The following is a 42,824-nucleotide window of genomic DNA, read 5'->3' as shown; positions in this document are numbered from 1 at the left end:
TAAGCATGACATGCTCCGCTGCCTGAGGCCTGGGCCATTCAATAGACAGCGGATCACTGAAGAAATCAACTTTCGACGCGCTTTCGACGACGCATCAGGAACTGCACAGGCCCCGAAACGGCATACGCAAGGAAGATCAAAAGCAGGATTCGTGGGGGGTCGCTGAATACCACCGCAAACACCAAGACCACCACCAGAATCGCCACGAACGGCACTCGGCCTTTGAGATCGAGGTCCTTGAAGCTGTAGTACTTGATGTTGCTGACCATCAGCAGACCGGCCGCTGCGACCAGCAGAGCGAACAGCATCACCACGGCTATCGGCAAATCCACACCGCGAATACCGGGCTCGTCCAACGCCCAGACCGCCCACACCGAGCCGGCGACGACACCAGCAGCTGCCGGACTGGCAAGACCGATAAACCAGCGTTTGTCAACTTTGCCGATCTGCGTATTGAAACGTGCGAGACGCAGCGCGGCGCACGCAACGTAAATGAAAGCAACAGTAAGCCCAACGTTGCCCAAACCCGAAAGTGCCCACTCATAGGCCAACACAGCGGGCGCCAGACCAAAGGCAACCATGTCGGATAGCGAATCGTACTCCGCACCAAATGCACTCTGAGTGTTGGTCAAACGCGCCACGCGGCCATCGAGACTGTCCAGCACCATCGCCACGAATACCGTAGCCGCAGCAACGTAAAAATTGCCGTTGATCGCGGCAATAATGCAGAAGAAGCCCGCGAATAAATTCGCCGTGGTGAACAGGTTGGGGAGCAGATAGATGCCACGATGACGGACCTTGCGGCCTTCGGAATCCTGAATTTCTTCGATGTGCTCGTCGATAGGCAGCAAGCTTTCCGGCTCGACTGACTTGTTCGGCTCTTCGGGATGCTCACTCATGCAGATTACCTACAGCAGGTTTGAATAATTTCGACAGACCCTGACATGACGGGTTCAGCCCGCCAGCAGCATCGTTTTATAACAGATACCAGCCGGCATAACGAAAGAACGCGGCCTAGGCCGCGTTCTTTTCAAGCAGAACCGTTATCAGTTCTTACTCTTGTCGACGATCTTGTTGGCAGCGATCCACGGCATCATCGAACGCAGCTTCTCGCCGACCACTTCGATGCCATGGGCAGCGTTGTTGCGACGGTAGGCAGTCATCGAAGGATAGTTGGCAGCACCTTCGGTGATAAACATCTTGGCGTACTCGCCATCCTGAATACGCTTGAGCGCATTGCGCATGGCGGCACGGGATTCGGCGTTGATGACTTCCGGACCAGTCACATACTCGCCGTATTCGGCGTTGTTGGAAATCGAGTAGTTCATGTTGGCGATACCGCCTTCGAACATCAAATCGACAATCAGCTTCAGCTCATGCAGGCATTCGAAATAGGCCATTTCCGGGGCATAGCCAGCTTCGACGAGAGTCTCGAAGCCAGCCTTGACCAATTCGACGCAACCACCGCAAAGAACCGCCTGCTCGCCGAACAGATCGGTTTCAGTTTCGTCCTTGAAAGTGGTTTCGATGATGCCGGTACGTCCACCACCAACGCCGGAAGCGTAGGACAGCGCAACGTTCTTGGCATTACCGGAAGCATCCTGATAAATGGCGATGAGGTCCGGAATACCGCCGCCCTTGACGAATTCGGAACGCACGGTGTGACCGGGAGCCTTCGGCGCGATCATGATCACGTCCAAGTCAGCGCGAGGTACGACCTGGTTGTAGTGAATCGAGAAACCATGAGCGAACGCCAGGGTTGCGCCCTTCTTCAGGTTCGGCTCGATTTCGTCCTTATACAGACGGCCCTGGAATTCGTCCGGGGTGAGGATCATCACGACGTCAGCGGCAGCAACCGCAGCGGCCACATTGTCAACTTTCAGACCATGGGCTTCAGCCTTGGCAACCGACGGCGAGCCGGCGCGCAGGCCGACAGTCACGTCGACACCGGAATCCTTCAGGTTGCAGGCATGCGCATGGCCCTGGGAGCCGTAGCCGATGATCGCGACCTTCTTGCCTTGAATGATGGAGAGGTCACAATCTTTGTCGTAGAAAACTTTCATGGAATTACCCCTGTTGCTGGCCATTCAGGCCATTCGATAAATCGTGTTAGATGCTCAGCACTTTGTCGCCGCGGGAGATCCCGGTGACGCCGCTGCGCACGACTTCCAGAATCGACGTGGTGCCGATGGCCTGGATGAAGCTGTCCAGCTTGTCGGTCGTGCCGGCGAGTTGGATGGTATAGACATTGGAGGTGACGTCGACGATCTGCCCACGGAAGATGTCAGTGGTACGTTTGACCTCGGCGCGCTGTGCACCGGTCGCCTTGACCTTGATCAGCATAAGCTCGCGCTCGATGTGCGCGCTCTCGGACAGGTCGACCAGCTTGACGACCTCGATCAACTTGTTGAGGTTCTTGGTGATCTGCTCGATCACTTCCTCATGACCTACGGTGGTCAGGGTCAACCGCGACAGCGTAGGGTCTTCGGTTGGCGCGACGGTCAGACTCTCGATGTTGTAGTTGCGCTGCGAGAACAGCCCGACCACACGAGACAAGGCGCCTGGTTCGTTTTCCATCAAAAGGGAAATAATGTGTCTCATGATCAGGTCCGCTCCGTCTTGCTGAGCCACATATCGCGCATCGCGCCGTCTTTGATTTGCATCGGATAGACGTGCTCGCTGGTATCAACGGCGATATCGAGGAACACCAGCCGATCTTTCATGGCGAAAGCCTCCTCCATCTTCGGCTTGAGATCCTTCAAGTCGGTGATGCGCATGCCCACATGCCCATAAGCCTCGGCCAGCTTGACGAAGTCAGGCAGCGACTCCATGTAGGAATGCGAGTAACGGCTGCTGTACATCATGTCCTGCCACTGGCGGACCATGCCCAGCGCGCCATTGTTGAGGTTGATGATTTTCACTGGAAGGTCGTACTGCAGGCAGGTCGACAATTCCTGAATATTCATCTGGATGCTGCCTTCGCCAGTGACACAGGCGACGTCAGCTTCTGGGAAATTCAACTTGGCGCCCATCGCCGCTGGGAAACCGAAGCCCATGGTGCCGAGGCCGCCAGAGTTGAGCCAACGATTGGGCTTGTCGAACCGGTAGTACTGGGACGCGAACATCTGATGCTGGCCAACGTCAGAGGCTACATAGGCCTCGCCCTTGGTCACTTCGCATAGCATTTCGATAACGGCCTGCGGCTTGATGATAGTGCCGTCGCCCTTGTCATATGGGAATAGGCCGCGACTCCCGCGCCACTCCTCTATCTGCTTCCACCAACTCGCGATGGTCTCGGTATTCGGCGCCTGGCCGATCTCCTTGACGATAGCGACCATCTCGGTGAGCACACTGTCGACCGGTCCGACGATCGGAATGTCTGCCTTGATGGTCTTCGAGATGGAGGCCGGATCGATGTCGATGTGAATGATCTTGGCGTTCGGGCAGAATTTGGTCGCACCGTTGATCACGCGATCATCGAAACGCGCGCCGACCGCAAGAATCGCGTCGGAGTGATGCATTGCCAAGTTGGCGGTATAACTGCCGTGCATGCCGAGCATGCCGACGAACTGGCGGTCGCTACCCGGATAGCAACCAAGCCCCATCAAGGTGTTGGTTACTGGTAGGTTGAGCATCTTCGCCAGCTCGGTCAGCTGCGCTGAGGCGCCGCCCATGACCACGCCACCACCTGCGTAGATGATTGGCCGCTTGGCTGACAGGAGCAACTCCGCCGCCTTGCGGATCTGCCCCGAATGACCACGCAGCGCCGGGCTGTAAGAACGCAGCTTGGCTTTCTTCGGGTAAACGTATTCGAATTTTTCGGCCGGGTTGGTCATATCCTTCGGGATGTCGATGACGACCGGTCCAGGGCGGCCAGACTCTGCGAGATAAAACGCTTTTTTCATCACTTCGGGGATTTCCGAAGGATGCTTGATCATGAAGCTGTGCTTCACGATGGGCCGGGAGATACCGATCATGTCGGTTTCCTGGAAGGCGTCGGTGCCGACCATGGTGCTCGGCACCTGGCCGGAGATCACCACCATCGGGATCGAGTCCATATAGGCGGTGGCAATACCGGTGATGGCGTTGGTCGCGCCGGGGCCAGAGGTCACCAGCACCACGCCAGCTTTGCCGGTCGCGCGGGCGTAGCCATCGGCCATGTGCGTGGCGGCCTGTTCGTGGCGAACTAGAATGTGCGTGACTTCCTCTTCCTTGAACAGCGCATCGTAGATGTGCAGCAAGGCGCCGCCAGGATAGCCATAGATGTACTTAACGCCTTCGTCGCGCAAGAAGCGGACGACCATTTCAGCGCCTGATAAAAGTTCCACGTTGTTCACCTCTAAAACGCCAGATAGCCGCCCCGCGTTGGACCGGCCAGAAATTGGTTTACTGCCAGACAGCGCATGAGCGACGGTGGTCGCCGACTACGTCAGCTGCTGACTAGCGAGTATTCAGGAACGCCCCAAAGTGTTGCGGAGCCTTCCTTCCCAGCGCGAGGTAACGCGTTGCGGATGTTACAAGTCGGCGCGGGTGTGCACCTTCATGATTGCTGAAAGGCCCGTTTCACCGACCAATCAGAACAGTAAGCGTGGAATTGTTCGGATTAGACCTGGCCAAGTCAAGTCTACAGTTAGCCTTCCGGCTGTTTCAGCTGTGATCCAGCGCAGAATGAAGGCGCTCGGCTTTTGCGTATAGTACCGACCTGGTTCTGCATTCCACAGAAGGGATTAGCATGCGTTTGACGATTTTCGCTGGCGGTCTGCTGCTTGCCTTGAGCAGCAGCGTCATGGCCAGCCAGGTTTACAAGTGGGTGGATGCACAAGGCGTCACTCACTTTGGCGCGCAACCTCCGCAGGGCCAACCCGCCGAAGCGCTCAACACCGCTACTCCGCCACCCAGGCCAGCTCCAGCGGCACCTGCTACGTCGGAACCGTCGGCAGAATCGGAACAGCGCGAGATCGATCGCCAAGTAAAGAAACAGGTGGCCGAACAAGAAGCGGAGCGTCAGCGCTACTGCACGTCGTTACGAACCAACCTGGCGCAGCTCCAGAACAATCCTCGAGTGCGCGTAGAAGAAGATGGGAAAATACGTCGGCTAAAGGAAGAAGAGCGTCAGGAACGCATTACCGAAACCAGCCAGAAAATCGCTGACACTTGCAACCAATGAACAAAGCCAGCGCCAGCCTTCCGGCTGGCGCGCGTCACGCTTCGCCGCGACTGATCAACTCATCGAAGGTTTCGAGCGCCCTCAGCAGGCCGGCCATCTTATGCGGCTGGCGTTGATAGACCATCTCCGCCATCGCCAGGATGCCCGAAACCGTCGGTAGCGGATCATCGCGCTCCAGAATGTCCTTCATTCGCGGAAGAAAAATCCATTGCAGCCATTGCTCGAACGATAGCGTGTCGACGCAGAAAGGCTCCTGGCTCGCAAATGCCTGAGCGTCTGGTGGTGACGAAGCCCATAGCCCGCACACACGCAGCTCCCGCTCGATGACCAGCAGTTGTTCAGCCAAATAGGGAACACGACTATCCATTACATCGTTACCTTGGCTCGCTCACGAGCCTGCGCGGCGCCTGCGGCATTACCCTGACGCTCGCGCGCTTGAGCGATCAACTCCCACAGGCTCGCCTGCAGCGCCGGACGGCCACTGGCATAGCTCAAGCCCCGCCGGGAAAGCTGCTCGGCCTGCACCGCATCACCCTGAGCCAGGCGCACCTGGGCCAGGCGGTAAAGCACCTGAGGTTCACGGGGCGCGATGCGCTGAGCGCGTTCTAGGCTGGAGGCCGCACCGTTCAAATCACCGCCCCCCTGTTGTTGCTGAGCCGTGGTCAGCAATGCCAGCACGGGCCCATCGAGTCGCTCATCGGCCGACAGCGTCCCACTATTGGACGGAATACCGGTGGGCACGGATTGGCTCGGCGTCGGAATCGGAGCCGGTTCCGGCGCCCTCCATTGCTCTGGTGCATCCGGTGCCGGCGCTACAGATCCAGAGAATGCGCTATCCGGAGCCGCGAACGTCTGCAGCGGTTCCGAATTCTGCTGCGGCACCATAACCGTGACGCCAGACTCTTGCGCAGCAGCAGGACTTGTCATTGCAGACGGAACAGCCGGACGCGAAGCCTGCCGCGCCGACACCTCCTCGGAAACCGGCGCGCCCGAGTCGACGACAGGTATCGCCCCTCGCTTAACCGTTGCGCAGCCTTGCACCAACACAGCGGCCATCACAACTATCATCCATTGCTTGCTCAACATTCGAACCTCTTGAAATTCACTCAGCTGGCCGATCAGGGTAACCAGCCACGAACCCAATCCATGACCGATTCGGCCGGCGCCTGGATTCCACAACCAGGGCCCGGCGCAGGCTCGCTACCGCGAATGTAGGGAATCTGTACGGCGTCAGGACAGTTTTCCAGCGTCCCCTCACCGGTTCGCGCATCTACCCAGGCCATCTCGACATTCTCAGGCAACGCGGCCTGCAGCGGCAGCGGATCGGCACGGCGCATGAAATCTGCCCATACCTGCAACGCTCCGGTGGCGCCGGTCAGCGACGTTTTGCCATTGTCATCACGCCCCAGCCAGACCACCGCAAGCAGGTCCTGACTGAACCCGGCGAACCAGCTATCGCGTGAATCGTTGGTGGTACCGGTCTTGCCCGCCAGCGTTAATGATCTCGGGACGTGATTGTATGCTGAGCGGCCCGTCCCCTCGCGCATGGCGCGCTGCATGGCGTACTGGGTCAGATAGATAGCGCCGGCATCGAAACGCTGTTCGATCTTGAATGGATAACGACTCAGCGGCTCTCCGTCGGCGGCCAAGACACTGCGAATACCTCGTAGCGGCGTATTGAAACCTCCGTTGGCCAGCGTCTGGTACATGTCTGCAACCTCAATAGGCCGCAGCCCGCCAGCGCCCAACAGCATCGAGGGATAGGCTGGCCAATCCGGTGAAGCGCCCAGCCGTTCCAGGGTCTTCAAGACATGAGGCACCCCTAAATCGAGACCAAGGCGCGCCGTCGATAGATTGTAGGAATTGGCCAGCGCCTGATAGAGATAAACGGTACCGTGCGCGGTGCGCCCGTAATTTTGCGGCTTCCATACTTGGCCATCAGCGCCCTTGACCGAAAAAGGTTCATCTTCCAGCAGGCTGGTCAGCGTGTACTGACTCGGCTTCTCCAGCGCCGCAAGGTAGATGGCCGGTTTGATCAGCGACCCGATGGGTCGCGACGCATCCAACGCACGATTGAAACCGGCGAACCCAGGCTGGCGACCGCCGAGCATCGCCTGCAACTCCCCGGTTTCCGGGTTGGTCACAAGCATCGCCCCTTCGACGCCTTCGGCGGCCTTGCCGAGGCGTTTCAGCGTTTCGCTCATGGCCCTCTCGGCCTTCATCTGCAGAATTGGATCGAAGCTGGTGAAGACCCGCAGACCCTCTTCCGTCAAGTCCTCGTCGCGGTAATCCTCGCGCAGCTGGCGCTTGACCAGATCGAGGAATGCCGGATAGGAACTGTCCGCCAGGCTGCCCCGCTGCGTCACCCCAAGCGGAGCTTTCCGAGCTGCTTCGGCTTCTTCGGAAGTGAGTACCTGCTGCTCGGCCAGAAGGTCAAGGATAAGGTTGCGGCGCTCCAGCGCCCGTTCCGGATGGCGCCGCGGATTGTAGTAAGTCGGGCCCTTCACCATGCCGACCAACAGCGCGATGTGCTGAACCTTCAATTCGGCCAGTGGACGGCCGAAGAAGTATTGGCTGGCCAGACCAAACCCGTGAATGGCTCGGCGACCGTCCTGTCCGAGAAACACCTCGTTGAGGTAGGCCTCGAGAATTTCGTTCTTGTCGTAATGCAGCTCCAGCAACACGGCCATCATCGCTTCGGTGGCTTTGCGGCTGAGGCTGCGCTCGTTAGTCAGATAAAAGTTCTTGACCAGCTGCTGGGTAAGCGTGCTGCCACCCTGGCGCACTTCGCCGGCAGTCAGGTTAACCCAGACGGCGCGCACGATGGATTTGGGTGAAACACCAAAGTGATCGAAAAACTCCCGATCCTCGACCGCGACCAATGTTTCGACCAGATAGGGCGGCGCCTGGTCGAGCTGGATCAGGATGCGGTCTTCGTTGTGAGCCGGATAAAGCCCACCGATCGTTACGGGCTCGAGGCGAGCCACCGGCAGCTCGTCACCATTGGCGCGAGTGAGACCGGCGACGAAATCGCCAGAAAAACGCACACGGATGCGCTGCGACTCTTCGATCCCTTCATAAAACCGGAACCCGCGGGTGTGCATTTCCACGGTGCTTGCGGCAACCGACATACTGCCGGGACCGCTGACAGCCTTTTCGCGGCGATACCCCAGCGCATCGAGCTCCGTCAGGAAGTCATCTTTGGCGAGCTTTTGCCCAACGAACAATTCCAGCGGCCGTGCATAGACCGTCGCCGGAATGGTCCAGCGTTTGCCGGAGAATTTCTCCTGCACCACGGCATCGAGGTAAACGGCGACACCGGCGAGTATCACCAGGGCCACGATAGATAGCTTGATTACCCAGCCCAGCCAGGGGCGAGACCCATTGGAACGGCGCTTGGTACGGGATCGAGAGGAGCGTGCTTTAGTCATGGCGGCGCATTATACGCATTTTGATTTGCCCGGAAGACGGCCTCCTGGCGGTTTGCAGGTCTGGTCGGGGAAGACATAATGGAGCGCTTTCGAGTGTGCGACCTGCGTCCCATTGGACGCGCACACCCCATCGACACACCGCAAGGAATGACCGTGAGCCAAGCATTGATCGCCGCACTGCAAGATCCGGCCCTCTACCCCCATCCGGTCGACGGCTTCCGGATTATCGAAACCCATATCTCGTGGGTCATCCTCACTGGCACCTATGCCTACAAAATGAAGAAGCCGGTGGATTTTGGCTTTCTCAACTTTACTGACCTGACGGCTCGCAAGCATTACTGCGAAGAAGAGCTGCGTTTGAATCAACGAATGGCGCCAGACATTTATCTGCGCGTCCTGCCTATTACCGGCAGCGTTGGCGCCCCGGTGATCGACGGCAACGGCGAGCCGATCGATTACCTTCTGCAAATGCGCGAGTTTCCGCAGGCTCAACTAATGGCCGAAGTGCAGGCACGCGGCGAGCTGACCGACGCACATATCGATGCCCTCGCCGAGCAGATTGCCCAATTTCATCTGAGCACTCCTCAGGTGCCGGCCGGCCACTCGCTAAACAGTGCCGACGCGATCGTTGCGCCGATGCGGCAAAACTTCGAGCAGATACGCCCCTTACTGAGCGAGCAGTCCGACCTGCAACAACTCGACGCGCTACTCGACTGGACCGAAACGAGCATTGCCCGCCTGCAACCGCTGCTGGAGCAGCGCACCCAGCACGGTTTCATCCGTGAATGCCATGGTGACCTGCACCTGGGCAACGCAACGATCATCGACGACAAGGTCGTGCTGTTCGATTGCATTGAATTCAACGAGCCCTTCCGCCTGATCGATATCGCCTCTGACGCGGCGTTCCTGGCGATGGACCTGGAAGATCGTGGCCTGAAGTGCCAAGCACGTCGTTTCATCAACGGCTGGCTGGAGCGCACCGGAGATTACGCCTCGCTCGAATTGCTCAGCCTGTACAAAGCCTATCGGGCGATGGTTCGTGCCAAGGTCAGCCTGTTCCGGCTGTATCAGGAGCAGGACGCGGTACAGCGCCGCGTGATCCTGCGCCAGTACCGCAGCTACGCCAATCTGGCCGAAAGCTACAGCGCCATTCCTTCTCGCTTTCTCGCCATCACCCATGGCGTCTCGGCAGTGGGCAAAAGCCAGGTTGCGCTACGTCTGGTCGAGGCGCTGGGCGCCATCAGGTTGCGTTCGGACGTCGAGCGCAAGCGGTTGCATGGTGAGCAGCCACAAGCCCTTGCCACTGAGCTGGACGCAGGTATTTATAGCGCCGAAGCGGGCGAATCGACCTACCAGCGGCTGCACTCAGTGGCTGAGACCGCATTGAATGCCGGCTTTTCTGTGGTGATTGATGCGACCTATCTCAAGCAGCAGCAGCGTCAGTCGGCGTGGCAAGTGGCTGAGTCGACTGGCGTCCCGTTCCTGATCCTCACGTGCGAAGCGCCCGAGGCGGTGATCGAACAATGGCTTACCCAGCGGCAGGCCGAAGGCGGTGACCCATCCGACGCGACCATGGCCGTGGTCAAGGCGCAACAGGCCGCCCGCGAGCCGCTGACCGAACGCGAACAGTTGCTCAGTCGCCAGATCAACACACCCGAGGCAGGCAGCCTCGACAATCTTGTCAGTGCGGTTCGCCAACGGCTGCTAGGGCTCTAACGCACGGATACGACATCCCGCAGGCTCAACCGACAGCATTCACGCACCGCTACGGGCAGAACCCGGCGGTGCTTCTATACTTGGCGATGCCTGTCTGCGGAAGTCGACCATGCCACACTGCGCTCTGCCTTTGCTGCCGGACCATCGCCATGGGTGACAGCGTCCGGCTTTTTTCGATTCGCTCCGACGAATACGCACAGTTCCGCCCTACCTATCCGGACGACCTGTTCCGCTGGCTCGCTGATCGGAGCCCACGACGTCGCTATGCCTTAGATGTCGCGGCTGGCAGCGGCCAGGCGACGCTTCCTCTGCTGGAACATTTCGAGCAGGTTCTTGCCTGCGATGCCAGCCCTCACCAACTGACCGGCAGTTCGGGCTGGCGATCCGCAACGCGTTTCGCTGCCCAGGCCGAGCGGCTGCCGTTGCGCGATGGTATGGCCGACCTACTGGTCGTCGCGCAGGCGTTGCACTGGTTTGCCACGCCGGCGTTCTTCGCCGAGGCAAAGCGAGTGCTCGCGCCCGACGGCTTCTTCTGCGCTTGGTGCTATTCCCTGCTTCGTATCGAACCGAGGCTGGATGCGATCATTGCTCGTCTGCATGGTGAAGTGTTGAACGGCTACTGGCCACAAGGACGCGCCAGTGTCGACGCAGGCTATCGCGATATCCATGCACCGTTCGAAGCCCTCGAGCCTCCGGACTTCGAAATCGAGGCCCATTGGAATCTGCCCCAACTGCTCGGCTATATGCGGACATGGTCAGCCGTGAAACAGTGGCAAAAAGCTCATGGGAACGATCCGATAACTCAGCTCGCACCCGAACTCGCGCAACGCTGGGGCGATCCGGAGCGACAGCGCAGAGTTCGCTGGCCGCTTCACTTCCTTGCCGGTTATCCGGGCCGATAGGAGCAACCGTGCACGACGAGCTGCTGACCCTGAAAAACCTCGGTAAGACATCCGCGCAATGGCTGCACGCCTCGGGTATCCATACAGCCGAGGACTTGCACCGGCTCGGCGCGGTCAACGCTTACCAGGCGGTCAAGTCACGCGGATTCAACGCATCGCGCGTGTTGCTTTATGCCATCGAAGGGGCATTGCGGGACATAAACTGGAAGGAGCTTCCGGATACGCTCAAGAATGAGTTGAACCAGCGGCTCAATGGCGGCGACGGTGGAGACAAGAGCTAGCTCACAACCTCTACGTAGCGTGATTTACTCCTACCCCTCGGCAGCATTATCGTGAGTGCGCGCATCGCTCAACCGTTCTGAGCCCGCTGTTCAAGGACTGTCGTCATGTATCTACTCGGGGAACAACCGGCTTATGCCGATCAGCTGATCAACCGCTTGCAGGGGATCCCCGCGCAACTTCTGGAGGGCCTGGCACCTACTGCCCCACCTATCGAAATCAAGGGTTCTGACGATCTCACCGATGAATTGCCCGAACAGCAATTGTTCATCATCGAGAGCGGGCTACTGCATGCGCTCGTTGATGAACGACCGTTGTTCTATATGCAGGAAGGGGACCTTCTCGGCCTTCGCCAAGGCATCGACTTGCCAGCTTGTCGTTATCGCAGCGACGAATCGATCCGTCTGATTCCGTATTCACGCAGCGCGGTGTTTCAACATATCCATGCCGATCAGCGCCGACAGGAGCTCTTTACGCAATATCTCATCGGCCAGACGGTACTGTTATCTGATGCGCTGGCCCGCCTGAAGCAGCCCGAAATTCATCCGACCACCGGATTCCAGCATTTTGCTGCTGGCGAGGAGCTGATTCGTCAGGGCGACGATGCAGACAACGTATTCATCATCATCGAGGGACACGCCGAAGCGATTGTCGACGGCCAGAAGGTCGGCGATGTCCAGCGCGATGAGATCTTCGGTGCCATGGCTGTGTTCACCCACGAAAAGCGCAGCGCGAGCGTTGTCGCCACGTCCGCCTGCACGGTCATGCTGATTCCCAAGGATCAATTCCTCAGCTTGATGCAGAACAACCCGAAAATCGCGCATAGCCTGATAGAAAGCATGGCCAGGCGGATCGACCTGCTCAACAAGGAAGTCACCCAGTTGCGCCTGCCAATCTCCGCTTGAGCGCGCAACGAAGCCGATTCGTTCTGGGCGGAAATTATTTCGAATCAGCTGTTGACGTCGAAATGAGAATTGTTATTATTAGCACCACTGGTCGAGAGATCAGTTGGTAAGCTGGAAGGCCAGGCAGTCGGACTTTCAGGTTATCTCCTCATCAGGCTAATCACGGTTTTGACCCGGCTCTTGCCGGGTCTTTTTTTGCCCGAAATAAATGCCTGCCGGCTCGGGTACGCTTGCCTGACGCCTACTGCTGCTTTTTACCGAACTCGACGCAATGGTCCTGCTGCGGCTGGGCCGGTGTAAACCAAACGAAATCGGCCTGCTCCGCGCTCAAGGTCTCGCCCACCTCGGCGAGTACCAGAACCTTCGTGTCGCGACTCGCCAAATGCAAGGGCACACCCAGATCACGCCGCACATGAAAGGCCCCCGCCAGCAATACCGCTGGCTTCGGCGCCGCGTTCAGTTGTTCGGCCATCCGGCGGTCGCGCTGCTGCTGCACCGCCAACATCGCCGGCAGTTGCGCCTCGGGCAGCATGTTGCAATGAGAAACGCGTATCTGCGCCAGCAGTTCCTTTTGCACAGGCTCCGCAGCTGCGGCCGCCGTCAACTGCGGTTTACGGCGGTAGATATCGGTGATCTCAGCGCGATCGAGATTCGCCGCCAGCATCGGATAAGGTTGCGCCAAGGCATACTCGACTACTGGCGCGTAAAGGTCCCAATCCCAGCCCTTTTGCCAATCCAGCGCTCCGGGCAGATCCGCCGGCCATTGCCCTCGCCCGATAGACGCCTGCACGCGCGCGACGCGCTTCTGTTGATCCGGGTTGAGCATTTCCAATAGCAGGCTGCCCTGCTCGCGCCGCTGAGCCAGCGCCTGAAGAAGCCAACGCTGTAGGGCGTGATGGTCGGGGTTGTCATGGCGCTCACCAATCAATACCTGATCGACATCGGCCAACTCCCTTACCAGCTGCTGCGCCGAAAGCCGTTCGCCGCTGCGCAGATCTATGATCTGACCAAGGTCAGGATGCGCCAGGCCTTCTGGGCTCTGCCAGGACGGCAATGGCGGGATCGATTGACATGCAGTCAGCAGGATCATGGCAATAGACAACAAAAATCGCATCGATCACTCCTCAGCGCGCAATGACAAGCGGGTGCCCCCGCTCAGGGTGCTGCTGTATCAACACATCCAGGCCGAATACCGACTTCAGCGGTTCTGCACGCAGCACCTGCCCGGGCGCACCACTTAACCGCGCCCGCCCGTCCGCCAGCAGCAACAGGTGATCGCAATAGCGTGCCGCAAGATTCAGATCATGCAGAATCACCATGACCGCGCCGCCCTGCTCCGCGAACTGCCGGACGGCCTGCAGAATGCCGTGCTGATGCAATGGATCGAGCATGGCTGTGGGCTCGTCCAGCAGCAGGACCTGCCCGGCGCCACCTGGCCACAACTGCGCCAACACGCGCGCCAGGTGCACGCGCTGCTGCTCTCCGCCCGACAGCGCCAGATAACTGCGGGCTGCCAAGTGCTGCGCATCCGCAGCCTGCAGCGCAGCAGCGACGATCCGCCTGTCTAGGTCCTGGCCACTGGCGTGGGGCAACCGCCCGAGGCTCACCACTTCGTCGACGCGAAAACCGAAACTCAGCGTCGACGTCTGTGGCAGCACCGCCAGACAGCGCGCCCGCTCAGGCCCATCCCAGTCATGCAGCGATCGTTGATGCAGCTGCACCTCACCGGCGCTGATCGCAAGCTCACCGCTCAGTGCCCCAAGCAAGGTGCTTTTACCAGCGCCGTTGGGGCCCAACACGCCCAGAACTTGGCCTGGCGCCAATTCGAGATCGATGTTTTCAAGCACGGTCATGGCGCCGCGACGGACCGAAACATTCCGGGCGCAGAGCATCAGCGACGCCCTCGTAGCAACAGATAAAGGAAGAAAGGCGCGCCCAGTAGCGCGGTGACGATGCCGATCGGCAACTCCGCAGGCACCAGTATGAGCCGCGCCAGCAGATCGGCCAGCAGCAGCAAACTGCCGCCAGCCAGCGCCGAGGCCGGTAGCAGCAATCGGTGGTCGGGTCCGACCAACAGACGTACCAAATGGGGCACCACCAACCCAACGAACCCGATCATGCCAGCTGCAGCCACTGCCGCCCCCACGCCCAGTGCAGTACAAAAGACCAGCTCGCGCTTGAGCCGCTCGACGTCGAAACCCAGATGACGCGCTTCGGATTCGCCCAGCAGCAGCGCATTCAGCGCTCGGGCGCGGCGTGGCAGCCAACACGTCACCGTCACCGTGACCAGCAGTAACGGCCAGAGCCGCGCGTAACTTGCACCGTTGAGACTGCCAAGATTCCAGAACGTCAGCGTGCGCAGCGTGCTGTCATCGGCAAGGTAGGTGAACAGCCCGATCATGGCGCCCGCCAGCGCAGTCAGCGCGATGCCCGCGAGCAGCATCGTGGCGACATCGGTGCGTCCCTCGCGACGCCCCAGGCGATAGACCAGCGCGGTAACCCCGAGGCCACCAACAAATGCACTAAGCGACAGCAGATAGGGTTCCAGTAGCGGTGAAATGCCGCCGATCAGTTCGCCCCCAACGATAGTCATTGCCGCGCCCAATGCGGCACCACTCGAGACGCCGATCAGTCCGGGATCTGCCAGTGGATTGCGAAACAAACCCTGCATGGCGACGCCGGCGAGCGCCAATACAGCGCCTGCAGCCATCCCGAGCAAGGCCCGCGGCAAACGTATCTGCCCCAGGATAAGTTCGGCCTGCGCTGTACCCTCGGCGCCAAACGAGAGACCCAGCAGACGCAGCATGGCCTGCAGAGTTTCACCGAGCGACAGGCTGACCGGCCCCAATGCCAGCGATAGCCAGAAGGCAATCAGCCACAACAGGCCCAACGAAAGGAACAGGGGGCGTGCGGTCAGCACAGGGCTCATCGAGAGTGTCGCCAGTCGGAGTTCGGGCGAAGGATAAAAGCCAGCCAGTCGGTCCGCCACCTTTAATCCGCCTTGGTCTCCACCGATCCGAGCGCCTGAGTGATAATCCTGGGCTGACAGGGGGACACATGATTCGATTATGCGCCGCGAGCGATATCGCCGAAGGCCAGAGCAAGGGCTTGGAAGTACAGGGGCAGCGCCTGCTCGTCATACGCAAGGACGACATCGTGCATGTCTACGAGAACCGCTGTCCGCATCGAGGGATACCCTTGGAATGGGTTCCGGACCAGTTTCTCGACACTAGCGGCAGCCTGATCCAATGCGCCACTCATGGCGCGCTGTTCCTCATCGAGAGCGGCGAGTGCGTAGCCGGCCCCTGTGCCGGTCAAGCCCTTCGAGCACTGCCGAGCACCGAGCGCGACGGCATCATCTGGTTGCAAAACGCGCGGTAGTGCGACGTTGCGCCCAGGCGACGATTCGCCACGTTGGGTATCATTCGTCCACTGCCCCAAGTGAGATGACCATGCGCCGTTTGCTGTGTCTGCTGATCCTGCTATTCACCCTTCCTGCCACTGCGGGCCTGTTCGATGGTCGCCCCAGTGCCACCCTGGGCGGTCTGGACAACAGCGCCGACTTTCTACCGGTGCGTGAAGCCTTCCGCCTGAGCCTGGTGGACGCAACGCCCGAGCGGATCAAACTGCGCTTCATCGGCGCCGAGGGCTACTACCTCTACCGGCATCGTTTTCAGTTCAAGGCGAGCGACGCCGGTGTGATTCTCGGCGACGCTCAGCTTCCGCCAGGCGAGCAGAAGACCGACGAGTATTTCGGTGAGGTCGAAGTCTATTACGGCATACTTGACGTCGAACTGCCGGTGCGGAACCCCGACAACAGACCCTTCACGCTGCAGGTCGGCTACCAGGGCTGCGCCGACAAGGGGCTGTGCTATCCACCGGAAACCGAGTCGTTCGAGATCGCCGCAGGTGGCACTCCGGCCCCGGCTGCACCCAGCGCCACCCACGATACCGGCGGCGATGCCCTGTCCTGGCGCTCGGTGGCGCTGTTCTTTCTCGCCGGCCTGGGCCTGACCTTCACGCCTTGCGTGCTGCCGATGCTGCCGATCCTTTCCGGCGTGGTGCTGCGCGGACAACCCGGCGGCATGCGCAGCTTCCTACTGTCGCTCGCCTACGTATTGCCGATGGCCGGCGGATTTGCCCTGCTGGGCGCACTGATGGGCGTGTTCGGCGCCGAACTGAATTTGCAGGCGCGTCTGCAATCACCCTGGGTCCTGGTGCCCTTCGCGCTGTTCTTCGTGGCCTTCGCGCTGGCGATGTTCGGTCTGTACGAACTGCGCCTGCCACACGCACTGAGCAGTCGTCTCGATCGTCTGGCCGGTAACGCCAAGGGCGGCTCATTCACGGGCGCCGCCCTGCTAGGCGGCGTCTCCAGTTTGCTGGTCTCTCCGTGCGTCTCGGCGCCGTTGGCCGGCGCCCTGCTGTATATCAGCGCCAGCGGCGATGCCCTGGGCGGCGGCTTGAAACTGTTCGCGCTGGGCCTGGGCATGGGCGCCCCGCTGGTACTGTTCGCCACCAGTGGCGGTGCGCTGCTGCCCAAGAGCGGCCCCTGGATGATCAGCGTACGCAACACCTTCGGCGTTCTGCTGCTCGCCGTGGCGGTCTGGATGCTCGAACGCGTGCTGCCGGGTCCGTTGGCGTTGGCGTTGTGGGGGTTGCTGGCCGCCGGTACGGCGTTGTTTCTGGGCACCCTTGAACTCGCTCCCAAGACACCACAACAGAAGCTCGCGCAGCTGCTTGGCCTGGTTTTGCTGGTCTATGCCCTGGCCGCGTGGATCGGCGCATTACAAGGCGGCTCCGATCCGTTGCGGCCGCTGCCACGTACCACGCTCGCCGCAGGCAGCGGGCCCACGCAAGCCGAAAACTGGCACACCCTGTCGACACCAGCGGAACTCGACGCACAACTCGCAGCCGCTCGCACTGCGGGAGAGCCGTTGATGCTCGACTGGTATGCCGACTGGTGCATCAGCTGCAAGGTGATCGAACGCGAAGTATTTGCCGACCCGCTGATCGCACCTCGCCTGGCCGACTACCGCCTGATCCGCTTCGACATCACCGAAAGCAATGCGCAGCAGCGCGCACTTCTCGATCGCTACAAACTGTTCGGCCCACCGGCCGTCCTGTTCTTCGATCGCAGCGGCCAGGAAATCTCCGATGCCCGTGTCGTCGGCGAAATCGACGTAGCTCAATTCGCTGAACGGTTGAACCGCGCGGAAGCATTGCGCTAGCGCCTGCCCCGCTTCGCCGCGATCACAGCGAAACGGGATTACGCCCAGCAACCTTGCGGCAATCTCCACTCATAATGCAGGCATTTACGCCGATCGCAGCATGACTGGACAGTCAGCCCCCGCTTCGTGCATAGTTTTTCCCCTTCCCGATCAGCCCCACCTTACTGGCGCGATCGGACACAACAACAAGGAATATTCATGGCGACGTTTCTGGTCCTTCACGGCCCGAATCTGAATTTGCTCGGCACCCGCGAACCGGGCGTCTACGGCTCGATGACGCTGGCGCAGATCAATCAAGATCTAGAGCAGCGCGCGCGTGATGCCGGCCACCATCTGCTGCACCTGCAATCCAATGCCGAATACGAATTGATCGAGCGCATTCACGCCGCTCGCGATGAGGGTGTCGATTTCATCCTCGTTAATCCTGCCGCCTTCACACATACAAGTGTCGCGTTACGTGACGCGTTGCTGGCAGTGAGCATCCCATTCATCGAAGTGCACCTCTCAAACGTGCACAAACGTGAACCTTTCCGCCATCACTCCTACTTTTCGGATGTCGCGGTAGGTGTGATCTGCGGCCTTGGCGCCAGCGGCTATCGGCTGGCATTGGAGGCCGCCCTGGAACAACTCGCTGCTTCCTGACGGGCCTGCGCGCAAGCATGCCGGGGCTCGATAAAGCGAGCGGCAACACCCTTTGAACTTACCTGGGAGTCAACGCTTCATGGATATTCGCAAAGTCAAGAAACTGATCGAACTGCTGGAAGAGTCCGGGATCGACGAACTGGAGATCCACGAGGGCGAAGAGTCGGTGCGCATCAGCCGCCACAGCAAACAAGTGGCCATGCAACAGCCGATCTACGCACAGGCCCCCGCCGCACCAGCAGCGGCACCTGTGGCTGCCGCCCCGGTCGCTGATGCCGCTCCAGCTGCTCCGAAGCTGAACGGCACCGTGGTCCGCTCGCCGATGGTCGGCACCTTCTACCGCGCCTCCTCGCCGGAATCCAAGCCGTTCGCCGATGTTGGCCAGAGCGTCAAGAAGGGCGACATCCTCTGCATCGTCGAAGCCATGAAGATGATGAACCATATCGAGGCCGAAACCAGCGGCACCATCGAATCCATCCTGGTGGAGAATGGTCAGCCGGTCGAATACGACCAGCCGCTGTTCACCATCGTTTGAACCGCGGAGAGCCAGCGATGTTGGAAAAAGTATTGATCGCAAACCGCGGTGAAATCGCCCTGCGGATCTTGCGAGCCTGCAAGGAGCTGGGTATCAAGACCGTCGCGGTGCATTCCACTGCCGACCGCGAACTGATGCACCTGGCCCTGGCGGATGAGTCCGTTTGCATCGGCCCGCCCCTTGCCACCAATTCATATCTGCACATCCCGTCGATCATCGCCGCGGCAGAGGTGACCGGCGCTACCGCCATTCACCCCGGTTACGGTTTTCTCGCCGAGAACGCCGACTTCGCCGAACAGGTAGAGAAATCCGGTTTTGCCTTTGTCGGCCCGAAAGCGGAAACCATCCGCCTGATGGGCGACAAGGTGTCCGCCAAGGACGCCATGATCAAATCCGGCGTACCCGTGGTTCCCGGCTCCGACGGCCCGCTGCCGGAAGACGAGAAGGAAGCCCTGCGCATCGCCCGTGAAGTGGGCTATCCGGTGATCATCAAGGCCGCAGGCGGCGGCGGTGGTCGCGGCATGCGCGTGGTGCACAAGGAAGAAGACCTGATCAAGTCAGCCAAGCTGACCCGCACCGAAGCCGGTGCTGCCTTCGGCAACCCGATGGTCTATCTGGAAAAATTCCTCGGCAACCCGCGCCACGTGGAAGTCCAAGTGCTTTCCGATGGTCAGGGCAACGCCATTCACCTGGGCGATCGCGACTGCTCCCTGCAGCGTCGCCATCAGAAGGTCCTGGAAGAAGCGCCAGCCCCTTACATCGATGAAAAGGCCCGGGCAGAAGTACTCAAGCGCTGCACCGACGCCTGCGTCGAGATTGGCTATCGTGGCGCCGGCACTTTCGAATTCCTGTACGAAGACGGGCGCTTCTACTTCATCGAGATGAACACCCGCGTGCAGGTCGAGCATCCGGTCACCGAGATGGTCACTGGTGTGGACATCGTCAAGGAGATGCTCAGCATCGCCGCTGGTAACAAGCTGTCGATCAAGCAGGAAGACGTAGTCATCCGCGGCCATTCGCTGGAGTGCCGGATCAACGCCGAAGACCCGGAGAAATTCCTCCCGAGCCCTGGCAAAGTCAAGCATTTCCACGCACCGGGCGGCAACGGCGTACGCGTCGATTCGCACCTGTACAGTGGTTATTCGGTTCCGCCGAACTACGATTCGCTGATTGGCAAGCTGATCACCTACGGCGCCACGCGCGAAGAAGCCATGGTGCGCATGCGCAATGCCCTGGACGAAATCGTCGTCGATGGCATCAAGACCAACATCCCGCTGCACCGGGATCTGGTTCGCGATGAAGGCTTCTGCAAGGGCGGCGTGAATATCCATTACCTGGAAAAGAAACTGGGTATGGATAAGCACTAAGCTGCAAGCGATATGATGTGCACCCGAAGGGAGCGGCATAGCCGCTCCCTTTCTTTTTCCTGCAGCTTGAGGCTTGTCGCCTGAAGCCGCTTTCGAAGGGAGCTTCGCATGCCCTGGCTACAACTTCGCCTCGCCATCGCCCCGGAACAGGCGCAATCCTACGAAGACGCCCTGCTCGGCGTCGGCGCGGTATCGGTGACCTTCATGGATGCCGAGGACCAACCCATTTTCGAGCCGGACCTGGGCACCACGCCGTTGTGGTCGCATACCCACCTGCTGGCCCTGTTCGAAGCCGATGTGGATGAAAGCAACCTGCTCGCGCACCTGCAGTTGCTGACCGGCGGTGAACTGCCCGATTACCAGTTGGAGCGCATCGAGGACCAGGACTGGGAGCGCAGCTGGATGGACAACTTCCAGCCCATGCGCTTCGGCCGTCGTTTGTGGATCGTGCCCAGCTGGCACGCCGCGCCCGAGCCAGATGCGGTGAACCTGTTGCTCGATCCCGGCCTCGCCTTCGGCACTGGAACCCACCCCACCACCGCGCTATGCCTGGAATGGCTGGATTCTCAAGAGCTGACCGGCCTGCAGGTGCTGGATTTCGGTTGCGGCTCGGGCATTCTTGCCATTGCCGCGCTGTTGCTGGGTGCTGACAAGGCGGTTGGTACCGATATCGATATTCAGGCCATCGAGGCGTCCCGTGATAATGCCGGACGCAACGGCATCGACCCTGCACGCTTCCCGCTGTATCTGCCCGAGCAGTTGCCGGAAGGCCAGTTCGACGTCGTGGTCGCCAATATCCTGGCGGGGCCGCTGGTGGAACTGGCACCACGGATCATCGAGCGCGCCAAACTCGGCGGTCGCCTGGCTTTGTCTGGAATTCTGGTCGAACAAGCCGAAGAGGTTCGCGCCGCCTACGCGGGCCACTTCGACCTGGACCCCACCGCTGAAAAAGACGGCTGGGTGCGGATTACGGGAATTCGACGCTCTTGAACAAAGCGTCGAATCGCGGCAGTAGTGCCGCGATTTCCGTTGCGAGACGCCACTGCCGTTCATCGATGCGCATGCGCTAGACTACGGGCATTTTTCGCCGGACCAACGCATGACCAGCTTCGTCACTCAGTGTCCTCATTGCCGTACAAGCTTTCGTGTCAGCCGCGCTCAACTCGCAGCTGCCCAAGGCGTGGTGCGTTGCGGCGCCTGCATGGAACTGTTCAATGCAGCCCGCTACCTGCAAGGGGACGATATCGCGAGCGACGTTGTCGCTGATCCGACGGTAGCCAGCCAGCCCTCCCGCAGCGAACCGGCACCGACTCACGCGACGTCACCCGCGCATCCCACCACTGACGAAACGCTCTGGATCCACGATGACCTTGATCTGGACAGCCTCGACCTGGACGAAGAACTGGCGAAGCTCGAACGCCAGGAATTGGAGTTGTCGCGAGATTTTCTGGAGCTGGAGCCACGGCCTGACGAACGCCTGCGCACCCCAACGGATGAACTCTCGTCGGCCGATGACGAGGCCTGGGCCGAGCAGCTGCTGAGCGCGGAAACCGACACACCGACAAACCACAACCGAACGCAAGCGGAGCCAGCGCTCACGACAGAGCCATTGTCCCAGACGACCGATCTTCGCTTTACACCGGTAAGCGCCGAACATCCCGCGCCGCCAAGTCCACTGACAAACCGGCCCGTTCCGCTGAACGAGAACCCCGATTCACGGGAGCGCGTCGAGCCCGTCTTCAACAGACTGATCGAGCCGGAAGTCGCGACCGAACCGGGCGACGCGGAGCAGGCTCCGGAGCGAACGACCCGCAGGAACCGTGAGGACCCGCTGTTCGAACTCGACGACGAGCCACTGCAACTCGGCTGGGAGGCGCACCGCCGCCCCTGGGGACGCTGGCTGGGCTGGGGCCTGCTGAACCTGATCGCCCTGCTTGCGCTCGCTGGCCAATATGTTGCGTACAACTTTGATGAAGTGTCGCGACAGGACCAATATCGCCCATGGCTGGCGCGAATCTGTCCCGCTCTGGGCTGCGAGCTGCCACCCAGGGTCGATATCAGCCAGATCAAGAGCAGCAATCTGGTGGTGCGCAGCCACCCCGACTTCGCCGGAGCGCTAGTGGTCGATGCGATCATCTACAACCGCGCGTCGTTCGCCCAACCGTTTCCGCTGCTGGAAATCCGCTTCGCCGACATCAACGGGCAGACACTGGCGCAGCGCACGTTCAAACCTGGCGAGTACCTGTCGGGGGAGCTTGCCGGTCGGCGGGAAATGCCATCGCAGATTCCCATTCATATCGCCCTGGACATCCTCGACCCAGGCGCAAAGGCAGTTAACTACAGCCTGAGCTTCCGCTCGCCGGATTAGTGCCAAGCACGCTATAGCCTCCGCCGCCTGTCGTATCGGCGTGCCATTCCTTGCGCTGGTTATAAGCTTAGGGCTGCTCAGATTTTGTTCAAAACAACCTTTAACCCGTCATCCGGAGCGGGTATTATGCACACCCTTTTTTGCTGTCCCGATCGACCTAACAAGCAGGCTCCAAGCAGGGAATCTTCATGTCAGCGGTACGCATCGGCCCCTATATCCTTCCGAATCGATTGATCCTCGCACCCATGGCCGGTGTGACCGATCAGCCGTTCCGCCAGCTTTGTCGGCGCCTCGGCGCGGGTCTGGTGGTGTCGGAAATGGTGACCAGTGACGTACGCCTGTGGAACAGCCGCAAATCGCGACTGCGCCTGCTGCATGAAGGTGATCCGGAGCCGCGTTCGGTGCAGATCGCGGGTGGCGATCCGCAGATGCTGGCCGAAGCCGCCGCTCGCAATGTCGAGCTGGGCGCGCAGATCATCGACATCAACATGGGCTGCCCGGCGAAGAAGGTCTGTAACAAGGCCGCCGGATCGGCGTTGATGAAAGATGAAAGGCTCGTCTCGGAAATTCTGGAAGCCGTCGTCGGTGCGGTTGATGTTCCGGTGACCTTGAAGATCCGCACCGGTTGGGACAGGCAGAACAAAAACGGACTGACGGTGGCGAAGATCGCCGAACAATCCGGAATCGCAGCCCTGGCCGTACATGGCCGTACCCGTGCCGACCTTTATACGGGCGACGCCGAGTACGACACCATCGCGGCGATCAAGCAGGCGGTGTCGATACCGGTATTTGCCAATGGGGATATCGATACGCCGCTAAAGGCGCGTGAGGTGTTGAGCGCAACAGGTGCCGATGCACTGTTGATTGGTCGAGCGGCACAGGGCAGACCCTGGATCTTTCGCGAGATCAATCACTACCTGGCGACCGGCGAGCTGCTGGCTCCGCCGGGTCTGATCGAAATCGAAGACATTCTGCTGGAACACCTGAGCGCGCTACACGCCTTCTATGGCGATGTCATGGGTGTGCGCATCGCGCGCAAGCATGTCGGCTGGTATCTCGCAACACTACCCGGCGCGCGTGAATATCGCGCCCGGTTCAATGGTTTGGAAGACAGGGACGCGCAATGCGCCAGTGTTCGAGCATTCTTTGCCGAACGCCGAACAGGCCCTGACTCGGGGGAAGGGAAAGGGGTGGCTGCATGACGCTGTTGAACGAAACACTGGTAACTGGAACAACATCCGTGAGCGACAACGTGAACCTCAAGCAACACCTCAACACGCCAAGCGAAGCAGGCCAGACCCTGCGTGGCAGTGTCGAGAAGGCGTTGCACAATTACTTTGCCCATCTGGAAGGAGCGGACGTCACGGACGTTTACAACCTGGTCCTTTCCGAAGTGGAAGCACCACTGCTCGAAACCGTAATGAATTACGTCAAGGGCAACCAGACCAAGGCCTCCGAACTGCTGGGCCTGAATCGCGGCACTCTGCGCAAGAAACTCAAGCAGTACGATCTGCTGTAAGCCGAACCAAAAGCTGGAAGCCGGACGTTTCCAGCCTCGGCATACGGCTCGACTTCTAGCTTCTAGCTAGCTGCCCCGAATCCGCCTCCATCGACTGGAATAAAGATGACCGACCATTCCCTCCGCCTTCCCGTCCGCCGCGCGCTGATCAGCGTGTCCGACAAGACCGGCGTCGTTGAATTCGCCCGTGAACTCGCTGCCCTCGGTGTCGAGATCCTGTCCACTGGCGGCACCTTCAAGCTGCTGCGCGAGAACGACATCGCCGCCGTCGAAGTCGCAGACTACACCGGCTTTCCGGAAATGATGGACGGGCGGGTCAAGACCCTGCATCCGAAGATCCACGGCGGCATTCTTGGCCGTCGCGATCTGGACAGCGCGGTCATGGCCGAGCACGGCATCGCCCCGATCGATCTGGTCGCGGTCAATCTCTACCCGTTTGCCGCCACCGTCGCCAAACCCGGCTGCACGCTTCCGGACGCCATCGAGAACATCGATATCGGCGGTCCGACCATGGTTCGTAGCGCTGCGAAAAACCATAAAGACGTGGCCATCGTGGTCAATGCTGATGACTACGCCGACGTCATCGAGAATCTGCGCAACGGCGGCCTGACCTACGCGCAGCGCTTCGATCTGGCACTCAAAGCCTTCGAACACACCGCATCCTACGACGGCATGATTGCCAACTACCTGGGCACCATCGACCAGAGCGTCGACACCCTTTCCACCGAAGGCCGCAGCCTGCTGCCTCGCACCTTCACCACGCAGTTCGTCAAGGCGCAGGACATGCGCTACGGCGAGAATCCACACCAGATCGCCGCCTTCTACGTCGAGCAGCCCGATGAAGCCTGCGTCGCGACTGCTACCCAACTGCAGGGCAAGGAGCTGTCGTTCAACAACGTGGCCGACACTGACGCCGCACTGGAATGCGTAAAAAGCTTCGTCAAGCCGGCCTGCGTCATCGTCAAGCACGCCAACCCTTGCGGCGTCGCCGTGGTGCCGGAAGACGAAGGCGGCATCCGCCAGGCCTACGAGCTGGCCTATGCCACCGACAGCGAATCGGCGTTCGGCGGCATCATCGCCTTCAACCGCGAGCTGGACGGTGAAACCGCCCGCGCCATCGTCGAGCGCCAGTTCGTCGAAGTGATCATTGCGCCGAGCGTATCCGCCGAGGCCCGGGAGGTTGTCGCCGCCAAGGCCAACGTGCGCCTGCTCGAGTGCGGCCAATGGCCGGCCGAACGCGCGCCGGGTTGGGATTACAAGCGGGTCAACGGTGGCCTGCTGGTACAAAGCCGCGACATCGGCATGATTACCGCGGACGATCTGAAGATCGTGACCCAGCGCGCCCCGACCGAGCAGGAAATTCACGACCTGATCTTCGCCTGGAAGGTGGCCAAGTTCGTCAAGTCCAACGCCATCGTCTACGCCAAGAATCGCCAGACCGTGGGCGTCGGCGCCGGCCAGATGAGCCGCGTCAATTCCGCCCGCATCGCCGCGATCAAGGCCGAACATGCTGGCCTGCCGGTACCCGGCGCGGTCATGGCCTCGGATGCCTTCTTCCCGTTCCGCGACGGCATCGACAATGCCGCCAAAGCCGGCATCACTGCAGTGATCCAACCGGGCGGTTCGATGCGCGACGCCGAAGTCATCGCCGCGGCAGACGAAGCCGGCATCGCCATGGTGTTCACCGGTATGCGCCACTTCAGACACTAATAACGGTCGCGCTCGGACAGGCATCTGCGGCGTTGTCCGGCCCTCCCCATGCTCATGCCAGAAGGCAGCTCCGCTGGGTAAAGGGCCTGACGCCTTGCATCTACCGACCCGATTACGACCTCGAGATTCGCAGGTTGGGATGAGCGAAGCGATACCCAACGATCCGGCATCGTCCGGACCCGCCAGGAGATTTTTCATGAACGTACTGATCATCGGCAGCGGCGGACGTGAACACGCGCTGGCCTGGAAGGTGGCGCAGGACCCACGGGTGAATAAGGTGTTCGTCGCGCCGGGCAATGCCGGCACTGCGACCGAAGCCAAGTGCGAAAACGTCGACATCGACGTGCTGGCCATCGAGCAACTGGCGGATTTCGCCGAAAAGAACGTGCAGCTGACCATCGTCGGTCCAGAGGCGCCACTGGTCAAAGGTGTGGTCGACCTGTTCCGTTCGCGTGGTCTGGATTGTTTCGGCCCCACCGCCTCAGCCGCGCAGCTGGAAGGCTCAAAAGCCTTCACCAAGGACTTCCTTGCTCGTCACCAGATCCCTACCGCCGACTATCAAAACTTCACCGAGGTGGAGCCGGCGCTGGCTTATCTGCATGAGAAAGGCGCGCCCATCGTGATCAAGGCCGATGGCCTGGCAGCCGGCAAAGGCGTGATCGTCGCCATGACCCTGGCAGAAGCTGAAGAAGCCGTACGCGACATGCTCTCGGGCAACGCCTTCGGTGATGCCGGCGCACGCGTCGTGATCGAGGAATTCCTCGATGGCGAAGAGGCCAGCTTCATCGTCATGGTCGATGGCGAGAACGTCCTGCCGATGGCCACCAGCCAGGATCACAAGCGCGTCGGTGATGGCGACAGCGGGCCGAATACCGGTGGTATGGGCGCCTATTCGCCCGCTCCGGTGGTCACCGCCGAGGTTCACCAGCGTGTCATGGACGAGGTGATCTGGCCGACCGTCACGGGCATGGCCGCCGAAGGCAATGTCTACACCGGCTTTCTCTATGCCGGCCTGATGATCGACAAGGCCGGCGCACCGAAGGTCATCGAGTTCAATTGCCGCTTCGGCGATCCGGAAACCCAGCCCATCATGCTGCGCCTGCAATCGAGTCTGGTGCTCCTGGTCGAGGCCGCACTGGCGAAGGCGCTGAATAAGATCGAGGCACAATGGGATCCTCGCCCGAGTCTGGGCGTCGTTCTCGCGGCTGGAGGCTACCCCGGCTATTACAGCAAGGGCGCGACGATTCGCGGCCTGGAGGCTGCAGCGCAACTGGAAGGCAAGATATTCCATGCCGGCACGACGCTGAAGGACGGCGCGATCACTACCTCCGGCGGACGCGTGCTCTGCGCAACAGCCATGGGCGAAACGGTCTCGGCAGCCCAGCAGAACGCCTACGCGCTGGCTGCTCGCGTCGACTGGGACGGCCACTTCTACCGCCATGACATCGGCTACCGTGCAATTGCGCGCGAACAGGGCAAAAGCTGAGCGAGAAACTCGCTGGAATGTGCGCAACGGCAGACCTTATCTTCCGTTGCACGTATTACAGGGGCACATGGCGATGGCTATAATCTGCCGTCAGACAGATGAAGGGACTTCAATCGTGCGTCGACTCAGAGTCGCCATTGCTTTTGCCTTCAGTCTATTGCTGGCTGCGCTGTCGTCATTCGACGCGGTGGCCGAGCCACTCTCTTCCGACCCCGCTGCCGCCACGCAACAAACGGAACCCAATTGGCGACTGCTCATTGATCAGTCAGGCCTGCTTACGCTCGATGAGGTTCTGGATCAGCGTGGTCTGTTCCAGCGAATCGATACCCGCTCCTATGCTGCTCCGGCAAGCGACAGCGCCGTTTGGCTACAGGTGAGCCTCCCGCCCTTCACTCAGCCGAACTGGCTGTGGGTATTCGCCCCTCGTGTGCAATATCTCGACTTCTACCTGCTACGCGACGGGCAGCTCGAGCAACATATTGAAACCGGCGAGCTGAGACCGCTGGATTCGCGTCCTCTGCCGACGCGCGCCTACCTGTTCTCGCTGCCCAACGACGATGCGCCTCGCGAGGCCTACGTTCGGTTGCAGTCGTCGCACCCGATCATGACTTGGTTCTATACGATCGACGAAGCTGGGCTGGTCGAGCAGGCCCGCCCGGCGTACCTGTTCGGTGCGTTGTTCGGTGCCCTGGCGCTGCTGATGGTCTACAACCTGCTGCGCTTCGCCTACACGCTCAGTTACAGCCATGTATGGCTGGCCGTGCTACACGGCGCACTGCTGATCTGCGCCATGGCGAACCTCGGTTTGCTGGCTGTATGGATACCGAACCTGATCTATAGCCAACCATTGATTGCCGATATGGCGGCGCTGCTCACCTGCCTGTCCTTGCTTGCCTACACTTTTGGCTTCTTCCAGCACCGCACGCGATATTGGGTGACGTGGCTGCTGGCGACGCTAGCAGGCATTGTCATCGCTTTGGCTACCATCATATTGCTCACCGGCGAGTTGTGGTTCAGTTGGCTGATCTACGTCTCGGTGTTGGTCACTGCGCTCAGCGTTACCGCGGTGGCAATCCATCATTGGCGGCAGCGCTATGAGCCCGCCAGACTAGTAGTCGCCGGTATGCTGCTGTTCGATGGCGGCTTCTTATTCGTTCTGCCCATTCTGCTGGGCTTCGACCAGCTCGATCCCAACTGGCTGACCGGCATCATGTTCAGTGTCGCCACGTGCTCGGGTCTAATCCTCAGCTTCGCATTGCTGGAGCGGCAACGGCAGATCCAGGCCAACACTCGCAATCAGCACACTGCTGAGGCGGTCACCAGCGCTGAGCTACGGACCAAGGCGGACTTCCTGGCCAAGATCAGTCACGAAATTCGCACCCCCATGAACGGGGTGCTGGGTATGAGCGAGTTGTTGCTAGACACTTCGCTGTCGGCCAAACAGCGCGATTACGTACAGACGATTCACAGCTCGGGCAACGAGCTGCTCAACCTGATCAACGAGATCCTGGATATTTCCAAGCTGGAGTCCGGACAAATCGAACTGGACGATGTTCAGTTCGACCTCAATGCCCTGATCGAGGACTGTCTGAGTATCTTCCGGGCCAAGGCCGAGCAGCAGAAGGTCGAGTTGATCAGCTTCGTTCAGCCGCAGATTCCACATGTCGTCGCAGGCGACCCTACCCGTCTGCGCCAGGCCTTGTTGAACCTGCTCGAAAATGCCTTCAAGCAGACGGAAGAAGGCGAAGTCCTGCTGATCGCAGCGGTGGACGAGCACGAAGCGCTTCCGCGTCTGCGCATCACCGTGCAGGACAGTGGGCGGCCCTTGGAAGCGCAGGAACGCGATGCGTTGCTCAATGCTGCTCTGGATAGCCGCGACTTCCTCGCCGCAACCCGCCACGGCGGCCGACTCGGTCTGATCATCGCCAGACAACTCGTTCACTTGATGGACGGCGAGTTCGGCATCCAGACCGGCGGCATCTCAGGCAACACTTTATGGATAAGCCTGCCGTTGGGTGCCGAACTTACCGAACAACCCGCCAGCGATCTCGACAGCCAGCTGAAAGGGGCACGCCTGCTGGTAGTCGATGACAACGACACCTGCCGGAAGGTAATCAGCCAGCAGTGCAGCAGCTGGGGCCTGGACGTCAGTGCCGTGGCCTCTGGCAAGGAGGCGCTTGCCCTGCTCCGCACCAAGGCGCACCTGCACGAATACTTCGATGTCGTCCTGCTCGATCAGGACATGCCCGGCATGACGGGTATGCAGCTGGCCAGCAAGATCAAGGAAGACTTCAGCATCAACCACGACATTCTGCTGATCATGCTGACCGGTATGAGTAGCGCGCCGAGCAAAATCATTGCGCGCAACGCCGGAATCAAGCGCATCCTGGCCAAACCCGTTGCCGGCTACACCCTGAAAACGACCCTCGCCGATGAGATCTCTCGCCGCACCACTACCGTAGCCTCCACCGCCATTCAATCCAGCACACCGTTTTCGGTACCGGACGACTTCCTCATCCTGGTCGCCGAGGACAACAGTATTTCCACCAAAGTCATCCGAGGCATGCTGAACAAGCTGAACCTCAAGCCGGACACTGCCAGCAACGGCGAGGAAGCGCTCGAACTGATCAAGACGCAACCCTACGATCTGGTGCTAATGGACTGCGAGATGCCTGTCATGGACGGCTTCGAGGCGACCGCGAGGCTACGCGCCTGGGAGTCTTTGGCAGGTCGCCCGCGAACGCCTGTGGTGGCGCTGACGGCTCATATTCTCAGCGAGCATCGCGAGCGCGCCCGCGAAGCTGGCATGGATGGGCACATGTCCAAACCCGTCGAGATGTCGCAACTACGTGAACTGATCGAACGTTGGGTAGATATCCGAGCGGCAGCCTCTGCGGATCGGCACAACCGCCCCTGATCATTGCTGGGAAATTGGCGACACGCTGCGCACATCCTCAATTACCAGGAGGCTTTCCGGTTGCGCCGGCATTCGTGAAGTATCCATCCGTAAATCCTGAGCAGGGACGGCGTAAGTCATCCGTCGCGTCAGCATGCGCAGTGCACTCATCAGCAGTGCGATCGCCAATCGCTCGCCGGGACAGCGATGCCCTGTCGCGGCATCGCCACCGCCCTGAGTGATGAAATTGAACGCACTGCCATCCCAGGTGGCGAAACGTTCGGGCCGAAACGCTTCAGGCTCAGTCCAGAGCCGCGAGTCCCGATTGGTCCCGTAGAGGTCCAGGAGCACTCGCGTACCTTTAGGGAAGTGATAGCCCCGCCATTCGAAATCCTTTCGCACGCGCGCCGCAGTGAAAGGAAAAAAGGCATGAAGCCGGCGAACTTCCTGTGCAAAGGGTTCCAGCGCAGCATCATCTCGCTGCAACCGCTGCTGCCACGCTGGATGCGCCAGCAATTCCAGCGCGGCGTAGATAATGAAGCGCGTAACCGCAACTGTCGGGCGCAACAGATTGAGCATTTCGACTGCCGCCGCTCTTTCATCAAGCGCCTTTCCGTCTAAATCGAGATACTGCGCAACCACGGCCAGCGCCCGAGTTTCATCGACCTGCAGTTCCCCGGCTCGCAATCGGGTGATCAGCTCGATCATCCAGTTTTCCGCCTCTTTACGCGCCTTGCGCGCGCGCAAGTGGCGGGCTCCAATACCACCCGCGCCATCAATCATGGCGGTCAGCTGATCACGACGCAGTAGTACATCACCCCCGGCGAGCGGTACGCCGGCCCACCCACACACCGAGCGGGTGAGAATCGCCTGGACCTCCGGCATGAGAACGATGCGGTCGCTACGCTGCCAGGTCTCGATGGCCGCCTGCCAATGGGTCTCGCTCAACCGCACCAGTTCGGCGACCGCATCGTCGGTCAGCAATGACATGAACAGTCGTTTGCGATGCCGATGTGCCTCGTCATCCAGCCCCTGCACACCGCCTTGGCCAAACAGCGTTTTCTGCAGCATGCGCGGTGCGGCGTGCTGACGCTCGAATAGCTGCTCGTCGTAAAACAACCTCGCAGCCTCTTCGCCGCTCATGCAGATCGTGTTCTGTAGCAGCAGGCGGACCTGGAAGATGTCTGATCCAAGCCGCTGACATCGGCTGGGAATGAACGAGTACCCTTCGCTGAGCAGCGAAAGCGAACTCTCTGCTTGTAGATCACGCGGGATATCAGGCACTACTGTTTCCTCCCTTGATGTCAGGCCCTACGGTGGACCTCATCCCGTTGCCCCGGTGCCCGTTCCCGCTCACACCAATGCCAGAATGAACAAAACGCGCGCTCCGATGCCGATAAAAGACTGGCCGAACTATTCCGCGACGCTTGTGACCCATTGTCCGAACCTTCGCTTCGAGGCATAAGCCATCGCCAAGGAGCCAACCCAATGATGAAGAGGAGCGATGTCGTCTGGACCTTTGTCGGCATCACGGCGGTACTGCTTTCCGGCTATCTGCTATATCAGGAAATTCACAATCTCTCGCTGGCCGAACTCACCGAAAGTCTCGAGGCCATCAGCTATCGGGACTGGCTGCTGGCCGGCCTGGCGACGCTTGGTGCCTACACCGCGCTGGCCTGGTATGACCGGATTGCCATAGCCCACCTGGGCAAGAACATCTCCTGGTGGTTCATCACGCTCTGCTCGTTCACCACCTATGCCCTGGCGCACAACGTGGGCGCGTCGGTGTTTTCCGGGGCGGTTGTGCGCTATCGCGCGTATCGCAGCAAGGGGCTCAGTCCGCATGAGATCGGCGTATTGATCGTATTCTGTTCCCTCACTTTTTTTCTCGGCACCTTGCTGGCTGGGGGAGCCGTATTGATTCTGCGGCCGGATTTGCTGAGCAGGCTCATCGACGCAGATCCTTGGCTTTCGCTCGCCATTGGGACGTCCCTGCTGTGCCTGGTCGGTCTTTACGTGATTGGGGCCTGGCGACATTTCGCGCCCATGCATCTTGGGAAATGGCGAATCGATTACCCACGCCTTCCGATCGTCGGCAGGCAGCTGATTGCCGCACCACTGGAACTGGCCTGCGCGGCGGCAATCATCTACTTCGCGCTTCCCGACGCGCAGAACCCCGGCTATCTGGTGGTACTCGGGGTATTTCTCGCATCCTTCTCGCTGGCGTTGTTGTCCCATGCACCCGGCGGGCTCGGGGTACTCGAGGTGACCTTCATCGCCGCCTTGCCGGAGCTGCCTACAGCCGACGTCCTGGCTGCACTGATCGTATTCAGGGCCTTCTATCTTCTGCTGCCATTCGCCCTGGCGATATTGATCGTGATGGTATTCGAAGCCACCCAGTGGTCGGCAAAACGACGCACCGGCATCGGCTCCGGTCAGTAAACTACGGGAACACCACCATTGCAGTATGGCTATGTTCGCTCGCTCGGGTGATCATTCGCCTCCATTTCGAGATGAAACACGAAATCACATGACCGACACCCGTACCACCCGACCAGGCTCCAATCAACCGCCCGAGCACAAGCCACGGCCCTTGATGGATTTGGCGATCAGCATCGTGATCCCATCATTGATCCTGATGAAGCTTAGCGGCGAGAACCGCCTTGGCGCCGACGGCGCGCTCCTGCTGGCGCTGGCGTTTCCGCTCGGTTGGGGTCTGTTCGAACTGGCGAAATATCGTAAATTCAATTGGATCGCCCTGCTGGGCCTCGTCAGCGTGCTGCTTACCGGCGGCATCGGCCTGCTGCAACTCGACCCCCAATGGCTGGCAGTCAAGGAAGCCGCAATTCCCGGCATCATCGGCATTGCGGTACTGGCCTCGACCCGCACCCGCTTCCCGCTGATCCGCACCCTGCTCTACAACCCCAAGGTGCTCAACGTCGACAAGGTCCACGAGCAGCTCGAGCGCAACGGGCAAACCGCTCACTTCGAAACGCGGCTGCTGCGCGCCACCTACTTTCTCAGCGGTACCTTCTTTTTCTCTTCTTTCATGAACTATGTACTGGCCAAATGGATCGTCAACAGCCCGGCCGGCAGTGAAGCCTTCAACGCCGAGCTGGGTCGCATGACCCTGCTCAGCTACCCAATGATCGCGATCCCGAGCATGTTGATGATGATGGCGATCTTCTATTACCTCTGGCGCACCATTCACGGCCTGACCGGCCTGCGCCTCGAGGACATCATCGCCCCGCACGCGCACGCCGATCGGCGTGGTGGAAAATCCTGACCGCCTCGGCGATCACGCCGACATCAGCAGCATCCACAACGGCAGGCTGATCGCCGCGAGCATGGTCGAGAGAAACACCGTCGAACTGACCGCGCGGGTATCGTCCGGATTGGCCACGAAAGCCAGCACGTTCACGCCACTCGGACAGGCCGCCAGCAGCACCAGCACGCTACGTGCTTCATGACTCAGCCCGGGCAACAACCCACTGATGTACCACACCAGCAATGGAAACAAGCCCAGCTTGACGAGCGTCAGCGCCAACGCAGTGGGACTAGGACGCAGCCGATAGCGTGACAAACTGATACCCAGCACCAGCAGTGCGCAAGGCAACGCTGCCAGGGCCAGCCAATCGGCGATGCGCCATATCGACTGCGGCAGACCGAAGCCCGAAACGTTCAGCAAGGCTCCGAGCAACAGCCCCACAATGAGCGGGTTGGCGAGATTCTTCAGCAGCGCCGTGCCACTGACCTTCTGCCCCGAGCCGAACGCGCTGTAGAAGCTCTGCAGCGAAAACAGGATCAGGCTGTGAAAAACCAGGATTGCGAATACGTACACCAGGCTCGCCTGTCCGAGCAACGTGGTCACCAGCGGGATTCCGACCAGCACGTTATTGGAGTAGGCAGCCGTCAATCCCAGCGGCGAAGCGCGCCCCAGCAAACGATGCGCAATCAACCCTACGAAGATGAAGATGGCGAGTACCGGACCAAAATAGGCCAGCAATAGCATCGGCGACATGCCGTCGCTCAGCTGTGCGCGGGCGATACCGGTGAACAGGACGGCCGGCATGAACAACTTGAAAGTGATATTGGCGAGCCCGGTTGCCGCTTCACCAGCGAGCCAACCTCTCCAGCCCAGCAGATAGCCGAGCATGATCAAGCCAAAGATGGGCAGGATTGCCTCAAACACGACCACGCAGCTTCTCCAACGACCGGTACGGCCTCATGCCGCCCCGTAAAAAGGTGGCAAAGAATACCGACTCGCGGACAGGATAACCAACAGGTGTGGCCCCAAGTCACCCCGGGGCAAATCCGATAGGTCAGCCGTCAGATCTGAGGAGGCGCAGCGACAACCGCGGCACCCGTTTCCGCAGTGGCCAATGCGTCGAGCACAACCGACAACTCTTCGTGCCAGTCATGCGTAGCGATGCCAAAGGTTGTTTCGAAACGGGTGCAATCGAGCACGGACCAGGCCGGCCGACGCGCGGGCGTCGGGTATTGTGCGGTCGTGATCGAAGATACCTGTGGTTGTTTAGGAAGCATGCCCTTGACTGCTGCCTGGCGGAAAATCTCTACAGCAAAATCGAACCAAGTACAGGGCGAACGGCCGCTGTAGTGATAGAGCCCCCAAGCAAGCGCGCCTTCACGTGCATATCGCTGAGCCAGCTGCAGTAGCACATCGGCAATGCTGCCGGCCTGGGTAGGGCAGCCAAACTGATCAGCGACCACCGAAAGCGAGTCACGCTGACGCCCCAGGCGCAGCATCGTCTTGACGAAATTGTGGCCATGCGCGCCATACACCCAGCTGGTTCGCAGAATCAGATGCTCATCCAACACAGCCCGGATGGCGTCTTCACCAGCCAGCTTGCTCGCACCGTACACGCCCGTTGGTTCGACTTCGTCTTCTTCGCGGTAAGGCTCTCGGGCTTCGCCGGAAAACACGTAATCAGTGGAGATGTGCAGCAATGGGATGCAGGCATACCGGGCGGCTTCGGCCAATCTGGCCGCCCCCTCACGGTTCACTGCGAACGCCTGCTCGCTATGCGTCTCGGCATTGTCGACGTGGGTGTAGGCGGCCGCGTTGATGATCATCCCCGGCTTGAGCAGGGCTACGACAGCTGCCACCTGATCAGCATCGGTAATGTCCAGCTGCTCCCGGGTCATGCTAAGCGCCTCGAGACCATACTTATTCGCACGGTCTACCAACTCGTGGCCGACTTGGCCACCGGCACCGCATACAAGGATTCGCATCTGGTTATCACCTCATTCAAAGCTCGCTAGTAACGGCAAGCACGATTCGTAAAGCAGATTCGATACAGGCCCATCGCGCTGAAACCGCCGAGATAGCGCGGCTCAAGCACATTCAGGCCAGCATAAACGAATTTTGTTCCGTCGAAAGCAAGGCTGATAAGAATTATTCCCAGCTCGTCGGAAGCATGGCGGGGCCGTGATGACAACTTCATGAAGACAAATCGCAAGCGGGCGGTGCCAACACGCGTGAAACTCGACACCGCCGGTGGGGACCAATCTGAAAGAGGTGGTGTTATGGCGGAACCTACGGCGTGCCCAAGCCTGTAGGCCTCGCATCGTTCATGCTTGTGGAGGAATCGTTATGCCTAGAGGTGAAAAATCCAAGTACACCGATAAACAGCAACGCAAAGCCGAACATATCGAACAGAGCTATGAGGAGCGCGGTGTGCCCGAGAAGGAAGCCGAAGCACGTGCGTGGGCCACGGTGAACAAGCAATCTGGCGGCGGCGAGCGCAAGGGTGGGTCGGGGCAGAACAAAAGCGAGACAGCCAAGCGCGCCGACCGCAAGGATTCTTCTCATCGCGCAGCGAAAGCACGCTCCGGCGATTCACCCAACAAGGGCTCGGCGCGTAGCAATCGCTCCGGCAGTAGCTCGCTCACCGAACTGACGCGGGACGAACTGATGCAGAAAGCCCGTGAGCGTGACGTCCGCGGTCGGTCGAAGATGCGCAAGGACGAGCTGATCAAGGCACTCAGCTGATGGAAACCGACATGCATGATCCCGATCCGCGGGACGATGGAACGCCGAGCCCCTTTCCATATCCAGAGCGCAAGGAGCCCGATCAACCGGTGCCTATCGAAGACCCCGACGACCCTGATCAGTCGGAGAAAGGCGGAGCCGGCTAAACTTTCCAGCTCCTCATCCATCACAGCTAAAGCCCAGCGAGACGCCAACAGGCGCGGCGGTATGGCTAAACAGCCCTATTGAATTCAGGAGACCGTGATGAGCTATGTACAACTGAGCGACAAACAGACCTTGCGCGAGCGTGCCCGGCAGCATGTCGAAAACGGTGCGGTGACCGAAAGCTATTCAGCAGACCGCGACACCGTGATCAATCTGCTCAACGAGGCATTGGCCACCGAGCTGGTCTGCTACCTGCGCTACAAGCGCCATTACTACATGGCGACTGGATTGAAATCGAGCGTTGCCGCAGCAGAGTTCCTTGAGCACGCCAACGAAGAGCAGGAACATGCCGACCGACTGGCCGAGCGTATCGTGCAGCTGGGCGGCGCACCCGACTTCAATCCGGACAGCCTTACCGAGCGATCACATGCGCAATATGCCGAAGGCAACGGCCTGCGCGACATGGTCTTCGAAAACCTGGTTGCCGAGCGCATCGCCATCGACAGCTACCGCGAGATCGTTCAGTACATCGGCGACAAGGACCCAACCACACGACGGATCTTCGAGGATATTCTCGCGCAGGAAGAAGAACACGCCGATGACATGGCCAGCCTGCTCGACGGCATGAACTGAGACTGCAAGCTGCAGCCTGCAAGGATTGTCGGATCGATGGAGGACGCTTAGATACCGGCGGGTGTCTAGAAAAGCACGGTCAAGTGTGGCCCGTAGATGAGGTTGGCGCGCTTGAAGCTTGAAGCAAAAAAAGGCCACCCGAAGGTGGCCTCAAAAAGGAAAGGAGAGTACTGCTCAGCCGGCAGCTGCCGGGCGCATGTAGGAGATCGGTGCGGTCTGGGAATCATCGAACGTCACCATCTCCCACGCGTCCTTCTGTTCCATCAAGGTGCGCAGCAAACGATTGTTCAATGCATGTCCGGATTTAAAGCCGCGGAATTCGCCGATCAAACTGGTGCCCAGCAAGTAAAGATCACCGATCGCATCGAGAATCTTGTGCTTCACGAACTCGTCCTCATAACGCAGGCCGTCTTCGTTGAGCACGTGGTCTTCGTCAACCACAATCGCGTTTTCAACGCTTCCACCCAAAGCCAGATTGTGCGAGCGGAGGAACTCGATGTCGCGCATGAAACCGAACGTCCGTGCACGACTGACTTCCTTGACAAAGGAAGTGCTGGAGAAATCCACGCTGGCGGTTTGGGTGCGACCGCGGAAAACCGGATGGTCGAAGTCGATCTCGAAACTCACTTTGAAGCCTTCGAATGGTATGAACGTGGCGCGCTTGTCGCCGTCCTCCACCGTGACCTCGCGGATGATGCGGATGAATTTCTTGGGGGCGTCCTGCTCCTGCAGGCCGGCTGATTGAATCAGGAATACGAAGGGGCCAGCGCTACCGTCCATGATCGGCACTTCCGATGCGGAAAGCTCGACATAAGCGTTATCGATGCCAAGTCCAGCCATGGCCGAAAGCAAATGCTCCACCGTGTCGACTTTGACGTCACCGCTTACCAGCGTGGTCGACATGGTTGTCTCGCCGACGTTCTCGGCCCGTGCGGCAATCTGCACGGGCGGGTTGAGATCGGTGCGACAGAACACGATTCCAGTATCCACGGGTGCCGGCTTCAGGGTCAGGTATACCTTTTCCCCCGAATGCAGGCCGACGCCAGTGGCGCGAATGATGTTCTTCAAGGTGCGTTGTCTGATCATGGCTTGATTTCGCTATTGCGCTGTTGCGAATGGTTTCCAACAAAGGTGGCGATCATAGCAGAACCCCAGTTTGCTGAATACCAATCAACCCAATACTCCTGATAAATCAAATCAATCAGCCTGGCGACGCAGAAAGGCCGGAATATCAAGGTAATCCAAGTCCTCCTGAGGATTCATTTTCGCCGCAGTCGCCACGTTGGCCTGATTGCGCATGATGGTCGGGCGGTCCAGATCACGGTAGTTCACCGCTGCCTGATCCTGACGTGGAGCCGGCGCTGCCTGCGGCGCGACCGCTGCGGTCTGCAGGGTATTGTCGACAACCTTGACCGGTTTCTCATTACGCGGGCCGAGTCCCGTAGCGACGACGGTAACGTGCAGTTCGTCGAGCATATCGGGATCGATCACAGCACCCACCTTGACGGTCGCTTCATCGGACGCGAACGCCTCGATGATCTCGCCGACGGCAGCGTATTCACCGAGCGAAAGATCCAGACCAGCGGTGATGTTGACCAAAATGCCGCGAGCACCCTGCAGATTGACGTCTTCTAGCAGCGGGTTGCGGATAGCCGCCTCGGTAGCTTCGCGAGCGCGGTTGGGGCCGGTTGCGCACCCCGTACCCATCATCGCCATGCCCATTTCCCCCATGACGGTTTTTACATCGGCGAAGTCGACGTTCATCAGGCCTGGGCGTTGCATGATGTCGGAAATACCGCGCACGGCGCCGGTGAGTACGTCGTCGGCCTTGGCGAAAGCCGCGAGCAGGCTCGCATCCTTGCCCAGGATGGTCAGCAGCTTTTCGTTGGGAATGGTGATCAGCGAGTCGACGCACTCGGAGAGCTGACGAATGCCCTCGTCGGCGACCTGCATGCGACGACGCCCCTCGAACGGGAACGGGCGAGTCACCACTGCTACGGTCAGGATGCCCATTTCCTTGGCAACCGAAGCGATGACCGGCGCGGCGCCGGTACCGGTACCACCGCCCATGCCGGTGGTGATGAACACCATGTCAGCGCCCTGCAGCACCTCGGCAATGCGCTCACGGTCATCCATGGCAGCCTGACGACCAATATCGGGATTGGTGCCGGCGCCCAGGCCTTTGGTAATAGCGGAACCCAACTGCAGTACGGTCCGCGCTTCGATTTTCTTCAGCGCCTGAGCATCGGTGTTGGCGCAGATGAATTCGACGCCTTCGACGCTGTTGCGCACCATGTGATTGACGGCGTTGCCGCCGCCTCCGCCTACGCCAATGACCTTAATCACTGCACTCTGCGGGGTATGATCTACGAGTTCGAACATTTCCCTCTCTCCTTCCAGCTTTCTAGTTGTGGTTACTGCTACTGCCGCACTGCTCAGAAATTGCCTTGGATCCAGCTTTTGAGCCGGTCCACGACAGATGTTTTGGGTTCTTCGGCGAAGTTGCCGAGACCGGACATGGTCGTGCCATCGGTCTGCTTGCGCATGCCGTACAGCAACAGGCCCACGCCCGTTGAATAGATAGGATTGCGGACCACATCCGTGAGTCCGTTGATGCTGTGCGGTACGCCCAGGCGCACCGGCATGTGAAAGATTTCCTCGGCCAGCTCGACGGCGCCTTCCATCTTCGCCGTACCGCCGGTGAGAACGATCCCTGCCGGGACCAGATCCTCGTAGCCGCTTCGACGCAGCTCAGCCTGGATCAATGTAAAGAGTTCGTCATAACGCGGCTCCACGACTTCGGCCAACGCCTGGCGTGAGAGTTCCCGCGGCGGACGATCCCCGACGCTCGGTACCTTGATGGTTTCGCCGGGGCCCGCCAGCTTGGCCAGCGCGCAGGCGTAGCGGATCTTGATCTCTTCGGCGTACTGGGTCGGCGTACGCAGAGCCATGGCGATGTCATTGGTGACCTGATCACCGGCGATCGGAATGACCGCGGTATGCCGAATCGCTCCTTCGGTGAAGATGCAGATGTCGGTTGTGCCGCCGCCGATATCCACCAGGCAGACGCCCAGTTCTTTTTCATCGTCGGTCAGGACGGCGTGGGCCGATGCGAGTTGTTCCAGAATGATGTCGTCGACTTCCAGGCCGCAGCGACGTACGCACTTTTCGATGTTCTGCGCTGCGTTGACGGCGCAAGTAACGACATGAACCTTCGCTTCCAGACGCACGCCGGACATGCCCAACGGCTCACGGACGCCCTCCTGGTTATCGATCACATAATCCTGCGGAAGCGTATGCAGCACCCGCTGATCAGCCGGAATCGCCACCGCTTGCGCGGCATCGAGCACGCGTTCTAGATCCGCTGTACTGACCTCGCGATCCCGGATCGCGACGATGCCATGGGAGTTGAGGCTGCGGATATGGTTGCCGGCTAGACCGACGAAGGCGGAGTGGATGCGGCAGCCGGCCATCAGCTGCGCTTCTTCGACGGCACGCTGGATCGACTGAACGGTGGACTCGATGTTGACCACCACGCCCTTCTTCAGGCCACGCGACGGATGGGTGCCGATCCCGACGATTTCGAGTTCGCCGTCCGGCGTCACTTCGCCCACCAGCGCCACCACCTTGGAGGTGCCGATGTCGAGGCCGACGATCATCTTGCCGCTTTGCACGCTAGACATGTGTTTCATTCCTCAATTCTTCGCAACGACGGATTCGTCCGTCGTGGTCGGGCTCGGCTCGCGCCACGCAACGGCCAGGCCATTGGCGTAGCGGAGGTCGATCCGCGCAATTCTTTCGCTCTCCGGCGCCAGCTCCTGCTGATAGATGGCCGTGAAGCGCCGCATTTTTTCGATTATCTGATCCCTTCCCAGTAACAGCTCGACGCCCTGCCTGGTCGTCAAGAACCAGCTGCCCCGAGCCCGCAATTCCAGACGGGCAATGGAGAACCCGAGCGGCCGAAGCATCTGGCTAAGCATCTGGTATTGCTGCATCACTCGCTGCTGGGCCCGTTTCGGACCATGCAACTGCGGCAGGTGTTCATACTGAGCTAGGTCATTGGGCGCAAAGGCCTGACCGTTGTTGTTCAACAGCGCCTCATCGCCCCAACGGGCGATGGGCAATTGCTCATCGAGGCGCACCATGACCTCATCCGGCCAGATACGGCGCGCTTCCACGTGCGCGATCCATGGCATCTGCTCCAGATCGCGACGCAGGGCATCGAGATCGACCTTGAAGAAGCTGGCTTCGACGAAAGGAGCCATGCGCGCCTGCACGACCTGTTGATCGACATAGCTCAGCTCGCCCCGAACGCTGACCTTGGCGATGGGCCGATCGGCATAAGGCGCGAGCCGCTCGCCCAGTTCGTAAAGCCCGACCACCAGCGCAACCAATAGCACCGGCCAGAGAACACGCTTGAGCGAACTCAGGCTTGGGCGCGGCAGGCGCGCTGAAAGCGGTTCACGTTGCACCAGCCGGCTCGCACCCCGCTGCGCCGGTTTGCGCGAAGCGCGGCCGGTAGCGGGTTGCGAGTGACGTAGCGTGGTAATCATGGATCAGTTACCTGCCGCCAGGCTGGCATCGAGAATGGCCAGCACCAGCTGCTGGAAATCCAGCCCAGCCGCGCGCGCCGCCATCGGCACCAGACTGTGATCGGTCATTCCCGGAACGGTGTTAACCTCCAGCAGCCAGAAGGCGCCGGTGCTGTCCTGCATGACGTCGACACGCGCCCAGCCCTGAATACCCACGGCCTCGCAGGCACGGGCGGAAAGATTTTTGAGTTCTTCTTCCTTGGCCGCATCCAGACCGCAGGGAATGCGGTACTGGGTATCGCTGGCCAGATACTTGGCGTCGTAGTCATAAAAGGTGTGCGGGGTACCCAGCCCGATCGGCGGCAAGACCGAACCGCGAAGCGTGGCGACCGTGTATTCCGGCCCTTGAATCCATTGCTCGACCAACACCTGAGAGTCATAGGCACTGGCAGCGCGCCAAGCGGCAATCAGCTCGGCGATGCCGCCGACCTTGGCCATGCCGATGCTGGAACCTTCATGCGCGGGTTTGACGATCAGCGGAAAGCCCAGGCTGTCGGCCGCAGCGTGACAGTCAGCCTCAGTCGTCAGCACGGTATGGCGCGGGGTTGGCAGACCGAGGCTCTGCCACACCTGCTTGGTGCGCAGCTTGTCCATGGCCAGCGCCGACGCAAGAATGCCACTGCCGGTATAGGGGATGCCGGCGCACTCGAGCAGGCCCTGCATGCTGCCATCTTCGCCGCCACGGCCGTGCAGCACGATGAAGGCGCGGTCAACATGCTCGCTGTTCAGGCGAGCCAGCACATCGTCGCCAACGTCGATGCCGAACGCATCGACACCCGCCGACTGTAGCGCGCCCAGTACGGCAGCACCGGACTTCAGCGACACTTCGCGTTCGGCACTCTTGCCGCCGAACAGCACGGCAACCCGGCCGAACGCCTTGGGATCACGGGTCGATTGCAGGCCAGTCATTCACTCTTCCTCGCGGCATCGCCAGCAAACAGGGGACTGTTGATCAATTGGGGAGCCAGTCCGCCGATGTCTCCGGCGCCTTGGCAGAGCAGAATGTCGCCAGCGCGCAGCAGCGGTTTGACCAGCGGCGCCAGTTCGACACCGCGCTCGATATAGATCGGATCGAGCTGGCCGCGCTGACGAATGCTGTGGCACAGGTGGCGGCTGTCGGCGCCAGGAATCGGCTCCTCGCCTGCCGGATAGACTTCCATCAGCAGCAGCACATTGGCATCGGTCAGCACCTGAACGAAATCGTCGTACAGATCGCGGGTTCGGCTGAAACGATGAGGCTGATAGACCATCACCAGACGACGCTCGGGCCAGCCGCCACGTACGGCCTGAA

The 42,824-nt window shown here is 60.2% G+C and carries 42 protein-coding genes (2 of these 42 only partly in view); 22 read left to right on the top strand and 20 right to left on the bottom strand.

The genetic code is table 11. The annotated features are described in order from the left end of the window. From msrP to GYM54_RS18450, 5 genes are all read right to left on the bottom strand, one after another. Positions 1-7: the 5' portion of a protein-methionine-sulfoxide reductase catalytic subunit MsrP gene (msrP, locus tag GYM54_RS18470; RefSeq protein ID WP_181100188.1), read on the bottom strand. Its footprint begins 1,004 nt before the window's first position; the window shows 7 of its 1,011 coding nt (coding positions 1-7); the start codon lies at positions 5-7; the stop codon falls past the left edge of the window. Between the two features lie 58 nt (positions 8-65). Then, positions 66-899 (bottom strand): CDP-diacylglycerol--serine O-phosphatidyltransferase, encoded by an 834-nt coding sequence (gene pssA / locus GYM54_RS18465; RefSeq protein ID WP_131649993.1) that lies wholly within the window; start codon positions 897-899, stop codon positions 66-68. 147 nt (positions 900-1,046) lie between these two features. Then, entirely contained in the window at positions 1,047-2,063 is a 1,017-nt protein-coding gene (gene ilvC / locus GYM54_RS18460) for a ketol-acid reductoisomerase (RefSeq protein WP_131649992.1), read from the bottom strand. A 46-nt stretch (positions 2,064-2,109) separates the two neighbouring features. Continuing rightward, positions 2,110-2,601: an acetolactate synthase small subunit gene (gene ilvN, locus GYM54_RS18455; RefSeq protein ID WP_131649991.1), complete on the bottom strand. Its 492-nt coding sequence runs from the start codon at positions 2,599-2,601 to the stop codon at positions 2,110-2,112. 2 nt (positions 2,602-2,603) lie between these two features. Then, positions 2,604-4,328 carry an acetolactate synthase 3 large subunit gene (locus GYM54_RS18450; protein ID WP_131649990.1) on the bottom strand — a complete coding sequence of 575 codons (1,725 nt, stop codon included), beginning with the start codon at positions 4,326-4,328 and terminating at the stop codon, positions 2,604-2,606. Between the two features lie 404 nt (positions 4,329-4,732). On the opposite strand from GYM54_RS18450, the gene GYM54_RS18445 reads away from it, so the two are divergent. Beyond that, positions 4,733-5,167 (top strand): DUF4124 domain-containing protein, encoded by a 435-nt coding sequence (locus GYM54_RS18445; RefSeq protein ID WP_131649989.1) that lies wholly within the window; start codon positions 4,733-4,735, stop codon positions 5,165-5,167. Between the two features lie 34 nt (positions 5,168-5,201). Here GYM54_RS18445 and GYM54_RS18440 read toward each other — a convergent pair whose 3' ends face one another. Genes GYM54_RS18440 through mrcB form a run of 3 tightly spaced genes read right to left on the bottom strand, consistent with a single transcriptional unit; the run spans position 5,202 to position 8,598 of the window. Then, positions 5,202-5,534 carry a YqcC family protein gene (locus GYM54_RS18440; RefSeq protein ID WP_181100186.1) on the bottom strand — a complete coding sequence of 111 codons (333 nt, stop codon included), beginning with the start codon at positions 5,532-5,534 and terminating at the stop codon, positions 5,202-5,204. Continuing rightward, positions 5,534-6,235 (bottom strand): tetratricopeptide repeat protein, encoded by a 702-nt coding sequence (locus tag GYM54_RS18435; RefSeq protein ID WP_131650050.1) that lies wholly within the window; start codon positions 6,233-6,235, stop codon positions 5,534-5,536. The genes GYM54_RS18440 and GYM54_RS18435 overlap by 1 nt, the downstream gene beginning before the upstream one ends. Positions 6,236-6,285: 50 nt before the next feature. After that, positions 6,286-8,598: a penicillin-binding protein 1B gene (mrcB, locus tag GYM54_RS18430; RefSeq protein ID WP_197445813.1), complete on the bottom strand. Its 2,313-nt coding sequence runs from the start codon at positions 8,596-8,598 to the stop codon at positions 6,286-6,288. A gap of 153 nt (positions 8,599-8,751) precedes the next feature. Here mrcB and GYM54_RS18425 point away from each other — a divergent pair, with 153 nt between their 5' ends. The 4 genes from GYM54_RS18425 (at position 8,752) to GYM54_RS18410 (ending at position 12,400) form a co-directional block, all read left to right on the top strand. Then, positions 8,752-10,314: a bifunctional aminoglycoside phosphotransferase/ATP-binding protein gene (locus GYM54_RS18425; protein ID WP_197445812.1), complete on the top strand. Its 1,563-nt coding sequence runs from the start codon at positions 8,752-8,754 to the stop codon at positions 10,312-10,314. 149 nt (positions 10,315-10,463) lie between these two features. Then, on the top strand, positions 10,464-11,216 hold the full coding sequence (locus GYM54_RS18420; protein ID WP_197445811.1) for a class I SAM-dependent methyltransferase: 753 nt from the start codon (positions 10,464-10,466) through the stop codon (positions 11,214-11,216). A gap of 8 nt (positions 11,217-11,224) precedes the next feature. Next, positions 11,225-11,497 carry a TfoX/Sxy family protein gene (locus GYM54_RS18415; RefSeq protein WP_197445810.1) on the top strand — a complete coding sequence of 91 codons (273 nt, stop codon included), beginning with the start codon at positions 11,225-11,227 and terminating at the stop codon, positions 11,495-11,497. A 105-nt stretch (positions 11,498-11,602) separates the two neighbouring features. After that, the gene (locus GYM54_RS18410; protein WP_197445809.1) at positions 11,603-12,400 is read left to right on the top strand and encodes a cyclic nucleotide-binding domain-containing protein; all 798 of its coding nucleotides are present in this window, start codon (positions 11,603-11,605) and stop codon (positions 12,398-12,400) included. A 241-nt stretch (positions 12,401-12,641) separates the two neighbouring features. On the opposite strand, the gene GYM54_RS18405 is transcribed toward GYM54_RS18410, so the two are convergent. Genes GYM54_RS18405 through GYM54_RS18395 form a run of 3 tightly spaced genes read right to left on the bottom strand, consistent with a single transcriptional unit; the run spans position 12,642 to position 15,275 of the window. Beyond that, positions 12,642-13,514: a ChaN family lipoprotein gene (locus GYM54_RS18405; RefSeq protein ID WP_181100174.1), complete on the bottom strand. Its 873-nt coding sequence runs from the start codon at positions 13,512-13,514 to the stop codon at positions 12,642-12,644. A 10-nt stretch (positions 13,515-13,524) separates the two neighbouring features. Further along, positions 13,525-14,292 carry a heme ABC transporter ATP-binding protein gene (locus GYM54_RS18400; protein WP_181100172.1) on the bottom strand — a complete coding sequence of 256 codons (768 nt, stop codon included), beginning with the start codon at positions 14,290-14,292 and terminating at the stop codon, positions 13,525-13,527. Beyond that, positions 14,292-15,275: an iron ABC transporter permease gene (locus tag GYM54_RS18395; RefSeq protein ID WP_181100247.1), complete on the bottom strand. Its 984-nt coding sequence runs from the start codon at positions 15,273-15,275 to the stop codon at positions 14,292-14,294. Before GYM54_RS18395 ends, GYM54_RS18400 begins: the two co-directional genes overlap by 1 nt. 182 nt (positions 15,276-15,457) lie before the next feature. Between GYM54_RS18395 and GYM54_RS18390 the strand changes: the two genes are divergently transcribed. The 12 genes from GYM54_RS18390 to GYM54_RS18335 all read left to right on the top strand — a co-directional run bounded on the left by GYM54_RS18390 (position 15,458) and on the right by GYM54_RS18335 (position 30,172). Further along, positions 15,458-15,781 carry a Rieske (2Fe-2S) protein gene (locus tag GYM54_RS18390; protein ID WP_131649979.1) on the top strand — a complete coding sequence of 108 codons (324 nt, stop codon included), beginning with the start codon at positions 15,458-15,460 and terminating at the stop codon, positions 15,779-15,781. 71 nt (positions 15,782-15,852) lie between these two features. Continuing rightward, a complete protein-coding gene (locus GYM54_RS18385) occupies positions 15,853-17,628 on the top strand; it encodes a protein-disulfide reductase DsbD (protein WP_181100170.1) in 1,776 nt (591 codons plus the stop codon). Positions 17,629-17,826: 198 nt separating this feature from the next. Beyond that, positions 17,827-18,270 (top strand): type II 3-dehydroquinate dehydratase, encoded by a 444-nt coding sequence (gene aroQ / locus GYM54_RS18380; RefSeq protein ID WP_131649977.1) that lies wholly within the window; start codon positions 17,827-17,829, stop codon positions 18,268-18,270. A 79-nt stretch (positions 18,271-18,349) separates the two neighbouring features. Beyond that, a complete protein-coding gene (gene accB, locus GYM54_RS18375) occupies positions 18,350-18,805 on the top strand; it encodes an acetyl-CoA carboxylase biotin carboxyl carrier protein (protein WP_131649976.1) in 456 nt (151 codons plus the stop codon). Positions 18,806-18,822: 17 nt separating this feature from the next. Beyond that, complete coding sequence (accC, locus tag GYM54_RS18370) at positions 18,823-20,172, top strand: acetyl-CoA carboxylase biotin carboxylase subunit (RefSeq protein WP_131649975.1); 1,350 nt, start codon at positions 18,823-18,825, stop codon at positions 20,170-20,172. Between the two features lie 108 nt (positions 20,173-20,280). Next, the gene (gene prmA, locus GYM54_RS18365) at positions 20,281-21,162 is read left to right on the top strand and encodes a 50S ribosomal protein L11 methyltransferase (protein ID WP_131649974.1); all 882 of its coding nucleotides are present in this window, start codon (positions 20,281-20,283) and stop codon (positions 21,160-21,162) included. Positions 21,163-21,271: 109 nt separating this feature from the next. Next, entirely contained in the window at positions 21,272-22,540 is a 1,269-nt protein-coding gene (locus GYM54_RS18360) for a DUF3426 domain-containing protein (protein ID WP_131649973.1), read from the top strand. Positions 22,541-22,728: 188 nt separating this feature from the next. Then, positions 22,729-23,742 (top strand): tRNA dihydrouridine synthase DusB, encoded by a 1,014-nt coding sequence (gene dusB, locus GYM54_RS18355; protein ID WP_197445808.1) that lies wholly within the window; start codon positions 22,729-22,731, stop codon positions 23,740-23,742. After that, complete coding sequence (gene fis / locus GYM54_RS18350; protein ID WP_131649971.1) at positions 23,739-24,059, top strand: DNA-binding transcriptional regulator Fis; 321 nt, start codon at positions 23,739-23,741, stop codon at positions 24,057-24,059. The genes dusB and fis overlap by 4 nt, the downstream gene beginning before the upstream one ends. 105 nt (positions 24,060-24,164) lie before the next feature. Beyond that, entirely contained in the window at positions 24,165-25,769 is a 1,605-nt protein-coding gene (gene purH, locus GYM54_RS18345; protein WP_197445807.1) for a bifunctional phosphoribosylaminoimidazolecarboxamide formyltransferase/IMP cyclohydrolase, read from the top strand. A 196-nt stretch (positions 25,770-25,965) separates the two neighbouring features. Then, positions 25,966-27,255: a phosphoribosylamine--glycine ligase gene (purD, locus tag GYM54_RS18340; protein WP_197445806.1), complete on the top strand. Its 1,290-nt coding sequence runs from the start codon at positions 25,966-25,968 to the stop codon at positions 27,253-27,255. A 115-nt stretch (positions 27,256-27,370) separates the two neighbouring features. After that, a complete protein-coding gene (locus tag GYM54_RS18335; protein WP_231752241.1) occupies positions 27,371-30,172 on the top strand; it encodes a hybrid sensor histidine kinase/response regulator in 2,802 nt (933 codons plus the stop codon). Here the strand turns inward: GYM54_RS18335 and GYM54_RS18330 are convergent, their stop codons facing one another. Next, entirely contained in the window at positions 30,173-31,435 is a 1,263-nt protein-coding gene (locus GYM54_RS18330; RefSeq protein ID WP_197445804.1) for a cytochrome P450, read from the bottom strand. 204 nt (positions 31,436-31,639) lie between these two features. Here GYM54_RS18330 and GYM54_RS18325 point away from each other — a divergent pair, with 204 nt between their 5' ends. Then, positions 31,640-32,593, top strand: coding sequence for a YbhN family protein (locus GYM54_RS18325; RefSeq protein ID WP_131649966.1), 954 nt, complete (start codon positions 31,640-31,642; stop codon positions 32,591-32,593). Between the two features lie 88 nt (positions 32,594-32,681). Further along, the gene (locus tag GYM54_RS18320; RefSeq protein WP_197445803.1) at positions 32,682-33,437 is read left to right on the top strand and encodes a VC0807 family protein; all 756 of its coding nucleotides are present in this window, start codon (positions 32,682-32,684) and stop codon (positions 33,435-33,437) included. A gap of 12 nt (positions 33,438-33,449) precedes the next feature. Here the strand turns inward: GYM54_RS18320 and GYM54_RS18315 are convergent, their stop codons facing one another. Together GYM54_RS18315 and rfbD are read right to left on the bottom strand one after the other, a co-directional pair. Continuing rightward, positions 33,450-34,349, bottom strand: a complete 900-nt coding sequence (locus GYM54_RS18315) for an AEC family transporter (RefSeq protein WP_197445802.1) — start codon at positions 34,347-34,349, stop codon at positions 33,450-33,452. Positions 34,350-34,480: 131 nt separating this feature from the next. Further along, positions 34,481-35,404 (bottom strand): dTDP-4-dehydrorhamnose reductase, encoded by a 924-nt coding sequence (gene rfbD / locus GYM54_RS18310; RefSeq protein WP_181100152.1) that lies wholly within the window; start codon positions 35,402-35,404, stop codon positions 34,481-34,483. Positions 35,405-35,765: 361 nt separating this feature from the next. Between rfbD and GYM54_RS18305 the strand changes: the two genes are divergently transcribed. The 3 genes from GYM54_RS18305 (at position 35,766) to GYM54_RS18300 (ending at position 36,941) form a co-directional block, all read left to right on the top strand. After that, on the top strand, positions 35,766-36,164 hold the full coding sequence (locus tag GYM54_RS18305) for a Rho termination factor N-terminal domain-containing protein (RefSeq protein WP_131649962.1): 399 nt from the start codon (positions 35,766-35,768) through the stop codon (positions 36,162-36,164). A gap of 11 nt (positions 36,165-36,175) precedes the next feature. Further along, the gene (locus tag GYM54_RS21780; protein ID WP_257626589.1) at positions 36,176-36,310 is read left to right on the top strand and encodes a hypothetical protein; all 135 of its coding nucleotides are present in this window, start codon (positions 36,176-36,178) and stop codon (positions 36,308-36,310) included. Positions 36,311-36,407: 97 nt separating this feature from the next. Next, positions 36,408-36,941: a bacterioferritin gene (locus tag GYM54_RS18300; RefSeq protein ID WP_131649961.1), complete on the top strand. Its 534-nt coding sequence runs from the start codon at positions 36,408-36,410 to the stop codon at positions 36,939-36,941. Positions 36,942-37,115: 174 nt separating this feature from the next. Here the strand turns inward: GYM54_RS18300 and lpxC are convergent, their stop codons facing one another. The 6 genes from lpxC to murC form a co-directional block, all read right to left on the bottom strand. After that, a complete protein-coding gene (gene lpxC / locus GYM54_RS18295) occupies positions 37,116-38,027 on the bottom strand; it encodes a UDP-3-O-acyl-N-acetylglucosamine deacetylase (RefSeq protein ID WP_131649960.1) in 912 nt (303 codons plus the stop codon). A 111-nt stretch (positions 38,028-38,138) separates the two neighbouring features. Continuing rightward, positions 38,139-39,323, bottom strand: coding sequence for a cell division protein FtsZ (ftsZ, locus tag GYM54_RS18290; RefSeq protein ID WP_131649959.1), 1,185 nt, complete (start codon positions 39,321-39,323; stop codon positions 38,139-38,141). Between the two features lie 53 nt (positions 39,324-39,376). Then, entirely contained in the window at positions 39,377-40,624 is a 1,248-nt protein-coding gene (ftsA, locus tag GYM54_RS18285) for a cell division protein FtsA (RefSeq protein ID WP_181100150.1), read from the bottom strand. A 12-nt stretch (positions 40,625-40,636) separates the two neighbouring features. Then, positions 40,637-41,494: a cell division protein FtsQ/DivIB gene (locus tag GYM54_RS18280; protein WP_131649957.1), complete on the bottom strand. Its 858-nt coding sequence runs from the start codon at positions 41,492-41,494 to the stop codon at positions 40,637-40,639. A 3-nt stretch (positions 41,495-41,497) separates the two neighbouring features. After that, positions 41,498-42,442: a D-alanine--D-alanine ligase gene (locus GYM54_RS18275; protein WP_181100148.1), complete on the bottom strand. Its 945-nt coding sequence runs from the start codon at positions 42,440-42,442 to the stop codon at positions 41,498-41,500. Beyond that, positions 42,439-42,824, bottom strand: partial view of a UDP-N-acetylmuramate--L-alanine ligase gene (gene murC, locus GYM54_RS18270; protein ID WP_131649955.1) — the 3' portion only. The gene runs 1,069 nt beyond the window's last position; 386 of the gene's 1,455 nt are visible here — the last part of the coding sequence; the start codon falls outside the window, past its right edge; it ends in the stop codon at positions 42,439-42,441. The genes GYM54_RS18275 and murC overlap by 4 nt, the downstream gene beginning before the upstream one ends.

Source organism: Pseudomonas sp. MTM4 (assembly GCF_019355055.1).
In the GTDB taxonomy this organism is placed as follows: Bacteria; Pseudomonadota; Gammaproteobacteria; order Pseudomonadales; family Pseudomonadaceae; genus Stutzerimonas.
The sequence above is the reverse complement of the archived record's forward strand: the minus strand, read 5'-3'. Positions and strand labels throughout refer to the sequence as shown.

What these genes read in the sequence shown, in the direction of transcription:
- pssA (WP_131649993.1), bottom strand. Translation starts at nt 899, where the DNA reads ATGAGTGAGCATCCCGAAGAGCCGAACAAGTCAGTCGAGCCGGAAAGC.
- ilvC (WP_131649992.1), bottom strand. Translation starts at nt 2,063, where the DNA reads ATGAAAGTTTTCTACGACAAAGATTGTGACCTCTCCATCATTCAAGGC.
- ilvN (WP_131649991.1), bottom strand. Translation starts at nt 2,601, where the DNA reads ATGAGACACATTATTTCCCTTTTGATGGAAAACGAACCAGGCGCCTTG.
- GYM54_RS18445 (WP_131649989.1), top strand. Translation starts at nt 4,733, where the DNA reads ATGCGTTTGACGATTTTCGCTGGCGGTCTGCTGCTTGCCTTGAGCAGC.
- GYM54_RS18440 (WP_181100186.1), bottom strand. Translation starts at nt 5,534, where the DNA reads ATGGATAGTCGTGTTCCCTATTTGGCTGAACAACTGCTGGTCATCGAG.
- GYM54_RS18435 (WP_131650050.1), bottom strand. Translation starts at nt 6,235, where the DNA reads ATGATAGTTGTGATGGCCGCTGTGTTGGTGCAAGGCTGCGCAACGGTT.
- mrcB (WP_197445813.1), bottom strand. Translation starts at nt 8,598, where the DNA reads ATGACTAAAGCACGCTCCTCTCGATCCCGTACCAAGCGCCGTTCCAAT.
- GYM54_RS18420 (WP_197445811.1), top strand. Translation starts at nt 10,464, where the DNA reads ATGGGTGACAGCGTCCGGCTTTTTTCGATTCGCTCCGACGAATACGCA.
- GYM54_RS18410 (WP_197445809.1), top strand. Translation starts at nt 11,603, where the DNA reads ATGTATCTACTCGGGGAACAACCGGCTTATGCCGATCAGCTGATCAAC.
- GYM54_RS18405 (WP_181100174.1), bottom strand. Translation starts at nt 13,514, where the DNA reads ATGCGATTTTTGTTGTCTATTGCCATGATCCTGCTGACTGCATGTCAA.
- GYM54_RS18400 (WP_181100172.1), bottom strand. Translation starts at nt 14,292, where the DNA reads ATGCTCTGCGCCCGGAATGTTTCGGTCCGTCGCGGCGCCATGACCGTG.
- GYM54_RS18390 (WP_131649979.1), top strand. Translation starts at nt 15,458, where the DNA reads ATGATTCGATTATGCGCCGCGAGCGATATCGCCGAAGGCCAGAGCAAG.
- GYM54_RS18385 (WP_181100170.1), top strand. Translation starts at nt 15,853, where the DNA reads ATGCGCCGTTTGCTGTGTCTGCTGATCCTGCTATTCACCCTTCCTGCC.
- aroQ (WP_131649977.1), top strand. Translation starts at nt 17,827, where the DNA reads ATGGCGACGTTTCTGGTCCTTCACGGCCCGAATCTGAATTTGCTCGGC.
- accB (WP_131649976.1), top strand. Translation starts at nt 18,350, where the DNA reads ATGGATATTCGCAAAGTCAAGAAACTGATCGAACTGCTGGAAGAGTCC.
- accC (WP_131649975.1), top strand. Translation starts at nt 18,823, where the DNA reads ATGTTGGAAAAAGTATTGATCGCAAACCGCGGTGAAATCGCCCTGCGG.
- prmA (WP_131649974.1), top strand. Translation starts at nt 20,281, where the DNA reads ATGCCCTGGCTACAACTTCGCCTCGCCATCGCCCCGGAACAGGCGCAA.
- GYM54_RS18360 (WP_131649973.1), top strand. Translation starts at nt 21,272, where the DNA reads ATGACCAGCTTCGTCACTCAGTGTCCTCATTGCCGTACAAGCTTTCGT.
- dusB (WP_197445808.1), top strand. Translation starts at nt 22,729, where the DNA reads ATGTCAGCGGTACGCATCGGCCCCTATATCCTTCCGAATCGATTGATC.
- fis (WP_131649971.1), top strand. Translation starts at nt 23,739, where the DNA reads ATGACGCTGTTGAACGAAACACTGGTAACTGGAACAACATCCGTGAGC.
- purH (WP_197445807.1), top strand. Translation starts at nt 24,165, where the DNA reads ATGACCGACCATTCCCTCCGCCTTCCCGTCCGCCGCGCGCTGATCAGC.
- purD (WP_197445806.1), top strand. Translation starts at nt 25,966, where the DNA reads ATGAACGTACTGATCATCGGCAGCGGCGGACGTGAACACGCGCTGGCC.
- GYM54_RS18325 (WP_131649966.1), top strand. Translation starts at nt 31,640, where the DNA reads ATGATGAAGAGGAGCGATGTCGTCTGGACCTTTGTCGGCATCACGGCG.
- GYM54_RS18320 (WP_197445803.1), top strand. Translation starts at nt 32,682, where the DNA reads ATGACCGACACCCGTACCACCCGACCAGGCTCCAATCAACCGCCCGAG.
- rfbD (WP_181100152.1), bottom strand. Translation starts at nt 35,404, where the DNA reads ATGCGAATCCTTGTATGCGGTGCCGGTGGCCAAGTCGGCCACGAGTTG.
- GYM54_RS18305 (WP_131649962.1), top strand. Translation starts at nt 35,766, where the DNA reads ATGCCTAGAGGTGAAAAATCCAAGTACACCGATAAACAGCAACGCAAA.
- GYM54_RS21780 (WP_257626589.1), top strand. Translation starts at nt 36,176, where the DNA reads ATGCATGATCCCGATCCGCGGGACGATGGAACGCCGAGCCCCTTTCCA.
- GYM54_RS18300 (WP_131649961.1), top strand. Translation starts at nt 36,408, where the DNA reads ATGAGCTATGTACAACTGAGCGACAAACAGACCTTGCGCGAGCGTGCC.
- lpxC (WP_131649960.1), bottom strand. Translation starts at nt 38,027, where the DNA reads ATGATCAGACAACGCACCTTGAAGAACATCATTCGCGCCACTGGCGTC.
- ftsZ (WP_131649959.1), bottom strand. Translation starts at nt 39,323, where the DNA reads ATGTTCGAACTCGTAGATCATACCCCGCAGAGTGCAGTGATTAAGGTC.
- ftsA (WP_181100150.1), bottom strand. Translation starts at nt 40,624, where the DNA reads ATGTCTAGCGTGCAAAGCGGCAAGATGATCGTCGGCCTCGACATCGGC.
- GYM54_RS18280 (WP_131649957.1), bottom strand. Translation starts at nt 41,494, where the DNA reads ATGATTACCACGCTACGTCACTCGCAACCCGCTACCGGCCGCGCTTCG.
- GYM54_RS18275 (WP_181100148.1), bottom strand. Translation starts at nt 42,442, where the DNA reads ATGACTGGCCTGCAATCGACCCGTGATCCCAAGGCGTTCGGCCGGGTT.